Annotated in this window: 48 protein-coding genes (2 of these 48 only partly in view); 25 read left to right on the plus strand and 23 right to left on the minus strand. The window is 42.4% G+C overall.

Features of this window, described 5'->3' with window-relative positions; all coding sequences use genetic code 11:
- From EWE74_RS01255 to EWE74_RS01290, 8 genes are all read right to left on the minus strand, one after another.
- Positions 1-119: the 5' portion of a hypothetical protein gene (locus tag EWE74_RS01255; RefSeq protein ID WP_130139729.1), read on the minus strand. It extends 130 nt beyond the left edge of the window; only the first 119 of its 249 coding nucleotides appear in the window; the start codon lies at positions 117-119; its stop codon lies off the left edge, out of view.
- Positions 120-386: 267 nt separating this feature from the next.
- A complete protein-coding gene (locus EWE74_RS01260; RefSeq protein ID WP_130139730.1) occupies positions 387-1,553 on the minus strand; it encodes a sensor histidine kinase in 1,167 nt (388 codons plus the stop codon).
- A gap of 86 nt (positions 1,554-1,639) precedes the next feature.
- Complete coding sequence (locus EWE74_RS01265) at positions 1,640-2,794, minus strand: PepSY-associated TM helix domain-containing protein (protein WP_130139731.1); 1,155 nt, start codon at positions 2,792-2,794, stop codon at positions 1,640-1,642.
- Between the two features lie 10 nt (positions 2,795-2,804).
- The gene (locus EWE74_RS01270; RefSeq protein WP_130139732.1) at positions 2,805-5,447 is read right to left on the minus strand and encodes a TonB-dependent receptor; all 2,643 of its coding nucleotides are present in this window, start codon (positions 5,445-5,447) and stop codon (positions 2,805-2,807) included.
- A 115-nt stretch (positions 5,448-5,562) separates the two neighbouring features.
- On the minus strand, positions 5,563-6,537 hold the full coding sequence (locus EWE74_RS01275) for a FecR family protein (protein ID WP_130139733.1): 975 nt from the start codon (positions 6,535-6,537) through the stop codon (positions 5,563-5,565).
- A gap of 57 nt (positions 6,538-6,594) precedes the next feature.
- Positions 6,595-7,152, minus strand: a complete 558-nt coding sequence (locus EWE74_RS01280) for an RNA polymerase sigma-70 factor (protein WP_165384618.1) — start codon at positions 7,150-7,152, stop codon at positions 6,595-6,597.
- 84 nt (positions 7,153-7,236) lie between these two features.
- Positions 7,237-7,956: an FAD-binding oxidoreductase gene (locus EWE74_RS01285; protein WP_130139735.1), complete on the minus strand. Its 720-nt coding sequence runs from the start codon at positions 7,954-7,956 to the stop codon at positions 7,237-7,239.
- A gap of 76 nt (positions 7,957-8,032) precedes the next feature.
- On the minus strand, positions 8,033-8,896 hold the full coding sequence (locus tag EWE74_RS01290) for an AraC family transcriptional regulator (RefSeq protein WP_130139736.1): 864 nt from the start codon (positions 8,894-8,896) through the stop codon (positions 8,033-8,035).
- Positions 8,897-9,121: 225 nt separating this feature from the next.
- Between EWE74_RS01290 and EWE74_RS01295 the strand changes: the two genes are divergently transcribed.
- Positions 9,122-9,688: an RNA polymerase sigma factor gene (locus EWE74_RS01295; protein WP_130139737.1), complete on the plus strand. Its 567-nt coding sequence runs from the start codon at positions 9,122-9,124 to the stop codon at positions 9,686-9,688.
- Positions 9,689-9,698: 10 nt separating this feature from the next.
- Here the strand turns inward: EWE74_RS01295 and EWE74_RS01300 are convergent, their stop codons facing one another.
- From EWE74_RS01300 to EWE74_RS01320, 5 genes are all read right to left on the minus strand, one after another.
- Entirely contained in the window at positions 9,699-12,122 is a 2,424-nt protein-coding gene (locus EWE74_RS01300; RefSeq protein ID WP_206365108.1) for an alpha-L-rhamnosidase-related protein, read from the minus strand.
- Positions 12,123-12,124: 2 nt separating this feature from the next.
- Positions 12,125-13,774, minus strand: coding sequence for a glycoside hydrolase family 28 protein (locus EWE74_RS01305; RefSeq protein WP_130139738.1), 1,650 nt, complete (start codon positions 13,772-13,774; stop codon positions 12,125-12,127).
- 18 nt (positions 13,775-13,792) lie between these two features.
- A complete protein-coding gene (locus EWE74_RS01310) occupies positions 13,793-15,394 on the minus strand; it encodes a RagB/SusD family nutrient uptake outer membrane protein (RefSeq protein ID WP_130139739.1) in 1,602 nt (533 codons plus the stop codon).
- Between the two features lie 10 nt (positions 15,395-15,404).
- On the minus strand, positions 15,405-18,740 hold the full coding sequence (locus tag EWE74_RS01315; RefSeq protein ID WP_130139740.1) for a SusC/RagA family TonB-linked outer membrane protein: 3,336 nt from the start codon (positions 18,738-18,740) through the stop codon (positions 15,405-15,407).
- 167 nt (positions 18,741-18,907) lie between these two features.
- The gene (locus EWE74_RS01320) at positions 18,908-19,885 is read right to left on the minus strand and encodes a FecR family protein (RefSeq protein ID WP_130139741.1); all 978 of its coding nucleotides are present in this window, start codon (positions 19,883-19,885) and stop codon (positions 18,908-18,910) included.
- 404 nt (positions 19,886-20,289) lie between these two features.
- On the opposite strand from EWE74_RS01320, the gene EWE74_RS01325 reads away from it, so the two are divergent.
- Complete coding sequence (locus EWE74_RS01325; RefSeq protein WP_130139742.1) at positions 20,290-21,057, plus strand: DUF3050 domain-containing protein; 768 nt, start codon at positions 20,290-20,292, stop codon at positions 21,055-21,057.
- Positions 21,058-21,135: 78 nt separating this feature from the next.
- Here the strand turns inward: EWE74_RS01325 and EWE74_RS01330 are convergent, their stop codons facing one another.
- The 4 genes from EWE74_RS01330 to EWE74_RS01345 form a co-directional block, all read right to left on the minus strand.
- Positions 21,136-23,763, minus strand: a complete 2,628-nt coding sequence (locus EWE74_RS01330) for a TonB-dependent siderophore receptor (protein ID WP_130139743.1) — start codon at positions 23,761-23,763, stop codon at positions 21,136-21,138.
- Positions 23,764-23,910: 147 nt separating this feature from the next.
- Positions 23,911-24,849 (minus strand): FecR family protein, encoded by a 939-nt coding sequence (locus EWE74_RS01335; RefSeq protein ID WP_130139744.1) that lies wholly within the window; start codon positions 24,847-24,849, stop codon positions 23,911-23,913.
- Between the two features lie 65 nt (positions 24,850-24,914).
- Positions 24,915-25,463 (minus strand): RNA polymerase sigma factor, encoded by a 549-nt coding sequence (locus EWE74_RS01340; RefSeq protein ID WP_165384619.1) that lies wholly within the window; start codon positions 25,461-25,463, stop codon positions 24,915-24,917.
- A gap of 258 nt (positions 25,464-25,721) precedes the next feature.
- A complete protein-coding gene (locus tag EWE74_RS01345) occupies positions 25,722-26,789 on the minus strand; it encodes an endonuclease/exonuclease/phosphatase family protein (RefSeq protein WP_130139746.1) in 1,068 nt (355 codons plus the stop codon).
- A 206-nt stretch (positions 26,790-26,995) separates the two neighbouring features.
- On the opposite strand from EWE74_RS01345, the gene EWE74_RS01350 reads away from it, so the two are divergent.
- The 13 genes from EWE74_RS01350 (at position 26,996) to EWE74_RS01410 (ending at position 43,267) form a co-directional block, all read left to right on the plus strand.
- Entirely contained in the window at positions 26,996-29,401 is a 2,406-nt protein-coding gene (locus EWE74_RS01350; protein WP_130139747.1) for a TonB-dependent receptor, read from the plus strand.
- Positions 29,402-29,597: 196 nt separating this feature from the next.
- A complete protein-coding gene (gene zwf, locus EWE74_RS01355; protein ID WP_130139748.1) occupies positions 29,598-31,082 on the plus strand; it encodes a glucose-6-phosphate dehydrogenase in 1,485 nt (494 codons plus the stop codon).
- Between the two features lie 28 nt (positions 31,083-31,110).
- Positions 31,111-31,830, plus strand: coding sequence for a 6-phosphogluconolactonase (gene pgl, locus EWE74_RS01360; RefSeq protein ID WP_130139749.1), 720 nt, complete (start codon positions 31,111-31,113; stop codon positions 31,828-31,830).
- Between the two features lie 146 nt (positions 31,831-31,976).
- Complete coding sequence (locus EWE74_RS01365) at positions 31,977-33,032, plus strand: helix-turn-helix domain-containing protein (RefSeq protein WP_130139750.1); 1,056 nt, start codon at positions 31,977-31,979, stop codon at positions 33,030-33,032.
- An 87-nt stretch (positions 33,033-33,119) separates the two neighbouring features.
- Positions 33,120-33,755: a hypothetical protein gene (locus EWE74_RS01370; protein ID WP_130139751.1), complete on the plus strand. Its 636-nt coding sequence runs from the start codon at positions 33,120-33,122 to the stop codon at positions 33,753-33,755.
- 5 nt (positions 33,756-33,760) lie between these two features.
- A complete protein-coding gene (locus EWE74_RS01375) occupies positions 33,761-34,669 on the plus strand; it encodes a hypothetical protein (RefSeq protein WP_130139752.1) in 909 nt (302 codons plus the stop codon).
- Positions 34,670-34,807: 138 nt separating this feature from the next.
- Positions 34,808-35,872, plus strand: coding sequence for an NADH:flavin oxidoreductase/NADH oxidase (locus tag EWE74_RS01380; RefSeq protein WP_130139753.1), 1,065 nt, complete (start codon positions 34,808-34,810; stop codon positions 35,870-35,872).
- 70 nt (positions 35,873-35,942) lie between these two features.
- Complete coding sequence (locus tag EWE74_RS01385; protein ID WP_130139754.1) at positions 35,943-36,491, plus strand: RNA polymerase sigma-70 factor; 549 nt, start codon at positions 35,943-35,945, stop codon at positions 36,489-36,491.
- Between the two features lie 49 nt (positions 36,492-36,540).
- Positions 36,541-37,206: a hypothetical protein gene (locus tag EWE74_RS01390; RefSeq protein WP_130139755.1), complete on the plus strand. Its 666-nt coding sequence runs from the start codon at positions 36,541-36,543 to the stop codon at positions 37,204-37,206.
- 4 nt (positions 37,207-37,210) lie between these two features.
- The gene (locus EWE74_RS01395) at positions 37,211-38,449 is read left to right on the plus strand and encodes a DUF4374 domain-containing protein (RefSeq protein WP_130139756.1); all 1,239 of its coding nucleotides are present in this window, start codon (positions 37,211-37,213) and stop codon (positions 38,447-38,449) included.
- A gap of 192 nt (positions 38,450-38,641) precedes the next feature.
- Positions 38,642-40,915, plus strand: coding sequence for a TonB-dependent receptor plug domain-containing protein (locus tag EWE74_RS01400; protein ID WP_165384620.1), 2,274 nt, complete (start codon positions 38,642-38,644; stop codon positions 40,913-40,915).
- A 5-nt stretch (positions 40,916-40,920) separates the two neighbouring features.
- Positions 40,921-42,135, plus strand: coding sequence for a DUF4374 domain-containing protein (locus EWE74_RS01405; RefSeq protein WP_130139758.1), 1,215 nt, complete (start codon positions 40,921-40,923; stop codon positions 42,133-42,135).
- A 7-nt stretch (positions 42,136-42,142) separates the two neighbouring features.
- Positions 42,143-43,267: a PepSY-associated TM helix domain-containing protein gene (locus EWE74_RS01410; protein WP_165384621.1), complete on the plus strand. Its 1,125-nt coding sequence runs from the start codon at positions 42,143-42,145 to the stop codon at positions 43,265-43,267.
- A 39-nt stretch (positions 43,268-43,306) separates the two neighbouring features.
- Here the strand turns inward: EWE74_RS01410 and EWE74_RS01415 are convergent, their stop codons facing one another.
- The 3 genes from EWE74_RS01415 to EWE74_RS01425 all read right to left on the minus strand — a co-directional run bounded on the left by EWE74_RS01415 (position 43,307) and on the right by EWE74_RS01425 (position 44,584).
- Positions 43,307-43,546, minus strand: a complete 240-nt coding sequence (locus EWE74_RS01415; protein WP_130139760.1) for a DUF1456 family protein — start codon at positions 43,544-43,546, stop codon at positions 43,307-43,309.
- A 45-nt stretch (positions 43,547-43,591) separates the two neighbouring features.
- Complete coding sequence (locus EWE74_RS01420; protein ID WP_130139761.1) at positions 43,592-43,813, minus strand: hypothetical protein; 222 nt, start codon at positions 43,811-43,813, stop codon at positions 43,592-43,594.
- Positions 43,814-43,954: 141 nt separating this feature from the next.
- The gene (locus tag EWE74_RS01425) at positions 43,955-44,584 is read right to left on the minus strand and encodes an NAD(P)H-dependent oxidoreductase (RefSeq protein ID WP_130139762.1); all 630 of its coding nucleotides are present in this window, start codon (positions 44,582-44,584) and stop codon (positions 43,955-43,957) included.
- Between the two features lie 110 nt (positions 44,585-44,694).
- Between EWE74_RS01425 and EWE74_RS01430 the strand changes: the two genes are divergently transcribed.
- The 4 genes from EWE74_RS01430 to fucP all read left to right on the plus strand — a co-directional run bounded on the left by EWE74_RS01430 (position 44,695) and on the right by fucP (position 48,477).
- Positions 44,695-45,096, plus strand: coding sequence for a winged helix-turn-helix transcriptional regulator (locus EWE74_RS01430; protein ID WP_130139763.1), 402 nt, complete (start codon positions 44,695-44,697; stop codon positions 45,094-45,096).
- A gap of 128 nt (positions 45,097-45,224) precedes the next feature.
- Positions 45,225-46,247 carry a LacI family DNA-binding transcriptional regulator gene (locus EWE74_RS01435; protein WP_239018514.1) on the plus strand — a complete coding sequence of 341 codons (1,023 nt, stop codon included), beginning with the start codon at positions 45,225-45,227 and terminating at the stop codon, positions 46,245-46,247.
- Between the two features lie 74 nt (positions 46,248-46,321).
- Complete coding sequence (locus tag EWE74_RS01440; protein WP_130139765.1) at positions 46,322-47,200, plus strand: ROK family protein; 879 nt, start codon at positions 46,322-46,324, stop codon at positions 47,198-47,200.
- Between the two features lie 23 nt (positions 47,201-47,223).
- Positions 47,224-48,477 (plus strand): L-fucose:H+ symporter permease, encoded by a 1,254-nt coding sequence (gene fucP / locus EWE74_RS01445; protein ID WP_130139766.1) that lies wholly within the window; start codon positions 47,224-47,226, stop codon positions 48,475-48,477.
- 65 nt (positions 48,478-48,542) lie between these two features.
- Here fucP and EWE74_RS01450 read toward each other — a convergent pair whose 3' ends face one another.
- Complete coding sequence (locus tag EWE74_RS01450) at positions 48,543-49,109, minus strand: YqgE/AlgH family protein (RefSeq protein WP_130139767.1); 567 nt, start codon at positions 49,107-49,109, stop codon at positions 48,543-48,545.
- A 138-nt stretch (positions 49,110-49,247) separates the two neighbouring features.
- Between EWE74_RS01450 and pdxH the strand changes: the two genes are divergently transcribed.
- Genes pdxH through EWE74_RS01475 form a run of 5 tightly spaced genes read left to right on the plus strand, consistent with a single transcriptional unit; the run spans position 49,248 to position 54,521 of the window.
- Positions 49,248-49,901 (plus strand): pyridoxamine 5'-phosphate oxidase, encoded by a 654-nt coding sequence (gene pdxH, locus EWE74_RS01455; protein WP_130139768.1) that lies wholly within the window; start codon positions 49,248-49,250, stop codon positions 49,899-49,901.
- 3 nt (positions 49,902-49,904) lie between these two features.
- Entirely contained in the window at positions 49,905-50,396 is a 492-nt protein-coding gene (locus EWE74_RS01460) for an NADH-quinone oxidoreductase subunit C (RefSeq protein ID WP_130139769.1), read from the plus strand.
- A gap of 6 nt (positions 50,397-50,402) precedes the next feature.
- Positions 50,403-51,593, plus strand: a complete 1,191-nt coding sequence (locus EWE74_RS01465; protein WP_130139770.1) for an NADH-quinone oxidoreductase subunit D — start codon at positions 50,403-50,405, stop codon at positions 51,591-51,593.
- A 36-nt stretch (positions 51,594-51,629) separates the two neighbouring features.
- Positions 51,630-52,967: a dihydroorotase gene (locus tag EWE74_RS01470; RefSeq protein ID WP_130139771.1), complete on the plus strand. Its 1,338-nt coding sequence runs from the start codon at positions 51,630-51,632 to the stop codon at positions 52,965-52,967.
- A 51-nt stretch (positions 52,968-53,018) separates the two neighbouring features.
- Positions 53,019-54,521, plus strand: coding sequence for a M14 family zinc carboxypeptidase (locus EWE74_RS01475; RefSeq protein ID WP_165384622.1), 1,503 nt, complete (start codon positions 53,019-53,021; stop codon positions 54,519-54,521).
- Here EWE74_RS01475 and EWE74_RS01480 read toward each other — a convergent pair.
- Together EWE74_RS01480 and EWE74_RS01485 are read right to left on the minus strand one after the other, a co-directional pair.
- On the minus strand, positions 54,514-55,410 hold the full coding sequence (locus tag EWE74_RS01480; RefSeq protein ID WP_130139772.1) for a sugar phosphate isomerase/epimerase family protein: 897 nt from the start codon (positions 55,408-55,410) through the stop codon (positions 54,514-54,516). The genes EWE74_RS01475 and EWE74_RS01480 overlap by 8 nt on opposite strands.
- Before the next feature lie 86 nt (positions 55,411-55,496).
- Positions 55,497-57,134, minus strand: a complete 1,638-nt coding sequence (locus tag EWE74_RS01485; RefSeq protein ID WP_130139773.1) for an ABC-F family ATP-binding cassette domain-containing protein — start codon at positions 57,132-57,134, stop codon at positions 55,497-55,499.
- A gap of 137 nt (positions 57,135-57,271) precedes the next feature.
- Here EWE74_RS01485 and EWE74_RS01490 point away from each other — a divergent pair, with 137 nt between their 5' ends.
- Positions 57,272-57,671 carry the 5' portion of a DUF4091 domain-containing protein gene (locus EWE74_RS01490; RefSeq protein WP_206365109.1) on the plus strand. 1,388 nt of this gene lie beyond the right edge of the window, so 400 of the gene's 1,788 nt are visible here — the first part of the coding sequence; the start codon lies at positions 57,272-57,274; its stop codon lies beyond the right edge, outside the window.

The following is a 57,671-nucleotide window of genomic DNA, read 5'->3' on the forward strand; positions in this document are numbered from 1 at the left end:
TGGAAAAAGAGTTTCCCAGAAAGTGTTTCACCGCCTTCGGGTTGACCTGTATCAGCATCTTTTGAACAGCCTACGGCTAAGAACAACGATAAGAGTAGATATGTAGTTTTTGTTTTCATGGTTTTTTCTCCTGCTGTAAGTAAAGGACTAATTTCGGGTATATTAACGCATGGGACAATCCACGAATACAGGGATTTAGTAAACTATTTGGTTCGGATTATATAAAATTCGATATTTTTGGGATAGACGAGAACTAAGTCAACGGGATAATGGATGCAATTTATTCTTTGCTATTGCTTTTTAATCTTACAGGTATCAATGCAGCATCGGGCTTGCAATACCATCACATTTGCGGTTGATTACGAGTGTGTGTTATTTCATCCAAATTACAATTTCGGTAAATTAAATTTGAGGTAAAATGTTGTTCCTTGTTGGGGTTTGCTTTCTGCATATATTTGGCCATTCATTTGGTTCACCATATCGTGGCAAATCGCTAACGCCATACCAGCACCTCTATTTCTACCATTGGTATCTACTTTCTGAATAGTAAATAGTTGTGCTAACTTCTCGGAAGACATGCCCTCGCCACTGTCACTGATGGATATCGTAATTTCATGGTCGTTCTTAACAGATTGAACCGAAATGATACTGTTGGCAGGAGCATATTTTGTAGCATTGTGGATTAAATTTCGACAAACGAAAAGCAACATCTGTGGATGTGCATAGACAATATGGTCGGAAGGTATGTCATTATTTAATTCTACCTGTTTTCTTTGTTGATCGTGAAGGAATAGCCCGTTAGCTTCATGAATTAAATCAGATAAGGTCACAGGGCTAGGGGTGTGCGTGAAATCTTCTTTTTGGGATTTTATCCAGTGAAGCAGCCCTTCTAGTAACTCTATGCTTTTTGAACTGCTGTCGCGCAGTTTTTCCATGAGTGTTTTAATGTCTTTTTCAGCAAGTGTTTTTTTGGCGCGAAGCACAACATCAGCGGTCAATATAATGGCAGAAAGTGGCTGTCGGAGGTCATGGGCAAGTACGGAAAGTAGCATGTCATAAAATTTGTTCCAACTTTCTAATTCTTTTGCTCTACTTAATGCTTTTTCAGCAGCATCTCTTTGCAGATTGGTCAGGATGGATATGTCGTGCGCGCAGAGTACAGCTCCATTTACGGCACCAGTGTCATCAAATATAGGGCTTGCTTGTACACTATAAGTGATTTTAATGCCGCTCTTACCCAAAATATCGACGATGGTGTTGTGACGTTCACCAGATAAGACTTTTTGCAATAACATGTTCAATGTGGAGTTTTCCAGTCCTGTACTTTCATCTATAATATCTAACCAGTGGTCACCAATTTGAATATCAACGCCCTTGCGTAAACGTACGGCATGATTGGCTTGCTTGTTAAATGCCGTGATTCTGCCGGACAGGTCGACGGAATATAGGATAGCGTCTGTGCTATCGACAAGGTCTTGCATCAGTTTCTGTTGATGAGCAACATTTTTCTTGATCGTATCCGGAAAAGGTGAGTTAGTACGCGGTCTATCCATTGGCTTACTAGATTTGGTCACTAAACAATATTTAAATCTACGTAAAAAGTTTTATTACGCCAAATAGTCTATTACCTGAAAATAACTCAGAAGCGTATTGATACGCCTTTAGCTTTTTTCTTTCCCCATTTTTTGTTGTACCAAATCAGAAAACCTGTTATCGGGAGCGAGGTGCATATCGCTGAAATGATAAAAGCTAGGAACTTCCCGGGCAAACCGCCTATTCGTCCCACATGCACATCATAATTGTAACGGCCTATCCAGTCGCCTGTATTTGCCAGTTCGGTGTCTTTCTGCCAGTAGTGGGGCATAGGGATAAATTGGAAAGAATAGCGGTCGACGTGTCGGATAACGGCTAAATGTGCCGTTGCGGGATTGGGATTATCCGTAACGGTAACCACGTCGGTACTTTTTTTTGGCAAGATAAAATTTAAGGCATATGTGCTGCGTTGCTTCTCTTTTCCCAAGAGATGCCATACGCTATCTACTGCAAGTAGTGGATCGATTAGCGTCTTACCGGTTGCTTTGCTGAGAGGAGCTTCCCTGACAGGAAGCGGTTGGCCACCGGAGGAGATCCAATAGACGGACTTGGTAAACCAGGATAGACTAATGAAGATGCCGGTACAGGCAATAATGAGCGAGGGTAACAAGGAATAGAAGCCGAACACGTTATGAAGATCGTAGTTGACTCGTTTAGCACCGGCTTTCCATTTCAGACTTAGGGCATTCTTCAGTTGTCTTTTATTCCATTTCTTAGGCCACCAAAGGATTAATCCACCCAGTAGTAAGATGATATAGATAACCGTTGCATAGGATATAATACCATGTCCCACCTTGCCGGGCAACAACAAGCGGATATGTAGGTGCAATACGACCGGAAAAAATCCGGTCGTTTGCGCCTTAATTTTGAGTATACTTCGCTCATAGGGGTCGATAAACGCTGTTTTTCTTTTTCCTTGATGTTCAAAATCAATAGCCACACTGCGGTCCCGCCCGAGGTATTTGACGGTGGCAATATCACTGTCGGGGAGGCTGTCGAGCAGTACCCTAGCCATTTCTTTCGGAGAATCATGGTACGTTACGTCTTGCACTACACGCCTCCAAGGTTCCATGACATCCTCTATTTCCTGTTGGAAAGCCAGGATACAACCCGTGAGTCCCAGTATGAATACGACGAGACCGGATAGCAGTCCAAGCCACAGATGCAGGAAGGCATTAATCTTTAAAAATTTTTTCTTCAAGGTTCTTGGCTTATAGTTTTATTCCTATACTGAAAACAGCACGTCTCGACCATAAGGGATAATATCCGCCGTACATACCATAGGTATAGCCTTTTTCGTTGGCAAGGTTATTTACATTCAGCCTAGTGAACACATTCTTAAATGTATAGGCAAGTGCTACGTCTATGGTTGTATAATGTGGAGCGAGTTCCACGTCGCGGTTATAGCTTGTCGCATAATTTTTTCCTCGGTAAGAAACGCCTCCACCAAATTCAAAGCCTTTAAGCGCTTGTTGTGAAAACTTGTAGTTGGCCCAAAAATTGGTGATGACACGCGGAGCGCCGCCTAACTGATTTCCCGCAGGATAAGCTGGATCTTCTACGATCGTAGCATCAATATACGAAAACGCAGCATTTACGAACAAGCTGGGAAGGACATAGCCGTTTACATCTAGCTCGATACCTTTACTTTGGTGATTGGCGCCTACATAGGAGGCCGTGCCGGACTCAGCGCTAAAGTAGGTGTGTGGAAAAGACGGTGCCTCCGTTAACCCCGTAACATAGCCGCTTATATTTTTCTTATCGATATGGAAAGCCGCCACGGTTATGCCTAAACGGTCATCCCAGACACTGCTTTTAATGCCCGCCTCATACTGGTCGGCATTGGATGGCGAAAGTAATTCTCCTGTAAAGCGGTTCTGCCCGTTCATTTCAAAGGAATTCGTGTACGAGGCAAAGGCCGACATCCACCGGAATGGTTTGTAGAGCACGCCCATGCGTGGATTGAAGATCGTTTGTTTATCCGGCATATATTGTGCTGGCTCGGGGCCGGTAGACCAGGTCGAAGAGCGGTTTACATGGTTGAGACGAAGGCCGAGGAGTACCTGCAAACGTTCGTCGAACAGGGAGATTTGGTCCTGCGCATAGGCGCCGAAACGCTTCCGCTGTGTGGAAGGGTCGCCAGGTGTTCCCTGATTGTCGATTATTAATGTGGATTGTCCATAGATGGGATTGTATAGATTGATGGGCTTGTCCAATTTTCCCCATCCCGATAGGGATCGGTCCCTATCATCATAAAGATACTCTACACCGACAAGCAAATTATGTTGTGTGGACGCGAGGTTAAACTTACCTAAAAGATCCATTGTCGAACCCCAACCACCATATGCTCCGGTTTCAGATGAGTAGGTTCGGTCTATATCGCCCGATTCTGTTAAACTGGCAAGCGTGAAGGACATCCAACCGTATTCTCTCGTAGCTTTGGTGTAATAACTGACGTTGCGTAGGGTCCAATCGGAGGAAAATTGATAAGACAAGGTGGAGAAAATATTTTCGTCGGTACTGCGGTACATATTGGCTGGTTCTCCTAAGAATGTTCCGAAAGAGAGCTTAGACAAACCTGTATAGGTGTTATCCGGGGATATGATCCCTGGGTCCATGGTACGATCGTCATGCGCGTACACGCCTTCGAGGTTCCATGTCAAAGTGGGCAAAATTTTCCAGGTGAACGACGGTGCAAACAAAAAGCTCTTGTTGTTAATTTTCTCCCGGAAGCTGTCCGACTTTTCTAAGGAAGAATTTAACCGGAACAGTACTGTTTTTTTCTCGTTTAATGGGCCTGATATATCGATGCTGGGGCGCAGCAGACCATATTGTCCCAATTTCATCTCGAGCCGTTTGTAATTGTAATCCAGTGGTTTCTTGGTCACAAGGTTCATAACCGATCCTGGAGCAATATCACCATACTGTATGGAGGCAGGCCCTTTAAGTACGTCAATCTGCTCGATATTATCTCCGTAAACTTGTCCAGCGGCATTGGCGATGGCAACGCCGTTTCGCATAATATTCAAAGCGAAACCACGCCCGGTGAAGGTGTCATATCCGCCGGCGTAGGAACTGGCATAAGTTACACCACTGACATTGGTAATCGCTTCCCGTATAGACATGACCTGTCTTTGCTGCAACTGCTCCTGACCGACAATCTGGACCATCATGGGCAGGTTTTCAAGTGGAATGTCGCTTTTTATGACGGATGAGGTTTTACGTTTTTGACCGGTGACAATAACTTCCTGTAACAGCCGCCCATCGTCCTGAAGTACGAAATCCACGGTAACACCAGATCCCGATGGCACATTGACCTCCCGATGCGCCAGTACCTGCCCGAGAAAACTCACCTTTATCTGCTGTTCACCTGCACGTATCTTTTGGAAACTGAATTTGCCATCGGCGTCGGTCATCGTCTGTTTGCCACCTTCTATAGCAACTGTCACGGACTCTACAGCAATACCGTCTTCAGTTAAGATCCGACCATAAACGTGCCCCGAACCGTTATTTGGCTGTAGGCTGATCCGTGTACCATTGACTTCTACGCGCGGCATCTCACCAGCAAACAATTCCTGTAAAATAGTGGAAAGTGTTTTATGCTGAGCATCTATAGTAACGGTACGGTCTATAGCCAACAGATTGGTACTATAGACAAAGGTACATCCGGCGGCAGCCTCTATTTGATGGAGTGCAGTGCTTATTTTAGCATCTTGCACCGTAACGCTTATCCGCTTTTGCAGAATCGATGACTGCGCTATGGCTGCTGTGAGGACGAAATTAAAAACCAATAATAAAATTCCTGTTTTCAGCGCATCTGAAAACAATGTAGCTCGAAATGGCAAAAAGTTCATATTTTTGATTAAAGTAATGTAATAAGTGAGTTAACGAAATTCATTGCTTGTCCCGGTATGCAATTTTGGCGATGCGTGTACCGGGTTTATGCTTCTATCTATTATCTATTTTTTACTATTTATACAATACAACCTCCTTATCTTTCAATTTATACTGAATATTTAATGCAAAAGCAACCTCATGCAAGACCTCTTTGAGTGTTGCATCTTTAAAGCTGGCGTTGATGCGATAGGAAGCTAACTGGGGCTGTTCCAGAACGACAGCAACGTCAAACCAATGCGTTATCTTTGATGCAGCTTCTGACAGCGGTGTGTCGTCAAAAAGGAGTACGCCTCTAGTCCAGGCGGAGATTTTGTGGGCATGAACCGTAGACTGGTGCATCTGCTTTCCGTCGTATTCCCCTTGTCTATTGGCGGTCAATAGGAGGGTGTCCGGGCAACCATTCGCTGAAAACTGTACCTTGCCTTCTTCGACAGTAAGGGTATGGTTACCGCTTTCGTCTGCCAGCAGATTAAACTGGGTTCCTACTACACGTGCGATCGTTTGCGCTGTCTCCACATAAAAGGGTTTCTTTTCATCTTTTGCCACATCAAAGAAACCTTCGCCTTGTAGAAATACACGACGCTCTGCGTTGTTAAATTGTTTAGGATACCGTAAGACTGAACCGGCATTTAAACGTACTTTAGTTCCATCAGACAGTATGATTTCAGCTTGTTTACCCAGCGGAACGATAGTTTCTTGGTTGGCTACTGATTGGTTTTCATCTTGGATGTCTCCAATAGGGTGGTCATATATATACCACCCCGCTATCGTGATAGTACATAGCAGCAATATAGCGGCGGCGTATCGCCCCCAATAGAACGGTCGTGGGGAATAATCTAGTTTGGAAACTATCGGATCTGTCTCTTTATTTTCCAATTGAATCCTACTCCACAGTTCATTTTTTAAATCATCCTCTTTTTTATGCGGTCTTAATGTATACTGATCGAAAGGGATACCTTCCGACATCCATTGCTCTACAGCCCTTTTTTCTGCTATAGTACACTTACCTGTATAATACTTTTCAAGCAAGTGATCATTTACCTCCATGCTGTCTTTTTAAGACACTAGTCGGAAATAAAAGGAATTACCCTTAGTCAAAAAAAATTATTTTTCGGTAAGTTGATGCCTCACGTTCTTCTTCAATGTACGGAGGGCCTTCGTTAAATGGGCTTCAACGGTTTTTTCGGAAAGCGAAAGTTGTTCCGCAATTTCGCCGATGGTAAGACCGCTGTTTCGGCTTAAGGTATAAACTTGCCGGCAACGGCAGGGAAGTCTATTGACCAATTGTTCGACGAAATGTTCAAGATCGTCGAGTACAACGGTTTCTTCTGTATTGTTCACGGCTTCACAAAAGGAATGGGATAAGCAAAGCTGCTGTTCTTCTCTTTTAAATCGTTCACGGTAGTAATCGGTAATCTTTATACGCGTAGCACGAAATAGATAATATTCCATATCAACTTCTACTTGGAGCTGATGACGGCGTTTCCATATCGAACAAAAAATTTCTTGTACAATATCCATTGCCACTTCATGATCCCGCACGTGATGCTGGCAAAAAGCAACCAATCTTTTCCAGTATAGATCAAACAATGTCCTAAAGGTACCCTCATCCAAGGAACCACCTGCGTTAAGACTTTTAGTGTTATCATTAAATCGTGCCACGGAAAAGCGATATATTGAAATTGAAACAAATATAAGCTTTATGTGGAATAAATCTAAATAAATCCAAGAATACAGGGGTAATTATTACAAGCCCTTTTTTCCTTCCAACCAATAACCATGATGTTTGATCTTGCCGTTTGTTTTACTTTTGATGACTTTCCGGAAGGCCTGCACCGATTTTACATTTCCGGTCAAAACGTAATAGGCATCCTGCCAGTTCTCGTGATCAAGAATATGAAGATGCTCCTGTATCCACGCCGTGTCTTGAAATAAGTTGTTCTTGGAATAGACGATGCTGTTTTCTAAGCCTAATACAGCAGGTATGTGTTTATTTTCCTCGTCGAGTTCGAATATAAACCGGATAGGCAAATTTTTTTCTTTTACCACCGGAAGAAAGGAACTTGCCAACGCTAAGGAAGTCTCGTCACCAAAGAAGACGATCTTTTCTGCCGTTTCATCGTTATATTTTTGTTCGGTCCGTGGATGGTTGAGCTCTATGGTTTCACCGACTTTTAACCGTTGCATATAATCGCTCCCAACGCCTTTCCCATGCAGGTGGGCGATAAGCGTTAACTTGTCTTTTTCCTCGTTTATCTGTGCAACGGTATATCGTCGTGCGTCGGTATCGCTTACTCTAATGTCGAAGAAAGCACCAACCGGGAAATGCAGGTTTTTAAAATCACCTTCCAATCGAAGTTGCTTTACTGATGGCGATAGATACGCTGTTTCACTTATCGTTACGGAAGGGATTTTAGAAATAAATAAATTTAGGGTATCAAAAACCCATTTTGGAGCACTTGGCATAATCTTTCATTTTATTGGTAACAAAGGACGAAAGTTTATACAAAATGGAAAAGGACGGAAAAGTGTAATTATTGGACTATTCGCGGTTTTTGTTGCGGAAGGTTACGGCGGTCATTCCAGTTGTTTTAGTGAATAGTCGGGAAAAGTAAGGATAATCATCGTAACCTAAAATAGCAGCAATTTCCTTAACTGCTTTATCGGAATGATAAAGCAAACGCTTTGCTTCCAAAATTACCCGTTGCTGAATGTGGTGGGATACCGACTGACCGGTTACATCTTTCACACATTCATTGAGGTAGGAAACAGAAATATGTAAGGCTTCCGCATAATTTGAAGGGCGTTTCTCTGTCAGGAAATCGCGTTCCAATAAGCGAAAAAATTCATTGGTAATCCGCTCAAACCGCGAAAGCGATTCGGAAGGTCTTACTTGCTTTAGGTACAACGAAATGATCAGTCCTGCCAAGGCATTGCAGCTATCTTGCAAGGAAGAAAGATAAAGCTTATCGGATTTTCTTTCGTACAGATGCGTACACAGACGAAATGCTTGGCGAACAATGGCAAGTTCTTTATGCCGAATGGACAACGGTTTTAACGGAGCGATACTTTGTAAAAGTTTGAGATAATCTGGATGGATATTTTCATTGCTGATAATGAGTATATACATGTCGATATTTTCGACTTTCAAAGCACGGTGCACCTGATTGGGCGATTGATAAAGGATTGTTGGGGTGCTGATTATATACTGTTCAAAATCAATTTCGGTGTGCGTGGTGCCTTTTTCCTGCAACACAAAAAAGTGGTAATCGTGCCGATGCGCATGCATTGTTTCGTCATCTGCTAAAAAAGATGCAGCAGATACTTTTGACACTGCAATACCGTTCCCGTATTCTTTAGGCAATGTTCTTATGGGGATGTCTTTTTTATTCGATATCGTGCGCATGTTGTTTCGTTTCCCTTATTTAATCGTCTCGCTAAATTAGGGCATTAAGCAATAGCTAAACCTACTTAAAAAGTTTTGTTACGCCAAATTTCTGGTTTACGGGCTTATCGATACTGCTTCTGGGAATTGGTTTGTTGGATCATGATTGCACCGTCTGGTATCTATATCGGTTTACACCATTATCTGATAATTTATCTTAACTTAGGGTCAGTATTTTGATACCATATGGAACATATTGATTGTATAAAAGGGCTGCAACGTGGTTCTTATAACGATTTCAAAAAATTATATGCGTTATACCACGATAACCTTTATGGTTTCGTATTTTCATTAGTCAAATCGCATAGTATAAGTAAGGAAATTGTGCAAGAGACGTTTATCAAACTCTGGGTCAATAGGGAGAAGATTCGGGCTGATGGTGCTTTCAAATCTTATTTGTTTAAGATTTCTAAGAATATCATTATTGATCGATTGCGGAAGCAGATCAAGAGCCCGGTATTTGACGATTATATGGATTACTGTGATATTTTGGAAAGTGGCGAGTCAAACTCGGATTCGAAGATGGATTTGGATTTGTTTGTTAAACGGCTTGAAAATGCAAAGACAAAGCTGACAGTTCGTCAAAAGGAAATATTCGAACTGAGCAAAGAGCAAGGTAAATCTGCAAAGGAAATTGCTGAAAATCTAGCTATCAGCGAACAAACCGTATACAATACGCTCTCTGTAGCGCTACAGATATTGAAGAAGGAAGTCGGTTATACCGGTCTTGCCTTCTTCGTACTGTTTTTTTGAATGCCTGTCGTTAATGTGCTATGCTGATCTGCTGTAAACCGGGTTTCAAAATAAACTCCTCCCCACGCCATTGCAATATACCTGTTGTTTTCACCGGTAAGTCTATTATGGCTACAGATTCGATATCGTTTACCCGATAGTCCACCACCACATCTCCAAGCGGATGCGGGATGCTGCCTTTAACTTCGCGAAGATTTCCTAAATGGGGCTGAATACGGATTTTTTTGAAACCGGGAGCATCGCTTTTTATACCTAACACGGTGCGGAATACCTCGATATTTGGACTCGAGCCCCAAGCGTGGCAATCGCTTCGGGACGGCTCGGGTTGCTCTGCCCAAGTGGTCAATCCCAGCGAGAGCTGCGTATGCCATAGATCCATCATGTCTAAATAGTTGTCGCCCAACCCACCTTTGACCAGCGCCATGTGCAGGTAGTATCTGAAATAAATGCTCGCCTGTGTAATACTTTTATCGGCTAACAATGTTTTCAGGACAACGCCTGCTTTTTCACCATCGGCCACACCTGTTAAAATGGCCAGGATATTGGTGTGTTGGGAAAAGCGCTCTGCTGAAGGTGTATCCGCAAATAGATTTCGTTTTTCGTTCCAATATTTATCTTTAAGATTTGCGGAAATGCGTGCAGCCAATGCTTCATAACGGGAGCCGAGTGCAGGCTCCCCGAGTTCCCTTTCGATCTCGGCAGCTAATTGTAGCCCATACAAAAAATGCAGATCCTGAATCGCAGATTGTCCATCTTCTGCGCGGGGAGGAATACCCAGTTCGAACCCTGATGTCCAGTCGGTAAAAAACCAATAGGGAATTTTTGACAGACTGCCGTCTTCTGCCAGATGTTGTTCATAAAAATTTAAGATGGACCGGATAGCGGAAAGTTGACTCGTTATAAACTGGTCGTCACCGCGGTACATCCAGTAGTCATGAACTGTTGCGATCCACCATATGGAAAACGAAGGAATGAACTGATGTAGATTGGTGGGGTAACGACTCATCGTAATACCGTCTGAAACAATCGACTGTCGTCCGTTGTCTATGGCATTCTTAATCAACCGGTCATCGCGCGTGTTGTAGAGCGAAATCATCGCTTGTATCCGCGTATCTCCGAAATATTGCAGCTGTTCGTAATAAGGACAATCTTCATAGGTCTCATGTGCGCATAAACGGGCTGTACGCCATCCGGTAGATAAGATGTCCTGAAGTTCCGGTTGTTGCGAACTATGAAAATGAGCAACCTGTTCAAATGGATAAGCGGTGAACTGGCCATATGCATCATGTAGTATCAAGGGTTCTTGGTCTGTTTCTATTTCGAAAAGAACATAGCGATAGGTCCGCCACCATAACGAAGTAAATAGACGATTTGCACCTCCGTCGGCTAGAATTTCGTCGTAATATCCTAAGAATACTTTTCCTTCGATTTCATTTCGGTTGCCTTTATGCTGGAATCGTCCTTGATCATCTTTGCGATCTTCGAACAGTGATTCTGCATATTTAATCTTCATTCTGGCTCCTTTTCCTTTGCTAAATAAAACATTGAAATAAGCGGTGGTGAGGTGTGTCTGATCAATGAGCAGGGTAATCTTCGAACTAGCAGGAACAGTATAGTTACCTTTCTTTTGTGGAAAGCCTGCCCATTTGCTGATTCCTTCGGCTTTTCGCAACACGGGTATTCTCAGATTGGTTAATTCCATTTGCGGAATCTGTCTGGGAACCAGTTGCCATCCCGGGTAATCATGTGCACCTTTTCCGGCACCTACCATGATCTCGACAGCGTTTTTCCACGATGAATCGTCATAATTTCCAGACTCCCACTTCCAGGGATATAACTCACCGTTGACCTGATCGCCGGGCCCTGCCACGTAATACGTTTGAAGATCGGTTGTGGTCGGCTGATAGCTGGAATTAACATAGCTTTTCCAGGTCGTGTTGGTATTAACTTTCTGTTCTAGTTCGCCATCTCCTTGAAGGATAAACCCTGTTTTGTAAAAGCTCATTTGTGCTACCGGCAAATGCTCTCCATAGTTCCATACAACGGCAGCGAGCACATTTTTGCCTTTTTTGATGTAAGGTGCAATATCCACGGTCTCAAATGGCCAATTGTAGACGTCTGCACGTGCAGGTCCCAGCGAAACCAATTCGCCATTGATGTACAGCTTATAGCGATTATCAGCGGAAACATGCACCACAAATTTTGAAGGCTTGCTATCCTGGTCGAACACTTTGCGAAAGTGGTAAACACCATATCCGTTTGTAGAACCATCGCTTGCCTTAATCCAATGGGCCGGCCAGCGCTGGCCAGACAGGCGGGCATTTATCGCAATTTCTTGAGAACTTGACGACAGGTAAACGCCTAGAATGAGGTATAGGAAAACGGCCAGCTTAGCTAAACCGAGTTTGGATAGTTTATTTATGTGTAGCGACATGCTCATTTTTCGTTAATTTCAGATACGGGGAATGAATCATCGGTAGACAGGTTGGTCCCTGAATTTTTCAATATATTGGAAGATAATACAATATGTTGTGTTTTGTTTCCAGAAGCATGTAAAAATGAGGGTACGGGGGTCAGGCTTATGCTGTTTACGATAGCGGCCGTTTGCATATTCCTTCCTTGAATTACAGCGGGTGCATGTGGCGATATCTGTGCTTTTAAGCCATCCAAAAAGAAATTTGAAACATCGTCTGCAACAATAGCGGAACGTGTATCTTCTTCTTCAAATCTCAATTTTATATTGCGAAAATCGATTCCTTCAACATGTCGTATATAAAATCCATAGGCAGGTAATTTCCCGAATATATCACATCGAGGGTAGGATTTTTCCTCTTCGGGAACTTGATCTATTGTTCGCTCTTCTACAGGTTTTGTCGGATATCCCTCGAAATATAAGGGCGTATTTCCTCCCGTAAAGCTCAGGTCGATATTTTCCAATGTAATATTTTTTAACGGTGCACTCGGGATACCGGTTATGGAATTACCATAACGGCCTATTTTTGTTCCATAGATATTTTGGATGAGAATATCTTTCACGCTACCTACCGAAGGCATCTTGTTGTGGATATATTCTCTTCCTCGATTTCCTAATCGTACATAGATAGCGGCACCAAGGATATTGTTAAGCGAGATATTCGTGACTACGATGCGTTCCATGCTGCCTCCATCCACTACCATCAATTCAACCCCACCTAATCGGGTATCATATACGATACAGTTATTGACCAACACGTCGTGGAATTTTCCCGCAGATTCTGTCCCGATTTTAATGCCGGAAGCATTGGTACTGATGATGCAATTGCTGATCGTCACGTTATGGCAACCTAGATCTTTCGAGAAGCTTTTTAAAACGATCCCGTCGTCGCCACTGAAAATATGGCAATTTGATAGTTGGACGTTCCGCGAGTCGACGATATTGCATCCATCTGTATTTCTACCAGGTGTGTCGGCATAACGGGGTTTATTCATGTCACTGTTTTCCTTGCTATTGACGGTTATTCCATCGATTTGGAGGTTATTGCAAGTGTCGTATTTTTGTATCCACCACGAGCCGTTTACGAGGGAAACATCGCTGATCTTGATCCGTTCGCAGGCTTTAAGATGAATGATGTGTGTCCTCACTTGGTTGAGACCGGCTAACGCAGCGCCGTTTCCATCGATGACACCTTGCCCCGATACCGATATATGGTGTTGATTTTCGCTATAAATTAATGCCTTACCGGCATTGTAGCGTTCTTCTTTGGTAGGATCTTGGACGCCAATGTCGGGGTAGTCCTGTGCGTTTGTGCTACCTAATAGTGTTGCCCCCTTCTCAATATGTAGCCGAACACCACTTTTTAAAAAAATTGTACCAGACATAAACGTCCCGCCACTTAATTGAACGACGCCTCCTCCGGCATGGTGGCAGGCATCAATCGCGTTTTGAATCGGTTTGGTGTCAAGGGATTTTCCATCGCCTTTGGCTCCATAGTCTTGGACAGAATAGATCGTTGGATTTGTATGGGCAAGTACTTGGGGTAATGGGAAAAGAAGCGCGCCCATAATAATATATATAACGCGGTAATAACGAATGGTGTTCTGCTGCATATTTTGTTGGTGTATATGTTAATAACCTGTACTTGGATTCATGTTTGGGTTACTTTCCAATTCCGCCATGGGGATAGGATAGTATAGATCTTGTGTATTATAGGTCGGTGTTCCGACACGGGTCTTCGTATACCAGGTGTTGATTTCCTGATCGAGGGTTTTCCAACGACATACGTCTACCCAATGCTGTACACCTTCTCCACAGAACTCTTTGAAGCGTTCTTCTCGTAAATCATCCCGTAGCTGTGTTCCACCGGAGGCGATATCCACTTGCGGTGCAGCTGCGTGTACAGGTAAACTGTGTGCGCGCCGACGGACTTTATTGATGTATTCCCGTGCAATGCTTTCATTGTCGGCTAGGTTGGCCTCTGCATATAACAGATAAACATCTGCTAATCGCATGAGATACATGTTGATTCCAACACTATTGCCAACGTAAGGGTTGTCGCCGACCCGCGCGTTTCGTGGGATATATTTTCCCAGGCTCCAGCCTTGATAACTGCTTTCAATATCTTTATATTTCATAACGACAGTATGGGCACCGCGCATGGTCACGGGTGTACCAGGCTGGAGGGCGGCTACGTGTAAGCGAGGATCTGAACCAAAGCGTTCGATGTTGGAATCGTGGAAGAAGATATTGCCCCATCCTGCGGACTCCACATTTCCGGCGGCATTTTCGAAACACAACGCAGCAAGCAGCGCGTGCTGTGAACCTTCGCTATTCCAGAAATTAGCGCCCGAATTCCCATTTCTAAAGTTGATCTCTAAAATAGATTCACTGTTGAATTTGATCTGTTTTTCGTTAAACATATCTTTATAGTCCGCAAATGAAACGAGTTCCTTGCCGGCGTTATCGATTACATCTTTTAATGCTATTTTGGCCGCAGCTAAATCGCCTTTGAACAGGTTCAATTGCCCCACAAAGCTTTTTACAGCAAAGGATGTCGGGCGGGGGAAATTTTCACTATCATTCCAGCTAACGGGTAACAAGTCTATAGCCTCCGTGTAGTCTAATAGAATCTGATCATAAACTTCATCAACGGTATTACGTGGAATATTGAGCTTTTCAGGGCTGGAAGCCACTTCCAGTCGAAGCGGAATACCTTGTTTGCCTCCGTCGCCATTCGCTGCAAATCCTTCCCCCCAAAGGGCTACTAAATGCTGGTGTGCCCAACCTCGCCAAAACAACGCTTCGCCCCTCATCTGGCTTAATCGCTTTATATCTTCTGGCGAGAAGCCAGCTGTATTAATTCTACCAGCTTCTAAGAGCACGGTATTGGCACAGTTGATGACTTTATAAAAAGCGAACCATAGCGTCGATACATACGTGTTGTCTGGTGTTATCTGGTTCGTTGCCAGTTGATTCCAGTAAGCGTCTGCCGTCCACGACATATCCACGGTATGGTCGGTTACGAACGTGCCTTTGGCAAAGATCCGCTTCCCGTAGAGCCCCTGTTGGGTCAATTGGCCGTAAATAGCGGTAACGACCTGCTCCATGTCCGCTACGGACTTCGGAAAGACTGCGGGAGAGAGGCGGGAGGGATTCGAGACGTCCAGGAAATCGTTTGAACAGCCCCAAATTAAAATAGCGGTTAGTATGATGGATATTGTTTTTTTCATGATAAGCAGATTAAAAAGTAAGGTTTAAACCAGCGATGATAGAACGTGTATTCGGATAACGTTTTTCAGTATAGTGATTACGCGCGAGGTATCCGCCACCAATCTCGGGATCTCCTTGAAAGCGGGTTAGTGTCATGATATTATCGCAGTTTACGTAAACTTTAAGGCCTTGGACACCAAGTGGGGAGAGGACTTTCTTTGGGATATTGTATCCGAAATGTAGATTGTTCAATTTAAGAAAAGAACCATCTTCTACGAAATACGATGATACGTTTCTAAAATTATTATTTGGGTCAGTCTGGGTAACGCGAGGATGTTCGGTCTGTGTATTTTCGGGTGTCCAGGCATCATAGACTTTATAAGTTGTGTTAAAATCTCCAAAGAAATTTCTTTCATAGGCCTTGGTGCTGTTGAATATATCCATCCCGGTGTGTGCGAGCCACGCCATAGAAAAATCGAACCCTTTCCATTTTAGATTGATGTTCATGCCGTAGATTGCTTTTGGCCACGGGTTTCCGATATAGGTGCGATCGTCGACGGTAATTTTATTGTCGCCGTCGAGATCCCGGTATTTGAAATCACCAGGTGCTGTGCCGGTTGTTTGGTATACACCGTCTGGCGATCCGATATTTAACTGATCAACATCCGCTTGATGCTGGAAAATTCCATCGACTATATACCCGTACATTTGCCCCATAGGGAAGCCATTCTCTGTCCGATAAATTGAACTGTTTATAGCGGTAGAATTCCCTGTCCAAATGAGTGGGTTTACTTGATCACTCAGTTTAATCACCTTATTATCATTCGTCGATAGGGTAAAGGCAATGTCGTATTTGAAATCTTGGATGGCATCTTTCCATTGTACCATGAGTTCGAAACCTTTGTTGCTGATTTCACCGATATTGGCGACATAACTGGGCGAAAGCGCAAAAATATCACTGTTATAGGCGCCTGATGAAGGAGGAGCAGCGATCGTGTAAAGCATATCGGTGGTGTTCTTATGGTAGTATTCTACGGTAGTCTGCAAACGATTCTGTAAAAAACCGGCATCGAGACCAACGTTCCACTGCATAACATCTTCCCACTTAATCGCGGCGTTTGGAATATTTGAAAACCAGAATCCGCGACTTGTTACTAAGTTGTTGTATGCGTAATATAGGTAATTACTGGTGTAAGCTGGTTCATAGAGGAATTGAGGAATGGTATTGTTCCCTATTCGTCCCAAGCTTCCTCTTAGCTTCAATTGATTTAGCCACTGCATCTGTGCGCTGTTTTTTATAAACGACTCCTCGGCTATATTCCAACCTGCTGAAGCGGAGGGAAATAATCCGAAACGATTCTCGGCACCAAAATTGTCATAACCGTCCCGACGAATGCTCGTTTCAAAAAGGTATTTGTCTTCGTAGGCGTAATTTAAACGGGCGAATTGGGATAGACTGCGGCGCAACCCTTTACCTCCCAAAGCTTCTGTAGCACCAGAGCCCAGACTCATATCTTCCACCGGTTCTACACTGAAACCGGTTTTCCAACCTCCGGCACTGGAAGATTCTGTTTTTGAGGCTTCATAGCCGGCCAATATTTTGAAATTGTGCTTCTCGGCAAATGTCTTGCTGTAGGTTAGCGTGTGGAGCATCCGCAAGTGAAACTCTTCCCCATAATCCTTGGTGTAGCGTTGTTCTTGACTGATATTTCCGGTATTCCAGTATTCTTGAAACCAGTTGCTCGCAGACGAGTTGTAGCGTCCGGTTAGGGTGGTTTGCAAAGCGAGACCGTCGATAATCTCCCAATCAAAGATGACATTGGCACCGCCGTTGTATCCGCGTTGGTTGTAGTGATTAGAGCCGATGATTGCTGCTGGATTAGGCCCCTCATAATAACCTCCTGGAGGCTGCATTCCCCAGCCTCCGCCCGCGACGTTCGTTGGGTCGTAAGGTGTCATCGTAGGGACTTGCCTGTAATAGATTTTGCTGGATGTTGCATCGCCAAATACACTGGGCGCTCTATCGGTGAAACCTAGCGTTAGGATCTCGGTCATTTTAAATCGATTGCTAAATTTTGTTTGTGAAGAAAATCGAAGGTTTCCGGCCATGTCGTGCGATCCTTGCTCGATGCGCTGATTGCGAACAAATTCACCAGAAGTATTATAGTTCGTGTGTTCGCTCCCACCGGTAGCTTGCACGAACACATTCTGTGTAACGGCAGCATTTCTCCAGACGTATTCCTCCCAGTCGGTATTGGGTAGGGAAGAGGGATCGTCCCATCCGGCATCCGGATTGTTGGTAAATCCCGCTGCTAATTTTCTATCGATATAATCGGGTGTTTCCAATAGCTTAGGGATATCTATCGGTAACGCTACGCCTGCGTTATAACGTGCGTTTACCACGGGCTTACCTGCTCTTCCACGTTTGGTCGTAACAAGGATCACGCCACCAGCTCCCTGTGCACCATAAATGGCGGTTGAAGCAGCATCTTTCAGTATTTCCAACGATTCTACATCATTCATGTTTGGAGCTGTTCCTGGAACGCCATCGACAATCCATAGTGGATCTGATCCATTTACAGATGCAGCTCCTCTAATAATAATATTTCCGTTGGATACATTTACGCCAGCTACCCGACCTTGTATAGCATTGGTGGCATTCATATTTAAGTCATTGAAATCAGCCGGTCGTAGAGAGGCGACTGACCCGGTTACATTCGATCGCTTCTGCGTGCCGTAACCGACGATCACGACCTCATCCAATATTTGGTCGTTTGGTACAAGAATAATATTTACCTCTTCTATGCCACTTAGTGACACTTCTTGTGATACGTGCCCTATATGAGAAACGACTAAGGTAGATTGGGGTGGGCAGGAGAGCGAGAAATGACCTCGCTCATCACTAACTGTAGATTGCGATGTACCTTTGACTGTTATCGACGCACCGCTGAGAGGTTGTCTGTTTTCGCCCAGTACTACGCCTTTTACGGTAATATCAGACAGTTGACTTTTCGTTGCTGCTGTAGTACCCCTGGATATAATCGAAAACATGTTTCCGTTTCTACGATATGTCAACGCCGCATTCGTTAGAATCTTTTTTAGAAAATCCTCAATTTTCATGTCCTCTGCCTGGATGGTTACATTGTTTGTTCGGGGGAGGATCTGATCTCGGTAGTTAAAGCGGTAAACCGTTTTTTCCTCAACAGCATCCAATACGGATTGAAGGTTTTGATTTGTTACTGTTAGTGTAACGGTTTCTTGCTGTTGCGCGAAAACATCGTCGTAAGTTAATGACACAAATGTGTGTACGAATAATACAAATAATACACGAAACGTATTATTTTTTTTAAAATAATCTAAAATCATATGGTTATCTATGTAATTTAAGTTTAAGATTCACGTATTTATAAATCTTGATTTTGAGCCGCACTTTCAAATGCAGTTCTTTAAAATGTGTACGGTGTTTCTTTGTTAGCGTTGTTAATGTTTCATTTTTTTTAACAGAGTTTGATAATTTTTATGGAACGGCTTGATTAGCGAAGCCGTATGTTTATTTTTTCCTGTGATTGTTGGATGGTGAAGTTGTAATGAAGGCTTAGGATATCGAGTACCTTATAGACATTATCCTCTTTGAAGCTTCCGGTAAACGAGCCTAGATGAGAAGAATCTCCGATAATTTCGATAGTTACCCCGTAACGCTTTTCTAATTTTTTCATTACTTCTTGTAAGTTAGACGAGCGAAGAACGAGTTCTCCTCGAGTCCATGCTGTTTCAAATTCCGTATTGGTTTGTTTAGCGGAGAGCTTGTGTTTTTCTTTGTCGTATATGACCTTATGATAAGGCGTCATTACGGTTGAAAGTGGTTCTTTTCCTTTTGTTCTGAGCCGAACACTGCCCTCCAATAACGTGGTCTCTATTGTGTTTAGATCGTCGTAGGCATTTACATTGAATTTTGTGCCTAGCACTTCGATCTCTATGGATTCTGTCTGCACCAGAAAAGGTTTATGCTCGTCTTTGGCGACTTCAAGATAAGCTTCTCCTTTTATGGTTACTTCTCGAGTTGTACGGCCGAAATCCGGCGCATAGGAGAGGGTGGAGGCAGCATTTAGGAAAACCTTTGATCCGTCAGGTAATACTATTTCTGCTTTTTCTCCACTTTTAACTTCAACAAGCATGGAACTGTTGTGCAAGAAGATATCTTGGTTATTAATTTTCAACAAGTAATAGCCAGCAAAAAGGAATAGGATGAAAATAGCTGCTATCTTCGCAAGCTGTATGAAAATTGGTCGGATTCGCTTTTCCTTTCTTATGCCTAATTTACCCGCCAATGCTTCAAAATTTCCCGGAGGCGTTGAACCGTTATTTTCATAGGTGTCCCAAAGTACAGATAATACGTCTTCTATTTGCTTATCAGATGCGTCTTTTAACATCTCTTTAAGCAATTTATACTCATCGTTGTTGATCGTTGAATGTGTATACTTTTGTAAAAGTGTCTCTAGATCTTGACCCATGCCTATGTTATTTATGTAGGAATTTCTATTCCTGTTTCTAGTTAATACGTAAATACATTTGAAGTCTACTATAAGAATTTTTATTTTTTTTGACTGTTGAAATTTTATTACACAATTTGCTTTTTAATCTGACAGGTAGCAATGCAGCATCGGGCTTGCAATACCATCAGGATTAACCTGACGGCGTAATGGTGGATGGTCGCTTGTTTTTTATAGCAACGGCAGAAGATAAGGCGAAAGCAATAATAACTGTCCGGTTTATCGGTATGATTTTGATCTAGGTTCTGCTGAAATCTAATTTTTTTAGGTCTTTATAGGATAAGCCTTTGTAATGTTTGCATCATAATTTTGTTCTGCCGTAGGGAGAGCTTTCGCGATAGGAAACCAGGATGTATTTTTGCAAAATGGATAAAACGCAGGAGATTACTCAGTATATACTAGAAGAGCAAGCGGTATTATTACAGCATCCGCTGTATAACAAAATAAATAATATGGTGCGGTTGCGCGAGTTTACGCAAGGGCACGTATATGCCGTGTGGGATTTTATGTCGTTGTTAAAAGCTCTACAGGCACAGCTTACTTGTGTGCAAACGCCTTGGTATCCGAGTGATCACACCAACACGCGCTATCTGATCAATGAAATTGTGTTAGCAGAGGAATCTGATGAGTGGTTGGATGGACGCCGCTTAAGCCATTACGAAATGTACCTTGACGCTATGCAGCACATCGGTGCAGACACAACGGACATCCAGTCTTTTGTACAGCGTGTACAGGCTGGAACCGAAATCGGTATGGCAATCGATACACTGACAGTAGATAACCGGGTGAAGGATTTCCTTCGATTTACCTTTGACACTATCGCGAATGGAAAAGTACATGAGATCGCTTCCGCGTTTACCTTCGGACGGGAAGATTTAATCCCAGATATGTTCACGTCTATATTACGTGAGTTGCAGCAGCAGTTTCCTGAAGTAGATATGAAGCCATTGGCATATTATTTCCAACGGCATATCGAATTAGATGGCGATGAGCACGGACCGCTAGCCATGGAAATGATACGCGAGCTCGGTGGAGATGACGAATCCAAATGGGAAGAAATGAGGGAGGTAGCAAAGAATGCATTGCGCAAGCGTATCGCATTATGGGATGCCATTTCAGATGGATTGGCATAGAATAAATTTAAAAATTACTAATCGCGCGTACATAAATGTGTACGCGCGATTTTATTTTAAAGCTTAATGCGATACCGATTAAAACCGATAGGTTATACTAGCCAGAAAATTTCCAGGACGTTGCGGACGCGCATAATACCCGTCGCTTACCCAGTATTGTACATCCAGAAGATTGTTGCCTTTTATGCTTAATCGGAATTTTGGATGGTTGTAATATAAGGTAGCATCCAGCAGATGATAGCCATCTAAGATAAATTGGTTGGAGGCATCGAGAAAGGCGTCTGACACATACGTATATCCACCTCCGATGCCTAAACCTTTTAAACTGCCGGTTAGAAGAGCGTAAGTAGCCCACGCATTCACGACATGTTCGGGGGTGCCTAGGGCGCGTTTACCCTCGACGTTTGCGTTAGCTTTTCTAAATTTATTATGGTTATAGGCGTAGCTGGTCAGTATATTGAATCCCGGCAACGGATTACTCATCAGCTCGGCTTCAAAGCCTTGGCTTTTTTGCTCACCCTCTTGAAAGTAAAAGTTCATATTATCCACGACACGATTCATAACACTATTCGATACCTGTATATCGTAATAGGTCAGGGTGGCGTTTAATATTTTTCCGAAAGCGATCTTTGTACCGGCTTCTAATTGATTGGCACGCTGTGCTTTGAATACGGATATGCTTTGATCGGGCTGTATTTGGTTGCCTATATTCTTGAATCCATTCATGTAGTTTCCGAAAAAGGACAGCCTTTCCGGGAGCAATTCATAAGAGAAACCTAGTCTGGGTGATAAAGTGTTCTGTGTGTATGAGCCTGTGGTTGCTCTGCTCAACGTGTTATAGGTACCGTCGTTGATGAAACGGTCAAAACGGAGACCAAGGGATAGATGCAACCTATCGGCAATCGAAATGACGTCGGCTATATAGGCTCCGAGTGTTTTCTGTGTAGTTTGGTTATAGCCTGTATTGCGTTGCGACAAGATATGCTGAACGTCTTCGATCCGGATAACAGGGGCTTCTGAAAGCTGGTTAAGGTCTACGGATTCAAAAACCTTTTGCCCGTAACCTAAGCCGTCGTAGCGTGTATAGCGATGATTTTGGACCCAATCTAGGCCGATAACGGCTATGTTAAGTAGTGAACCTATACGAAAATTACCTTTGAAATTCTGTTGAAGATTATGTCGTGCGGTTTGCTCATCGCTGAATGCCCGCAGAATCCGATCGACAGAATCTCGCGTGCGCCAGATCAAATCGAAGATGTAGAGGTCGTCATAGGCGCCGTTCCCCCAAGCATATTTTGTCTCTGAAGCCCAATTGTCGGATATTTTGTAGTTGGCTTGAAAGAGAACGTTACCCGATTGTTGTTGGCTTGTCAAAGAGTTGTCGTTGAGGGATTCTTTATAGGATAGGTTTAGATCGTTAAAACTCCTTTCCGCTAGCGTACCGGATATAAACCATCCGGCGGGTGTAATACCTTTCTGGCTGGAATAGTCTGCATCGAGTGACAGTGCTAAGCGGTCGTTTACATGGTAATGGAGGCTCGGTGCGATAAGCATGGAATTGTTGCCACCTTGGTATTGAAATGAATTTTCCTGTTGACGTGCTATGTTTACACGGAACAGCACGTCTTTTTCCTTACCTAATGGGGTGTTGAGGTCAGCGGTAATCCGATTGAAATTCCAGCTACCCGTACTGTAGGCAACCTCGCCGCCGAAGGTTTCATATGGTTTTTTTGTAATATAGTTGATGATACCGCCGAAAGAGGTCATCTGCGCTCCAAAGAAGGTGGAATTCGGACCCTTGATCGCTTCTACTCGCTCCACATTTGCCAGGTCAATACCGGTACGCAGATAGGTGGCCATCCCGTTTCTAAAATTCTCTGAGGTCTGAAAACCACGGGAAAAGAAAGCAGGCATGCCGGCTCCGGTTTTGGAGGGAGCTGCACCCGGGACATTGCGGAAAGCTTCGTCTAAGGTTATGGCGGATTGTTCTTTAATCAATTCTTTATCGATAACGCTATATACTTGTGGGTTTTCCAAGTAAGGTAATGCGATACGTGCGACGTCTTCGCTCTGTTTTTTTGAGCTTATTTCGTATTTGTTTCCAACAACGAGTACCTCAGAAAGATGATGCGAGGTATAAGACAGTATGAAATGCTGTTTGTTTTCTCCTTCTTTCAGATTTACCCTATGGGTCTGCAAATCTGTCCCGAGCAATTTTACTTCTAAAAGATGTTGTCCTGGTGTAGCTCCTTCAATAGCGTAATAGCCCTGTGCATTCGCCATCGTTGACTGCCCATCGCGTATCCGCACCGTTGTATGGGGTGCTGGTAAGCCATCCTGTGTAGTGATATAACCTCGAAGGGAGGCGGATTGTTGTGCGCCTGACCGTATACTGATTTGACGACCGTCGACCCGGTAGTTCGCGGGCGTAAGTTGTAATACTTCGGCTAAAACTTCTTCTAAAGGCTTGTCCACGATCCGAACGTCGATTTTTCGTTGAGGATCGAACTGCGTGGATAGATAGGAAAAATGGATACCCAGACGTTGCTCCAATGCTTGGATAAGGTCTTCAATTGTACTATTGCTAAGATTTAACGTAACTCGTTCTTTTAGGACATCGGTTTGGCTGTATGCCAGCAATGGGCATTGCAATGAAAAAATGAGTATAAAAAGAATAATGCTGATATGTTTTGTTGTGGTTTGCATATTTTTGTATAAAGTTAATAGCTAATAAAGTTGTTAATCATGTTTCCGGCACAACGTTTGGCGATGGGGTGCCGGATTCTTATCTTTTAATAACCGCGCGATAGGCGGATCATGGTTTGAAATAGATGAACGGTTTGAGGTCATGTGTTATGGAAATATATATATGTTTTGTTCTTCGATACGATAACGTAATTGGAGACTGTAGCATAAACTTTCGATAACCTGTTTTAAACTGGGGTTGTCAAAGCGTGAACGAAAGTTGGCTTGTTGACGGTCCTTTGAAGATTCTATGTGTATTGCTACGCCGAACCATCGTTCTATTTTACGACATACTTCAGGAAGCGATTCTTGATCAAAAACAAGAATATTCGACGACCATGGGGCAATTTGTGTCGTCGCTATACGTGTTTTCTCACGGGCATTTATTTTATCGAAAGATATAGACTCACCTTTTGTGAGAACCTGGGCCGCTGTCTTGTTCTTAGGTGAACACGCGACCTTTCCAGAGCGTACGTCAACTCGTGTGTGGCTATGGTGAGGATACGATCTGACCGCGAAAGAAGTGCCTAAAACGCGAACTTTCCCGTAGGCCGTTTTTACATAGAAGGGATGAAGACTGTCTGGCGCAACGTCAAACAATGCTTCTCCTTCCAAGACGACAATGCGCTGTTTGTCGGATATACTATACCAAATGCGGCTTTCGCTATTCAGCTGAACTTGGCTGCCATCGGGAAGTTTAGCTGTCAATTTTTGGCCAGGACCGACCTCCAGTGTCTGTAGGTTTATCCGGCCTGTATCCTCTACGGATTGTTGAAGGAATAGGGATAGAAAAGGAACGATGAGCAAAATAGCAGCGGCCGGCCATATCCATACCTGACGGTTTTTAGATCGCCGCGGTACGGGAGCTACGGCCTCCCAAAGACGGGATGCGAGCGCAGCTTTATTGATATCCTCCGAAAAAGCTGGAATTGGTTCTTCCGGATTCTCCAATTCTAACCATTTCTCAACTTGTATCCGTTCTGCTTCGCTACATGTGCCTTTTGCATATTCCCGAAGCAGTTCGGGCGTGATATCATTTTCTTCCATATCGTGACTGTTACCTTTATTTGCTTAGTATAGACACGTGCCGGAAGAAAAACCCTAATGGAAATTTAAAAATATATGGTGCTTTTTTTGATCTCTTCTCTCATCATTTTATGCGCTCGCTGTAAATGGTATTCCACGGTCTTTATACTCAGTCCCATTTCGGTGGCTAAGTCCTCATTTGTGAGATGTTTTTCGTACTTTCTAATATAAATTTCCTGCGAACGTGGTGGAAGTAGGGCGACGAGTTGCTGATATTTACTTTCGACACTTCTCAATGGTGGTGTATCGACAAATGGAGTAGCCTGTTCGACTAATTGTGTGGCTATCTTTTCATGTTGCCTCTTAATGTCCTTTGCTCGAAAATGATTAATAATGTGGTTTTTGGTTGTACGGACAATGTAATTTTCGAATGTCTTATGAATAATAATGGATTTTCTTTTTTCCCAAATACGTTGAAAGACTTCCTGGCTAATGTCTTCTGCATCGGAGTGGCTTAACGTATATTTATAAGACATATTGTACACTGTTTGCCAGTGGGCGTGAAAGAGCGTAGCAAATGCATTCGTGTCTCCTTGCGTCAATTTTTTTAGAAGATTCTTTTCTTTCTCTGACATAAAAATCCGTGGTCTCGAGCAGCGTAGTAATATATACGCGCAAAAGTACATTTTATTTAGAATCTTTCCAAATAGCTGTATTGATATGGTGTAGTTTTCCCATCAGTGTTTTTTATGTCTTCGTCAGCAAGTTGTTTTTGGTGCGAAGGATAACGTCAGCAGTCCATATAATGGCAGAAAGTGGCTGTCTCGGAGATCATCTACTTACAAAACTTTTATTACGCCACATAAGTGTATGACTTTTTATTCCCATGGCGTCTAACGGTTTTCGCTTTCTTCTGCTTTTCCGTCAGCAATAAGTTCGTCAACCTCCTGCATTTCTCCGTTTTCGAGATGCTTTACTTCTTCTTCCTGATCGTCTGATTCGAGGTCAATGTGGAAAGTGCAGCCTATTGGAAAGTGATCGGAACCGACGGATGGATAAATAAATAGCTTATCTATTATTATCGTTGTACTGTGAAATAATAAGTCTAACGGAACCCGAAAAAACCAGTATTTGGCATGAAAGGTTGATAGTATGCCCCTTCCAATACGTGCGTCGATAAGTTCACTGGTTTTCTTAAACAAAATCGAGGATCTTGCCCATGCGACATTATTGAAATCGCCCGTGACCACAACGGGTAATGCATAGTCTCTCACTTTTTTCGCTACTGCTAGCAAATCGCCGTCCCTTTCTTTGGAATTATCTTCCTCCGTTGGGCTTGGTGGGGGTGGGTGTACTGCAAAGAAAATAAATCGATGGCCATCGTTTGTTTCGAGTTCAGCTTCTATACTGGGTACGTCGTCCGCAACGAAATAATGGGTCTGTATATTGTGAACCTTTAATTTCGTGTAAAGATGCATCCCATAGGTATTCTCCAAAGGCACCTTCTTTTGATAGGGATAGTCCTTTTCTAGGGGCTGCAATGCTTTTTCCCAATCAGCGTTACTCTCCATCGTAACAAAAATGTCTGGCTGCTCCTTCTCGATCAGTTCGATAAAGCGATGGTATTCGCTGTTGAATTGATAGATGTTGCAGGAAATGATGTTTATTTTATCGGAACTAGATGATGTTTTGGAAGGCTTTTGTTTTTTCCAGAATTTGGTGTACCGCATTAAGATGTAGATATGGTAGACAATCAGTATGAACTGGACGGTTTGAACTATCCAAAGCCAGATACTATCCTCTACATATATCATCGTTATGCCGAAGGCAATAATTTGTAGGATAACGAGCTGTATTTTGATAAATTCGGCTACGCGGAATAACCAATGCTGATGTTGGATAAACGGCAATACACTTAAAAGAATGAAGATTGTAGAGATAACAGCGAGTGTCGTAACCATAGTGAATGTCTTGAATTGCCTCGAAAGATAATTAAAAGTAATAACTTCCCAAGTGTAAATTCATTCATTGTCGTATTTTTTTAGCTTTCATATAATGATCCAAATTGCTTTTTATATACGAAATTTGATATTGATTTGTTTGTTGTCTAGAATAAGTCTAAATTAGCAAAATTTTTAATTGTTCTAAATAATTATTCTGATTTATTATGCGAAAAATCTTAATTGCTGTATGTGTTCTTGCCCATACGCTATTGTATGCTCAACAAAAAGTAAAAATATACGGGAAAATTCTATCTGCGGATAGCCAACCTGCTGCTGGTATCACGGTCAATATAAATGGTCTGGGAAAATCCTCCTATACCGATGCAAAGGGAAATTATACGTTCAACGATATCGATACGGGAAGATATATGCTTGCGATATCTGCGGTAGGCATAAAGCCATTATCCCGTGAAATCTATATTCGCCCAGGTGGTCGATTGCAAATTCCGACAATTTACTTAACGGAAAATCGTGCCTCTTTGGAGGAAATCAATATTTATGGGATACGGAATACGTATACGCGGAAAACTAGTCCCTATGTGGCCAAGATGCCTTTACGCAATCTAGAGAATCCACAGTCGTACGCTGTTATTACGAAGGAGCTGTTGCAGAGCCAGGTAAATACAAGTTTTGACGATGCCTTGGCGAATGTTTCTGGTGTGGACCAGCTGTGGGGTGCGACCGGTCGCCCGGGAGATGGATCGTCTTATTATACATTACGTGGATTTACAACGCAAGCAGCAATGGTCAATGGTGTAGTGAACATAGCGAGCGCAAGTCCTGATCCAATAAATCTGGAAACAATTGAGGTGATTAAGGGACCCTCCGGTTCATTGTATGGCGGGACGGCTATCGGCTTTGGTGGTTTGATCAATAATGTGACGAAAAAGCCTTTGGATACACTTGGTGGACGTGTAAATTATATTTTTGGATCTTTTGACCAACATCGGGTAACGGCAGATGTATACGGTCCGCTTTCGAAGGATCATAAATGGTTAGGACGTGTAAATACAGCCTTTACCAGCACGGGTACTTTTCAGGATGCCGGATTTAAACGCTCTTTCTTTATTGCTCCGTCTTTGCTTTATCGGGCTAATGAGCGTTTGGATATTCAGCTTGATGCTGAAATTTACCAAAGTAAAGCGACCAACCCCTTGATGGTATTTCTAAATAGAAGTCGCGACCTTTTTGCACGTACACCATCCGAGCTGCAATTTGATTTCGATAAATCGTATACGCATAACGATGTGACATTTAAGAATCCGGTCGCCAATATTCGTGGAAACGTAAACTATCGTCTGGATGACCGCTGGACATCCAATACGACGGTCAGTTTCAATCAACGGAAATCTGATGGTTATTTCCAATATGTGATGTACCTGGAACCAGGCAACGATACGTTGATCAGCCGTTATGCCGGAGATCAGGATTATGTGGCGAAAGTCTTCAATGCACAGCAGAATTTTGTGGGGGATTACCGGATCGGAACAATGCGTAACCGTACGTTGATCGGTATTGATTATCTCTTCCAGCAGGCGGTAACACACAACTCGCCCTACGTTTTGGTAGATAAAATAAATACGTCCTATGATGATCCGGACTACTACAAATTCAATGCGGCATTCATCGATCAAGCTATCGCTGCCTCCAATGGTGCTGAAACAAATAACCGTAGCCGGAACGGCGTGTTGGGAGGTTATGTGTCCAATGTGTTGGATGTGACACCTGCTCTTCATGTCCATCTCGCACTACGTGTGGATTACTTTGATAACAAAGGAACGTATAATTTTGATGCGGACACAACGACAGGTGGATATAGTCAGACTGCTTTCTCGCCACGGGCAGGGATCGTGTACGAGCTTATGAAAGATCGGATATCGTTCTTCGGTAATTATCAGAATGGATTCAAAAATGTGGCACCGATAGTACAACCTTTACCGGATGTCTCGGGTGATTTCAAACCACAGCAAGCCGAACAATGGGAAGCGGGGGTGAAGTTTAATTTATTTAATGACCGGGTTGGATTGACAGCAAGTTATTATGATATTTCGGTCAGCAATATTACCAGACCGGAGTCCATTGAACGTGATGGCGAGTTCTATAATATTACGGTACAGGATGGAACACGTTTGAGCCGTGGGTTTGAATTTGATCTGACAGCTGCTCCGATGGAAGGTTTGGACGTTATTTTGAGCTATAGCAACAACAGCAGCAAGCTGACGAAAGCAGATGCAAACGTTAATGATCTGCGTCCAACGGAGGCCGGTCCAAAGAACTTATTTAATTTCTGGGCGAATTATACAATTAGGCGAGGGCTATTGCATGGTGTAGGTATTGGAGCGGGGGTTAACCACGCTGGGAAAAACCTGATTACGAACAGTCTACCTACAGGCGCATTTACTGTTCCGGCTTATACCTTGGTTAATGCGAGTGTATCTTATCGTTATAAAAATTACGAGCTGGCTGTGAAAGCGAATAATCTGACGGACGAAACGTATTTCAAGGGATGGTCTACAGTCAATCCCATGATGTCCCGAAACGTGCTTGGAAGTATAGCATATAGCTTTTAATATTGGTCAAATATGGGTAAAAAAAAGAATTTTTGCATAATAGCATACAAGTTTCAATATATTTGGACTTCCATATTTAACTAATTTAAAAAAATGATTAAATACAATTTTGGAATCGCAGACAACGATTTCGCTGTAGCTAGATTGGATTTAGGTTTTTTCATGCCCACTGGGACTAAATTTTAGCGACCGTAAGATGACACACGACAGAACAACAGCACCAACATCCATTGTGGTATTTGGTGGAACAGGTGATCTCGCGAAAAGGAAATTGTTCCCGGCTTTTTTTAATTTATTCATTGATGAATGGATGCCTGTGCATTTCCAAATCATTGCTTTGGGTAGAAAACCGTTCGATCAAGAGGGATTTCGGGCATATGTCCTGGAAAATTTAAAGGAGTTTTCACGCAATAAGCAGTTCACGGAAGAACAGTGGACGAGTTTTAGCGAAAAAATTACCTTTTTAAATTTTGATATCACGGATGAAAATTCATTCCTTCATCTGAACGAAAAACTGACTGCATTCGATGTAACTTGCGACAACCGCGCAAACCGTCTTTTTTATCTATCGGTAGCGCCTAATTTTATCGATTCCGTATCGTCTAGCTTAAAGAAGGCTGGTATGGCCGACGAAGTCAAAAAAGACCGCATTATCATCGAAAAGCCTTTCGGTTATGACAAGGCTTCTGCAGTTGCCCTGAATCAACTATTAAATCAAAATTTTCAAGAAGAACAGATTTATCGCATTGACCATTACCTGGGCAAGGAAACCGTACAGAATATTCTGGCTTTTCGCTTTGCAAATACGGTTTTTGAACCGCTGTGGAGCAATCGGCATATTGAATCAGTTCAGATAACCGTGGCTGAACAGGTGGGGGTGGAAGATCGGGGCGGATATTACGACCATTCCGGTGCACTGCGTGATATGATTCAAAACCATCTCTTACAGATTCTCTGTATGGTTGCTATGGACGCTCCAGTTGAATTTGAGTCTTCTTTAGTTCGGGATAAAAAGGCGGAAATACTAAAAACCGTACGCCGGATCAAACCGGAAGATATCAATCATTACACTGTTCGTGCACAATATACAGATGGTGAAATAAATGGAAAGGCAAAAAAGGCTTACAGACAGGAACCAGGAGTAGATTCTAATTCGAATACGGAGACATTTGTAGCCATGAAGTTTTATATTGATAATCCGAGGTGGCAAGGGGTACCTTTCTATATGCGTACCGGCAAAAGTATGGCACAGAAGAAATCCTGTGTGATTGTAAACTTTAAGGAAGTGCCAAACAAAACATTTGTAAATGGTACGGATAGGTTACAACGGAATCAATTGACGATCAATATCCAACCTGAAATGGATATTCGCTTATCGTTTATGGCGAAAAAGCCCGGCCTGGATATGACGTTAAACCCTGTTGAAATGGTGTTTGATTATTTTGAGAGTGCGCCAGATAGCCCGGAAGCATACGAAACCTTGCTGATAGATGCGCTCGATGGAGACTCGACGTTGTTTATGCGATCGGATCAGGTAGAGGAAGCTTGGGATATTATCGCTACGATTCAGGAAGAATGGGAAAACGGAACGTATTCGCCGATGCACACTTACCCTGCGGGAAGCTGGGGGCCAGAAGCAGCTGATGAATTGTTGAGCAGACAAGGACATCGTTGGTTATAAACAATAATGGAAGTTTAAAGGAGGAATAATGGTAAAACAGTTTAAAAGTAAAGCACAAATTTTTGAAACAGCGGCACAGCTGTTTGTCGACGCGGCAAAAAAAAATATAGATGAAAAGGGATTTTTTTCTGTGGCATTGACTGGAGGTTCTTCTCCCGTTGATTTGCATAAATTATTAGCTACCGAAGCCTATAAATCACAGGTGGATTGGAATAAGGTGTTCGTGTTTTGGGGCGACGAAAGATGGGTGCCGCTCGACGACAATTTGAGTAATGCAAAGATGTCTTACGAAACGCTGCTTAATCACGTTCCTATTCCAGGATCCAACATTTTTCCGATGTATAAAGTAGGTGTAGATGCAGCAGATTATGCGCAGACTTACGAGCAAATCTTACGGGAGAAATTAGGAGATAGTGCACGGCTCGATTTTATTTTTTTGGGAATGGGAGATGATGGACATACGGCATCGTTGTTTCCAGGTACGGAAGTACTCCATGAAAAAGATAAATGGGTGGATGCCTATTTTTTGGTGCCACAGGATATGTATCGGATTACGCTGACGGCTCCGTTTATCAATAAGGCGGACCAAATCGTAGTGATTGCCTTTGGAGAGAAAAAGGCCAAGGCCTTACGGGAGGTTTTGCAGGGAGAGAGCAATCCGGAATTGTATCCATCTCAACTTTTAAAACCGGCTACGGGAAGCCTCGTTTTTCTAGTGGATGACGAAGCGGCTCAGCTCTTGACATGAATAGACTAGCTTTAGCGCTTGTCATTTTATTTATAATTCAACGCTCGAGGTGTGTAACCTCGGGCGTTTTTATTGTGGTCCGTCTGGATACAGATGGCTAAATATCTCACGCGAACCGCTTATCTTTAACAGATTATAAAACACGTATGGTATACAAAGTTTTAATGTATGGATTGTGTGGTGGTAGTTTATGGCTGCTATCTTTTCTATTGTTTTTCAACCTGCCGAAAGTCAACAAAAAGGCTAATCTGTTTCTCGGAATCTGTAGTTTTTTTCTGGCAAGTGTGTTTATTCAATTTTTGCTAGAGGTGCTTAATCTGCATGGGAATGGGATGCTGTTATCGTTTTTGGAATGCGGCAGATGGGCAATATTACCTGGTTTTTTTGTCGCTATAAATCTGTATATCTCTCCGGATCAGTCGCCTTACAAATATTTTCTTCACTTTATTCCGACTTTATTACTTATCCCGTTGCTTCCAGGTGGCTATGTATTACCTGATTTCTTGGTCTACGCGATACGTTATTTTTTGTATATTCAGCTCTTCGTCTATGGTATTTGGACGTATGTACTGTTACGCAAACATCGTGCATTACTGAAAAAAATTTCCGCTGACTTCCATGGTGTGGATCTGCAATGGGTACTTAATATCTGGTGGGGGATACTCCTGTTGGGTGTTTTATCGCTGGTTGTCCGTTTTGTACCTGTGCTATCGCCAATGGTAGATGGGTTGTATCTGCTAGGTATCCTGTTTTTTAGTTATTATGCATTATCGCAGACGGCAATTTATCAGCTCATAGATAAGCAGGTACCCGTTATAAAGGAAGCGGTAATGTGTAAGGACAAGGAGCGGCTGACAGCAGAACAGGTGGGATTTTTTAGGGAAAGACTGCTTAACGTAATGGATAATGATAAACCTTATTTGGACCCCACATTAACGTTGCCACTATTGGCCGATAAAATTGGATTGTCTGTTCATGAGCTTTCGTATGTACTGAACACTGGTGTCGACCTAAATTTCTACCAGTTCATAAATGCCTACCGTATTCGTCATGCACAACAGTTGCTGGCAGAAAATACACGAAACAATTATACTATTCAGGAAATCTTTATTCGGTCAGGATTTAATTCTAAAACTACCTTTTATATGGCCTTTAAACAGGTAGTTGGCATGACGCCAAAGCAGTATCTGCAACAACAATAATAATTTTATAGTACAGATTTATCCAGACGGAGGCTTGTAAATAGCGAGTTGCTTATCCTTGTCTCATACACTAAAACAAGGATAAATATGACAAAGAATCAAAAACAACTTTGGGTAATCGTGGCTCTTATAGGGCTATGTGGATGGCAGGTCGCGATAGGTAATCGAAATCCGTCGGTTGCTCCTTCTGCAAAGCAAACCTCGTTACAGCAATTTGAAGGCTTTTACCGCTTTCCGAATAGAGTAGCCTACATCCAATTTGAAGTGAAAGGTAATGAACTGCAAGCTCGACAGGTATGGGATGACCGACGCTACCAATTAAAAAGGACGGGCGAGTTGACCTTTGAGTCACTGGAAGAGCAGTATAAATTGGCATTTGATGCTGCAGAACCTACTGTTGTGAAAATTCTGGATCGTGTGGATTTGACGAAGGTCGATTTCGATCCTACACAAAGAAAATCGCTAACATCTGCATTGGCAAATCAATATATAGGGAAATATTATTTCGAACGGGACAATACCCACGTTATCAATGTCGTTTGGGATGGCGAGCGTCTCGTATTGGTTCAAGATTGGGATGGTAAGCGTATACCGTTGGAATGTGTTACAGACCAAGAGTTTGTAAATCGAGAGGCCGCTATGCCGGTAACCTTCTACGAAGGGAAAGGTAAAGGGGTAACGATGCAGTGTTTTGAGGATGATCGTTGGTTTAAAGAAAAATAGAGATCATGAAAACTATACAATTTTTAGTAATGTCGTTTTTTCTGCCCGTCCTCTTGATGGCGCAATCGGTTTCTGATCCGCGCTTTGAGGTTCGGCTGGAACATACGCTATTTCCGGGAAAGGATGGTCCGCTGATCTTCTTCGATCAGCACCATTACAATGCTTTTTCGCTTTCCGGACAATATAAAGGCTTTGCTGATGTGGCGAAGGCAGAAGGATATCGACTTGAAGATCATAAAACGGTTATTAGTGCAGAAAATTTAGCGAAGGCTAACGTATTCGTAACGGTGAATGCGTTAAGCCATCCTTCTGACTGGGATCTTCCCAATGCATCTATTTATAGTGAAGAGGAAATTGAAACTCTTTATCGCTGGGTACACGACGATGGCGGCGGTCTGTTCATTATTACAGATGAGATGCCGAGTGCCGGTGCGGTAGGAAGTTTGGCAGAACGATTTGGTTTTAATGTTATCAATGGTGTCACTCACCGTATGGATGGACAAGCGGAGTTGTTCAATAGGGAGATAGGAAATTTACTTCCTTCGGCCGTTACCGATAGGGAAGGACGTAAGATCAACCAGGTGCGATGTTGGGTTGGGAGTGGTTTTATTCCTCCACAAGAAGCGGAAGTTTTTTCGATATTGGGTGATGCGTATCGCCTATATTTGCCTTCAAAGACGAAGGATATGGAGCACACTATCCAGCCCGATATCCCTTATATATCGGGTGTAAATCTTGCGAATGGAGCCCTATTGAAATGTGGCAATGGCCGCGTATGTATCTTTGCTGATGCTTCTCCTTTTACGGCGTTATTAAAAGGTATAAATAGTGAAAAACGAGGAATGAATCATATGGATGCGCAAGATCATGTAGGGTTGTTACGCAATATATTGGAATGGTTAAGCCAGCCATAGGTAGGAATAGATTGCCTCCTGATATACGGAAGTTGTTTTATGACTTGTTGTCCACATTCCTGCTTGATAAAGAATGCCTTTGTCAGTAACTTCGGACATTAATAAAACAACAGAATTTATTGTTTAGATAATAACAGCATGTCCAAATTATTCAGTCCGATAGTTATAAAAGGAGTTACGTTAAAAAACAGAATCATCGTTTCACCGATGTGTCAATATTCCGCCGTGGATGGCTTTGCTAGCGATTGGCATTTGGTGCACCTCGGTAGTTTTGCTGTAGGTGGCGCCGCGTTGATTTTGGTGGAAGCAACCGGTGTCTCGCCCGAAGCTAGGATATCATCTTCCGATTTGGGACTGTGGAAAGACGAGCAGATAGAAAAGCTGGCACAAATTAATGCTTTTGTCAAGCAGCAAGGTGCTGTTCCCGGTATTCAGTTGGCGCATGCAGGGCGAAAAGCCAGCACGATGGTTCCGTGGAAGGGACGTGATGAAGTGAAACCGGAAGACGGCGGTTGGCAGACTGTCGCTCCCACAGCAATTCCCTACGCGGATAATTACCCCAAACCTCTTGCTTTGGATATGGAGGGGATTCAAAAAGTGGTCTACGATTTCAAAACTGCTACCGAAAGGGCGGTAAAAGCAGGATTCGATGTTATCGAAATTCATGCTTCACACGGGTATCTACTTCATCAATTTCTATCACCCTTGAGTAACCAACGTAGGGATTCGTATGGTGGTAGTTTCGAAAACAGAATTCGTTTATTACTGGAGGTGCTGGATGGAGTGCAGTCGGTGTTGCCCCGAGAGAAGCCTTTGTTTGTACGTATTCCGGGTTCGGATTGGGCGGAAGGTGGATGGACGCCTGATGATGCCGCTGCACTCGCACAAATCTTAAAAAATAAAGGGGTAGACGTGATGGACGTGACCAGTGGCGGTGTGGTAAGCCATCAAAAAATAGTAGTTGGACCGGCTTATCAAACACCTTTTGCCGCAAAAATAAAACGGGAAACCGGTGCATTGACCTCCACGGCGGGATTGATCACCAATGCTGTACAGGCGGAATCAATTTTGGTTAATGAGGAAGCGGATTTAATTATGATAGCCCGTGAGTTTTTAAGGGATCCACATTTTCCACTGAGAGCTGCTCACGAATTAAAAGTAAAAATAGACTGGCCGGTGCAATATGAACGGGCACAGTGGTAAATAAGCTATTACTATTGTTTAGATTAATTATAAATAGTTATATTTGCCGCAACACGCTGAAACTATCGAAATGCTTGAAATAGCCGAATCACCGTCGTTGACCATCAACGAAACAACTTTTACCGAGATATACAACAATTACTGGGAAAAGGTTTTTACCATATGTTACAAACACACCGACGATTTAGAGGTTGCGAAAGAACTTGTGCAAGATATTTTCAAATCCTTATGGGAACGACGCCATAGTTTAGAGATCAATACTTCCTATGAACGTTATCTTTTACGTTCTGCTAAGTTGAAAGTCTTCGAACATATTCGGAATAAACAGCTACGGGCTCAGCATTTAAAATGTGTGGCAGAGTATACCCAAACACATTCGAATATTACGGAGGATACGGTTATGCAGCGCTCTTTATCAGAAACGTTAGAAAAGCTTGTCGAACGCTTACCACTACATTGCAGAAGAATCTTTCAAATGAAGCATCAGAAAGGAATGACAAACCGGGAAATTGCTGGTCAATTAACGATTTCGGAGCGAACGGTAGAATACCATATGGCAAATGCACTGAAACTGCTCAAGACAAAATTGGACAGAAACTACAACGCTGACCTATCTTAATTTCAATATTTATTTTTGTATTTTTGTAGAAACTATCATTCTTGAGTATATGAATGTTTCCAAAGAACTTATTGCAAAATATCACCAAGGGCTTTGTTCTGATGAAGAAAGAGCATTGGTTGAAGCTTGGCTCAACTCGGATAGTGAAGAAGAGTTATCTACAACTTTGGAAATAGAACAAAAAAAAGTAATAAAAGCGGAGATTTGGTCTTCCGTAAAAACAAATACCATTGCTCAATCGGAAAAAAAATCACTTCCGCGGATAAATAAAGTTCGATTCCGTTCAATATACCGGGGAGCTGCGGCAATCTTGGCTGTTAGTTTTTTATGTGTTTGGTTACTACGAGACGGTCGTATATTGCAAGAAGAAAAAATAAGCAGGAAAGCGGTTTTATCAGGCAAAATAAAGGATGATGTAAATTTGGTCTTAGGTGAAGATAGCAAAGCCAGTTTCATTAATAACCTGGAACGTATTAACTTTTGTGGTACCGTAAAAGTAACGGTTAATAAAACGATGAAACTTGTATTCTCCGCTACACACGCGGATGATAAAATAGAGCATCGGAAAGAGTTGGTGGTCAACGCGGGAGAAACCTATTTTGCTTTAGAGCTTAGCGAAAATGAAGACAGGGAGATCATTGTAAAGAGTGAACGAGAGCTGAGTGAATTACCCCCGATACTGCAGAATTCCTTACGAGCACAGTTTGGAATTTAAGGATATGAAAGAAAAGGGTATGTCCAAATATAATGTGAGCATTATCGTTTTTTTTTCTATGCTGTATGGCTTGATGTCGCTGACTTCGTGCCAATCTCCTCAAAATACAGGAAAGCCGGCGTATAGCATGTTTTTTATGACAACCGATGAACGGCAATTTATTTGGCAGACCGATCAGGTGGACTCCGGTATAATCGACCCAACTAAACAGGGCGTAATCCTTGACCGCCCGGCCAGAATCTGGTACTATATGTTGGTGCAGAATGGTTTCTATTACTTTGTGGATTCCAAAACGGAATACCTTATTAAGGGTAAAATAACGGATAACCAGTTCTTGCGGCTGGACTCTGTGTATCTCGAGGGCTTTAGTTATCCCGATAATGCGTGCTTTCTAGATGATAACCAGCTGTTGATTGTGAACCATAGCGTTGGCCGTAAAAAGAAAAGCTATGCCAAGATCGATGTGCGTGATATGCAGGTACATATAGGTGAGTTGGCGATAGAAGCACCTCAAGGGGTGTTTGATAACATGTCGGTTGGGTTTGTATACAGGAGGGAGTCCCAACTCTGGATGGGATATACCTATCATTACACGAATTCGAAAATGGGATATGGTTCCGCCGATACGGTATACGTAGCTAGATTCTCTTACCCAGATATGAAACTTCTTAGTGTCGATAAAGATGCACGTTCCACTTATCCGGGAAATGTAAATACAGCACAGCAGAATACCTTCGAAGATGAAGACGGAAATTTTTATTTTATGAGTGCTCCGGGAATTGTCCGGGGAGCAAATCCGAAACAACCAACGGCGATATACCGGATCAAGAAAGGAGAGAACCACTTGGATAGTGCCTATTTTTATAATATATCAGACTCTCCAATACAGAACCATGCATACGGGATGTGGTACTTGGGAGATAATAAAGCGCTTGTCCGTAGTGAACGTAAAGACTTATTCAACGATTATAAAGAACATTATTTGCTTCCGCATATTGAATTTTATGAAATCGATCTTTTGGATCGTGCTCATGTAAGCAAGCTAGACCTGCCTTTAGATCGAGGATCTTCGAGAACCTGTGTCCTCCTCGAGGATGAAATCGCTTATATTACGATCAATGATGGTGAAGGTAATAACGATGTTTGGTTATATCGAAGCAAAGAACAAACACTGGAGAAAGGGCTACATATAGCGGGGGAAATAGATTATATCTTCCGAATAGACCGCCTGTACGGTGAGTGACGCTTCTTATTTAAAATAAATCTAAAAAAAGCAATAACGCATTGCGGAAAGCGAATAGTTGTGCTACTATGGTACTGTATCAAGTAAATAACCATGGTCGTATTTGTATTGAATAATTGTTTACGAATTAAGTTAACTTTCCTTTTTTTTCTTATTGCTATCAGTGGTCAGGCGCAGCAAAACTATAGCATAATGGCACGTGTTGTGGACAACAATAACACCCCTCTAGAGGCTGTAACCGTTAAAATTGTTGGGACGCCGAAGTCTGCTACTACTGATTCCAACGGTTTATTTCGTCTTTCCGTTACGCATGCCGGAAGCTTCACGATAGAATTGACAAATGTAGGATTTATAGCACAGAAGCAATCTATTTTGGCGCAGTCTGCCGATAAGGTTGATATCGAGAATATTATCCTGCAACGTGATGCCAGACAAATGGAAGTAGTGGAAGTTGATGGTCGTTCGGAAACCCGGCAACTAAAGGAGCAGGGTTTCGCCGTGAATGCCATTGACACGCGTAAACTGGCGAATACAACGGCTGATCTCAATGAGGTGTTGAATCGCTCGACGGGTGTCAAAGTAAGGCAACAGGGCGGTATGGGATCTGATTTCGAGTTTTCCGTCAACGGACTTTCGGGTAGTGCTGTTAAATTTTTTATCGATGGTGTACCGTTAGATATCATGGGAAGTGCGATGGCACTCAACAATATACCGGTAAATCTGGCTGATCGTATAGAAGTGTACAAGGGGGTGGCACCCATCGAGCTGGGATCCGATGCATTGGGAGGTGCCGTTAATATTGTAACCAATAAATCTGTTTCCAATTATTTGGATTTTAGCCATAGCTATGGTTCTTTTCAAAGCAACCAATCGGCATTGAACACCCAGTATGTACATCAACCGACGGGCATCGTATTTAAGGCTAGTGGTTTTTTCAACTATTCCAAAAATAATTACATGATGCACGATGTAGAGACCGTGGAGGATAATGCATTTGTGTTACGGGATGTGCCACGTTTTAACGACAGGTATCGGTCGGCAATGGGACGTTTTGAGGTAGGTTTGGTTAATAAATCGTGGGCAGATGCATTTTTCATCGGCATTGGTTATACCGATTTTGATAAACAGGTGCAAACGGGCGTAAGACAATCTATTGTTTATGGACATGTTACGCGTGACGGTAACGCGAAAGCGCTGAACCTGCGCTATAGTAAAACAGGACTATTGCAGGATAAGCTTGACCTGAGCTTATTTGCAAACTATGCGAAAGACTATAGTGTGGTAGCTGATACAGTTCTACGAAGTTATCGCTGGGACGGCTCGTATATGGAAGGGAATTCAGAAACGGGAAGTTTTGGACTCTCGACCGTCGACCGGCCTCGCATCTTTACACGGGCTAATGTCAACTATCGTCTGTTTGAAAACCACAAGTTGAGTTTGAACTATACCTTGGATCAAATTGAAAACAATGCTTACAACGCTTATTACATGGACGAAGACGAAATGCCCGGTAAGCTGGGGAAACATATCGTTGGCTTGGGCTATCAGCACGAATTGTTTGGGCGGTGGACAAATACCTTTATGGCAAAATACTATGGATTAGCCACAGAGAAAAAGCAATACGATTATGCTGTACAAGGTATGGTGAATGTATCGGATTATAATGGCTACTATGGCTATGGTATAGCTTCCGTCTATAAATTGATGTCTGGTGCTGGCATTAAAGCTTCGTACGAAAACACTTATCGGCTACAAGATGTCAATGAAATGTTCGGCGACGGATTTCAGATTTTCAACAATCTGGAGCTGAAGCCTGAAGCAAGCCAGAACGTGAATCTAGGATTGTTTTACGGCCTGCAATCGGGTAAACACGATTGGTTTGTAGAGGCGCTGGGAACTTATCGTAACGTAAAGGATTTTATCTCACCGAATCAATATGCCAACAACATGATACAATATCAAAACTTGACCAACAGCTTGGTGCGGGGTGTCGAGGGCGAAGTACGATATGTCTATGGGAACTGGTTATCAGCCGTGGTTAATCTTACATACCAGCAAGCGATAGACAATACGAAATATCAGAAAAATAACCCTGATAATGGTATTTCTAGCACATACAAAAGTGAAATCCCCAATCGTCCCTGGCTATTTGGAAATTTTGATCTGGGCCTTTCCAAGAATTCATTTCTACATCAAGACGATCGCCTGCAATTTAACCTAATGACGCATTTTACACAGTGGTATTACCGTTCTTGGGCAAATATTTCTACACAAAATTCAACTGAGATTATACCGCGACAATTAATCCACAGTGCTATTGTATCGTACGCGACACAAGGTGGTAGGTATAATGTTTCTTTCGAATGTCGAAACCTGACAAACGAATTGGCATTTGACAACTTTCGTTTACAACGGCCGGGTCGTGCCTTTTATGTTAAACTTCGTTACGCATTACTTCAAAAATAATTTATATGAATATGAAAATGTATACTAAATTTTTAGCGCTTGCTTTGGTATTGAGTATAGGTGTAACTTCTTGTAAAAAAGAGAATAATGATGCTATACCGATAGATGAAGACGCCGCATTTGCGCTGTGGATTCAGGTAGGAAGCTGGCCAAACACCAATTATTACGTCTTGAACGTGGAAGACTTGACACAGGGAGCTGCCAAACTCCAGGGGAACGGTATCGATGTGACGACGAAATTGAATAACTCGGTAATTACAAAAGATGGCTTTTATTATTTCTACAATTCCGCCGAAGGAAGATTTGGAAAATACACGCTGGAAAATGGAGCCGTTAAGGTTGTCAAGGAAGTGCCGTTATCGCATTTGGCGTCCCTAGCGGGCCACACTTGGGTAAATAACAATACCTTAGTAATGATTGGGAATAATGCCTCCGGAAACGGAGTGAATGCCGTAGTTGTCAACACGGATGATCTATCGCTCACGACCGGTGCTATTAGTGGCCTTCCGGAATTAGTCACTAACTATACTAAATATCTTGTTGGTGGAGATATCCAGTATAAGGACGGGAAATTGTTTTTCTCGGTGAATATGCAGAATACATCCAACTATCAAGTGTACCCGCGCTTGTATACTATGGCTGTCAGCTATCCTGCCTTATCGGTTACCAAGATATCTACAGACGATCGCTCGGTAGGTGTAGGCAATACTTCAGGATATTTCGCCACGTCCTTTGTGGATGGCAATGGCGATATGTATTTCATGACGAGCTGGAATTTGGTGTGGAACGATAATGGAACGCGTGCGCCTAAAGGAATTTACCGAATCAAGAAAGGCGAAGATGAACTGGATAAAAGTTATTATATAAATGTGTTGCAGGAAACGGGCAAAGAGGCCGCAGCAGGAACGTTTATGGATTTGGGCAATGGAAAGGCTATTTTGAAGTTGCAGGAAACTGAAGGATATGAAAATGAGAAGTACGGTTATACGATTATTGATCTCGAAACCGGAAAAGAAGTTCGTAAATTAACGGAAATCACTTCTGGGGAATCCGGAGAACGAAATATCTATGTGGAAAATGGTAAAGCCTATATCGCCGTGTTAACCGGAGAAGGGACGGACTACATTTGGGTATACGACTCTGCGACAGATAAAGTAAGTAAAGGCCTGAGCATACAGGGCGGCTACAATTCATTTTCCCGCATTGATAAATTGAAATAAAATAGCCTTGAATAAAAAAAAGAATAAGGCTTGGTGGCGGGTTGCAAACGACTGGTTCCACTTGTGGATCGGTATCGTATCGGGGATTCCAGTGGTGCTCATCAGTCTGACGGGCTGTCTTTTGGTGTTTCAAAAGGAAATCACGGAACTATCCCGCCCCTGGTGGAATGTAGAAAATCTGGGGGAGGAGAATCTTCTTCCCCCTTCTGAAATACGCCGACGAGTTGGACAACAACTACCGGATATGGATATCCGCAGAATTTGGTACTATGGTGACGATGCACCGGTAAAAATTACACCCGATAATTCGGACTCCTTGATTTACGCTAACCCGTATTCGGGAAAGGTACTTGCGCTTATCGATCATGAAGATTTTTTTCATGAAATAGATGAGGGACATCGTAATCTGTGGCTATCTCCGGAGATAGGCAGACCGGTAGTATCGTGGGCAACGCTGATTTTTGGCTGTCTATTATTGACCGGTGTTGTGCTTTGGTGGCCGAAGAAATGGAATAAGCGCCAGATGAAGCAGGCATTCACTATTCATTGGAAAGGAAAATGGAAGCGGATCAATTATGACCTCCATAATGTACTGGGATTCTATTCACTTTTATTGGGTCTACTGATGGCGTTCACCGGTTTAGTGATGGGGTTTATGGTGGTTCGGGAAACGGTATTTTCGATTTTAGGAGGAGAGAAGGGGGGAAATTCGCCTACATATGTTATAGAAGAATGGGCAAACGATATCCCGACTGATATTGAAGAAAAGGTAGATGCTGCTTGGTATAAAACGACGCGGGAGATAGGGAAATACAACCCATTGGAGATCAGTATCCACTTTCCTAAAGATACCGATAAGGCTATATATGCATGTACCGATATGCATAACGGAACTTGGCGTGTACTCTTTTTTGATCGAGAGAATTTATCGTTATTATCTACTTCGGATGTGCCTATGGACGAGGAGGATGCTGCAAACTGGTTTATGCGCGCAAACTATGGTTTACATACCGGATACATCGGAGGACTACTTACCAAGTGGCTCTATTTTTTTGCTAGTCTCATTTGCGCTTCTTTGCCCATAACAGGCTTCTATGTCTGGTTAGGTAAAAAGAAAAAGAAGAAAAAATGAATTCGAAAGGTATTCGACAAGACGTATTTCGAGATAAATCTAAGTTTTCGAGCGCGGGTCAGGTCTGGGGCCGCGCTTATAAATAATCAGACCGTTAAGGAAATTTCGCAATATCTGATCACCACAAGGCTTAAAATTCGGGTGGTCTTCTTTGCGAAATATTGCACCCAGCTCCGTTTTGGTCACCTTGAAATCTACCAGAGATAATACTTCGATAATATCGTCGTCTGTAAATTTTAAAGCCACACGGAGCTTTTTCATGATATCATTGTTGCTCATGGCGTAAATGTAATGAAAACTACGCAAAAAATGTTATTCCCATTATTATTCTTCTTCGTCGGGAGGTGTATTCCCCGCTGCGTTACCCGCAAGATCACCACCCACTTTGTCGCGTTTATCAGATCGCTCAGTTTCTTTGATATCGTTCTTATCAACCTGCTCCGTAGAATCCTCTTGAGGAAAGCCGCTATAATTCGCTTCTTCATTTTCCGCAACGCCTCGTTCGCGGTCTGTTTGCGATCTTTCTTTGTTATCGTTCGTATTCATATCGTCTTTTTTAATACTATCCATAGAACAACTGATATACGGTATAGTTTCGGGTTTTAGAATTTGTAAGCCGCTTTTGTACTATAAGCATTCCCGAACCGCATAGTGGTTGGGTAAATGCTTTTGCAATAATGGCCTATTTTAACCTATTTGTGGAGCAAATTCTTCAACCGGTAACCGAACTTTTTTAAGGGGTGCTAGCCAATCTTGTTCTTCGTCGCGATAACCTAACGACAATAGCACCACACTCCGCAGACCTTTTTCGGTCAAACCGAGAATACGATCTACCTGTGCTGAATCAAAACCTTCCATCGGTGTGGAATCCACTTGTTCGGCAGCTGCGGCAATTAAAGCTGTGCCGAGTCCGATATAGGCTTGACGGGAAGTCCACTGAAAGTTTTCCTCGGCTGTACGCGGCAGCAAGAAGCTTTCCAGTTTATTCTTGAAATCGACAAGTTGCTCTACAGGTACCGAACGTATAGCGGCGGTGCGTGTCATAAAGTCATCAATAATGCCTTGATCAATATTGGTGTATGCTGCGAATACGAGTAAATGTGATGCATCTGTAATCTGGGTATTAAAAGAACCCGCTCCCAATTCGGCACGCAGGTCTTTATCTTTGATAACGATGACTCGATAGGGTTGTATGCCTACAGAAGATGCACTGAGGTTAGTCGCTTCTAATATGCGACGGATTTTGTCGTCCGCTACGGTAGCTTCTTTGTATTTCTTCACGGCATAACGCCATGATAACGCGTCTTGTAATTCCATCTGTAATTTTAATTTTTATAAAACCTATGCAAATATCCGATGATTTGGTGTAAATTTGTAACCAAGGGACAAAAAGTAATAGTGACATTCGAGTAACTAAGTGACATTTTATGGAAAACAAAATAAAGAGTGTACCCTGTGAAGGACAGGAATATTCAAATTGCGACAAACACATTGCCGCGGTACACGATACGATGGATGTGTTGAACGGTAAATGGAAGATTACTATTATCTCGTTACTGGGTTTTGGCAAACGACGCTATTCAGAGATACTAAAAGAGGTAAAGGGGATTTCTGGAAAAATGCTCAGTAGGGAATTGAAAGATATGGAAATGAACTTATTGGTAAAACGAACGGTAATCTCCGAGCAGCCAATATCGGTTGTCTATGAACTCACCGACTATTGTGTAGAGTTGCTTCCGGTTATTCACAGTCTGGCGGCGTGGGGAACGCGACACCGACAGTGTATTGTGGAACAATTTAAACAGGAGCGGGAAGGTGTGCCTGCATAGTGTATCTTATCTTCAATAACTGGAACTATTGCATATAAAAGAAATTTATCTAAGTTTGTAAATATGCGGCAAAATCATTTTAGCACGCATATATTGACTAATGGAATACATGGATAAAGCGTTTAATCGTGGGCAAGAAAATTTCAATCACTAGTATTGCAAAACACTTAGGGATATCGACAACAACGGTATCCTTTGTTTTGAATGGAAAAGCACAGGAGAAAAGAATCAGCGATAAATTGGTGAAAAAAGTCATGGATTACGTGGAAGAAATTGACTATAAACCTAATTCATTGGCCAGAAGTTTACGAACCGGCAAGTCCAATATCATAGCGCTCATTGTGGAGGATATTTCTTTTCCATTTTTTTCGGCGATAGCAAAAGAAATAGAAGAAAAAGCCTATAAAAATGGCTATAGGATTATATATTCCAGTACGGAGAACGATGCTGCCAAAACAAGAGAATTGATAGAAATCTATCAAGATAAGCATGTGGATGGTTATATTATTGTTCCGCCGGAGGGGGTCGAGGAAAAAATCAATGCATTGCGCCTATCGGGAAAGCCTGTGGTCGTGCTAGATCGATATTTGGATAATGTGGAAACAGACCATGTATTGGTCAATAACTATGATAGTGTTTATTCTGCTACACAATATCTTATCGACCAAGGGTATAAAAATATAGCATTTATTACATTAAGCTCGTTACAGAGTCAAATGCTGGACAGATTATCGGGGTACGAACAAGCGATCCAAGATAATAATTTGAGACCTATTATCAAAGAGATTACGCCAGTAGATAGTTTAGAACGAGAGAAACATCTGCTGTCCTTTCTGGAAAGGAAGCGGAATAACATAGAAGCTATCATTTTTTCTACGAATTATATTTGTGTGAGTGGTCTCAAAGCCATGAAACAACTGGGATTGAATATTCCAGAAGATATAGCTGTCGTCAGTTTTGACGATTATGAACTCTTCGAAATGTACACTCCTGCCATTACAAGCATCGCACAACCTATCGAGTCTATTTCAGAAAATGCTATCAATTTATTGTTGTCTAGATTGAATAAAAGAACTGCTGATGTGGATAAAAGTGCACAAAAAATAGTATTGCCAACCACTTTTATACCACGTGATTCTTCGGGGCACTAAAATATTTTCAAGTTCTTTTTTGATTTTGCTAAAACGTTTTATATAATTGTAAAACGATTTGAGCTAATACAGTTATGGATACAAAAGAAAGAAAAATTATTGGAGTAGATATTGGTGGATCGCATATAGCGGCGGGAGAGGTAGTTTGGAACGAGCGACGGATACGGGCTGGATCCCAAAGACGTATGAGGGTAGATTCGCATGCTTCGTCTGAAACTGTTATCAACGCTTGGGCAAATTTTCTCTACCACTTTGTTGACGAGATCAACAAGGATTATGTCCGTATAGGTATCGCTATGCCGGGCCCGTTTGACTATACAGAAGGGATCTCCTATATTAAAGAATTGAATAAATACGATGCATTGTATGGTGTAAACGTTAAAAAGGAACTTGCAACGATATTAGGTATATCCGAAGAACACATATTGTTTAGAAACGATGCAGAAGCTTTCTTACAAGGAGAGGTCGTGTATAGACCGGGTTTAACCGAAACAAAAGTAGTAGGGATTACATTAGGTACCGGATTAGGGTCTGCGGTGTCTGACCACGGAGCATGTAAGGATGTTTTTTGGGCGATAAGACCAATGAAGGAAGGGATCGCGGAAGATTATATATCTTCTAGATGGTTTATGCATAGATACCGGGAATTGTCTGGTGGACAGTTGGAAAGTGTTGAAGCACTTGCAAAAGGCCAAGATCCGTGGAAAGAGCAGATTTTTAGTGAATTTGCTACACATCTGGCTATCTTTCTCAATGATTTTATACATGCAGAATCTGCATCAACAGTCATTATAGGTGGAAATATTGCTCGGTGTCTTGATCTATTTGTCGATGAGTTGAAAACAAAATTAGACAATAAGCAGGTGGAGTTGTACCAAAGTGCATTATGGGAGGACGCAGCTTTATTGGGATCGGGCTATCTTTGGGAAAAGGAGCTTGCTAAATCAATTTAAACAGAATTTTATAAACCAAACAAATGAAAGAAAAAATATCTTTTACAGAGAATAAGTATATGATTACACTTATTTTCGTGACGTCCTTATTTATGTTTTGGGGTATTGCCATCACGATGGGTGACGTGCTCAATAAGCATTTTCAAACAGTTTTAAATGTCTCAAAGGCTGATTCGGGATTGGTTCAGTTTTCCATATTTGGTGCTTACTTTATTATGAGTATCCCTGCAGGGATGTTTATGAAAAAATTTGGCTATAAATACGGTGTACTTTTAGGGCTTATATTATTTGCGACCGGCGCTTTTCTTTTTGTGCCAGCAGCTGATGCGGAATCGTTTGGTTTTTTTAGAATAGCCCTGTTTGTCCTTGGTTGTGGTCTGGCGACATTGGAGACCGTTGCACATCCTTTTATGGCATCTCTAGGGGATCAGCGGAGCAGCGATAGAAGGGTTAATTTTGCACAAGCTTTTAATGCGGTAGGTACCATGATTGGTCCGGCATTGGGAACGTATTTTTTATTACGTGGGAGCTACGATATTCCGACCGATGGACTGGATTCGGTTAAGAACCTCTATATAGGGATAGGGACGGTTATTCTCTTGATAGCTATATGCTTTTCTTTTGTAAGAATCCCGACGTTGGTCGATCCCCATAAATCGTCCGAAGAGGTAGATCTTGACGCTGTCAATATTGATGTGGCACCAGATAAAAAGCTCTTTCAGCATCGGCATTTTGTGTGGGCGGTGATGGCACAATTTTTTAATGCGGCAGCACAGGGGGGCACGTGGGCATTTTTTATCAATTATGGCCATGAGGTTATGGGGTTCTCTGATGAAAAAGCGGGAAGCTACCTTGTAGTTTTTATGGGAACAATGTTATTAGGACGTTTTATAGGCACATTTTTGATGCGGTATATTGCTGCAAATAAACTGTTAGCTATATTCGCATTAGCCAATGTCGTCATGTGCGTCATCGTAGCGCAGGGCTGGGGCTGGATATCGTTTGCGGCGCTGCTGGCTATCAATTTCTTCTTTAGTATCATGTTCCCGACTATTTTTAGTCTAGGGCTCAAAAATCTGGGTGGGCATACCCAACAGGCATCGTCATTTATCTCGATGGGTGTCGTAGGTGCCGCCGTTTTTCCGTTCTTAATGGGGTTAGTTGCGGATACAAATATTGCGACATCTTACTATCTCCCTATTGTATGTTACATCATTATCTTTTTATTTGGTGCAAAATTCTATAAAGTACAGCATGAGGAGGGTGTACATCGTTAATAGGTAATTGGAAACAGCACAAGACTGTCAACCTAGGCGAAATAGGTTAGATTTCGAGATAATCCTCAATTCAAGTCGGGACTTTTGGGGAAATTAGCGACATGGGCATATTTCGGACCTAGGCTGATAAGTGCTTGTTTCCATAAATCTTCGCCATCCTGAAGCAGAAGTAGATCTGCTGGAAATTTATTGTGTACTGCCCAGCTGTTTTGTGCTATTTCATCGTCCAGTTGTCCGGCGGTCCATCCAGCATAACCTAAAATAAATTTAATTTCATCGGGTTGAAGGAGATGATCGTTTACGAGGATCCGTATCTGTTCGAATTCTCCTCCGAAGTAAATACCGTCGACAAGTTCAATGCCTCCCTGAATTTTTTCTGGAACTTTATGAAGAAAAAATAGTGCTTCTACGCCAACTGGCCCTCCGATATATAAAGGAAATTGTGTATTTTCTATATCAGGTATGACATCCGATAAGAACAATGAAGAGCGATTATTGACAATAACGCCCATTGTTCCTTCAATAACATCGTGTTCGCAAAGTAAAATGACCGATCTTTCGAAGTTGTTGTCAAGCATAAACGGTTCAGAAAGTAATAAACTTCCTTTTTGGGGTGTGTGCGTATTGAACATAATAAAGAAGCCTTTCGTTTAACTAAAACTTGCATCAATATAGGTTGTTTTTCCCGAAAAACCAATTTTTTGTACCGTACACCTTACGAATCCCGTCGCTTTTGATTAAGTTTGTGTTTGCATCAACATACTTAACCCATGTCCATTATCCATAAAGATATTGCAGCTATACGAGAAGATTATTGTAAATATAAATTGGACGAAAAGGATGTGTTATCCAGTCCGATCGAACAGTTTCAGCGTTGGTTTGACGACGCCCGTTATGCGGAAGTGGTCGAACCAAATGCAATGGTCTTGGCAACGGTCGGAGAAGACGGCTTTCCCTCTTCAAGAGTCGTTCTTTTGAAAGATATAAAACCTTCAGGATTTAGCTTTTTTACAAACTATCATAGTAGAAAGGGACAGGCTATGTCGAAACAAAAGAAAGTTAGTCTTTTGTTTTTTTGGCCTGAACTGCAGAGACAGATACGCATCGAGGGATGGGCAGAGAAGTTGCCTTCGGAAGATTCGGATGAATATTTTGCATCCCGTCCCAAAGGAAGCCGGATAGGAGCAATTGCCTCGCCACAGAGTCAGGTCATTACTAACAGAAAAGTATTGGAAACACGTGTCGATGAATTGACGACAGAATATGCGGAGAAAACTACGATAGAACGCCCTGCTTTTTGGGGAGGATATTTGGTTAGCCCGCTTCGCGTGGAATTTTGGCAAGGTAGAAGTAGTCGTTTGCACGACCGTATCGAATACGTCTTCCAACAGGGAGATTGGATTATACAACGATTAGCACCGTAGTACATGATAACAAGAGTAACAGATTTAATAATTAAGAATATTGGTGAACAAGCTATTGTTCGTATAGAGGAAGAACATTTGCAGCCTATCTTAGTCATTCATATTGATAACCTAGTAGAAACTGCTTTTTTGCTGCGCGATATGGAGGGATACTATTTTGATTTTCTTTCTAATATTTCGGCAGTAGATTATCACCCCGAACAACGGTTTGGTGTCGTATACCACCTGGCATCCATTCCTTACCAAACACAACTTACCTTAAAAGTCGAAATCGAGAACGACCGCCGGTTTGATAATTTGCCCGAGGTCCCCTCTGTTGCGACTGTTTGGCGTACAGCCGATTGGCACGAACGGGAGGCGTTCGATCTGATGGGTGTATTTTTTACAGGGCATCCAGATTTAAGACGTATTCTTCTGCCGGACGACTGGCAGGGATATCCGTTGCGGAAGGATTACGAAGATGCGGAAACATATCATGGCATAGCTATTAAATAGAAGGAGATGACGCGTTATAACGAAGGACTGGAAAATTATAAGAAGAAGATTGCGGCGATAACTTCGCAGGAAATGGTCATCAATATGGGGCCGCAACACCCATCTACACATGGTGTATTACGCCTGGAGTTGATTACAGATGGAGAAGTGGTGAAGGATATTGTTCCGCATTTAGGATATCTCCATCGTTGTTTCGATAAGCACGCCGAATCGATGAACTATGGAAAGGCCATACCGTTTACGGATCGGTTAGATTATCTGTCGTCCATGAACAACAGCCATGCTTTTGTGATGGGAGTAGAGCGTATGCTCAAGATTGAAAATAAGCTCCCTAAGCGAGTGGAATATATACGGGTGTTGGTCTGTGAGCTTAATCGTATTGCTTCCCATTTGATTGCTATCGGTACTTACGGAATTGATATTGGTGCTTTTACACCTTTCATGTGGTGTTTTCGGGATAGAGAGCATATTATGAATATGTTGGAATGGGCTTCCGGATCGCGCATGCTCTACAATTATATTTGGGTGGGCGGCTTGTTTTATGACCTGCCTGTAGGTTTTGAAAAGCGCTGCCAGGAATTTGTAGATTATTTCAAACCTAAGTTAGTAGAGCTGGATGATTTGCTTTCCAATAATCAGATATTTATTTCACGTACAGCGAATATCGGAGCTTTGCCTGCAGACGTTGCAATCAATTATGGATGCAGTGGGCCGATGCTAAGAGCCTCAGGTATTAAGTGGGACTTACGACGGGTAGATGGGTACAGTGTTTATCCAGAACTGGAGTTTGAAATTCCAGTCGGAAAAGGAGAGATGGGAATGCTCGGGGATTGTTGGGATCGATACAAAGTACGGGTAGAGGAAGTGAAAGAGTCTGTGAAAATTATAGAACAGTGCCTACAAAGGCTTCAGACAGATTTTAAAAGAACACCCGATTTCGATCCCCGAGGGTTAGTTCCAAAAAAGGTAAACTTAAAAGCGCAAGAATACTATGTTCGTGCCGAAAACCCCAAAGGAGAATTAGGTTTTCATTTTGTAACACAAGAGAAAACAGATGTGCCGAAACGGGTGAAAGCACGAGGTCCCAGCTTTAACAACCTTTCGGTGTTGCCCGAGCTGGGTAAAGGACAACTTATAGCGGATTTAATCGCTATTTTAGGTTCTATTGATATTGTATTGGGTGAAGTAGATAGATAGTGATAGTAAGAAACAACTTATAATTTATAAAGCGATATGTCATCAATTCTTATAAAATCTGCACAAATTGTCAACGAAGGAAAGACTTTTTTGAGCGATATATACATTAGTAATGGGCGAATAGAAATGATCGCTGAAGAAATCAACCATCCTGCCGATCAGACAATAGACGCACGAGGTTTACATTTGTTACCGGGGCTCATCGATGATCAAGTGCATTTTCGTGAACCGGGCTTGACCTATAAAGCGGATATTTGGCACGAAAGCCGTGCAGCGGTTGCAGGAGGTACAACTTCGTTTATGGAAATGCCGAATACGGTTCCGAATACATTGACTCAAAAATTATTGCAGGACAAATACGATATTGCTGCCGAAAAATCATTGGCAAATTATTCGTTTTTTATGGGAGCCGCCAATGACAATTTGAACGAGGTTTTAAAAACGAACCCACGTGATGTATGTGGTATCAAGATTTTTATGGGATCGTCTACTGGTAATATGTTGGTAGATAACGAGGCAACATTGGAGAAGATTTTTGCAGAAGCACCGACATTGATTGCGGTACATTGTGAAGACGAAGCAACTATACAACGCAATCTTCAAGCTTTTAAGGAAAAATATGGGGAAGAGGAGCTTCGGCCATTTATGCATCCGCTTATCCGGACAGCAGAGGCTTGTTATCTTTCTTCTTCTAAAGCGGTGGAACTTGCCAAAAAGCATGATGCTCGTCTTCATATATTGCATATTTCGACAGCAGCAGAGACAGCACTGTTTGTGAGTTCTATTCCCTTAAAGGAGAAAAAAATTACGGCGGAAGCTTGCATACACCATCTTTGGTTCTCTGACGCAGATTATGAAGAAAAAGGAAACTTTATTAAATGGAATCCGGCAGTGAAAACAGAAGCCGATAGGGACGGCGTTTTTCAAGCTGTACTAGATGGACATATCGATGTCATTGCCACTGATCACGCGCCTCATACATTCGAAGAAAAATCGAAACTTTATTCGCAGGCGCCGTCGGGCGGTCCGTTAGTGCAGCACGCACTCCAAGCGTTGTTGGATTTTGTAAAACAGGGTAAAATTACATTGGAGCAAGTGGTACAAAAAACGGCACATAATACGGCTGAACTGTTTCAGGTGGAAAACAGAGGTTTTATCAGAGAGGGCTATTGGGCGGATTTGGTGTTGGTAGACCTTGATAGGCCGTATACCGTTTCTAAAGATAACATTTTGTCCAAGTGCGGTTGGTCACCTTTTGAGGGGCATACCTTTTCGTCTACTATAGTCCACACGTTAGTCTCCGGAAACGTTGCTTATACAGATGGCAAGATTATTGAAGTAGGTACAGGGCATCGGTTATTGTTTAATCGGTAGGAACACGACTCATATACCATGCATGGATAGTTATAGCGTTATTGGAATGTTATGAAAGAGACCTTATTTCTTTTATGTATAATCACTGCCGGCCTTCAGGCTTGTCATCAAACAACGATTACTGGTGAATCAAATAGATATGCAGACGCGATGACGTTGGATACAACGGCTTACAACAGCTTATATAAAACATATAGGGAAGGAGCTTTAACACACAGACGTTTTAAGCATCAAGATGTAGTGGCCTTGGTTAAAATACATGAAGCAAAGGAAATATTGCAGGTTGCAGAGATAGGTAAGTCGGTGGAAAGCCGTGCGATTTATAAACTTCAATATGGTAGAGGTGATAAAAAGGTCATGTTGTGGTCGCAGATGCACGGTGATGAGCCTACGGCAACGCAGGCACTGTTTGATATCTTCAATTTCTTGGAAGGTGAGGATGACGGCTTTGATTCCATCCGCAACTGTCTTAAGGATAACTTGACTATTCATTTTATCCCGATGCTCAACCCAGATGGTGCAGAACGTTTTATACGGCGAAATGCACAATACATTGATTTGAATCGTGATGCACGTGCCAATCAGACAATAGAAGCGAAACTCTTGCGGCGGATGGCGGAAGAAATTAAGCCAAACTATGGTTTTAACCTACACGATCAAAGTATATATTATAATGTGCCCGGAACGAAAAATCCTGTAACGATAGCGGTGCTTGCGCCGGCGTATAATACAGAAAGGGAAGTGAACGATGTCCGGAAAGGAGCGATGCAGTTGATTGTGGGTATGAATAATCTCTTGCAGCAATATGTTCCTAATGCGGTGGCGAAGTATGACGACACGCATTCGCCACGCGGTTTTGGTGACAATTTCCAGGCCTGGGGAGCAAGTACGGTGTTAATTGAATCAGGCGGCTTAAAAGGCGATCCTGAAAAACAGGAAATAAGACGGCTTAATTTTGCCATTATCTTAAACGCTTTATTGGAAATAGCACAAGATTCGTATAAAAAATACAATTATAAAGCTTACGATGATATACCTTTTAACGCTTCTCAACTGCATGATGTGATCATCCGTAAGATCGATTTGGGAACGGATAGTGTACCGTTAAAGACAGACATTGCTATTCGTCGTGCCGAATTGACTGTGGAACGGGATTATTGTGTACGGGGGTGGGTAGAAGATATAGGAGATCTAGAAGGTACGTATGGTTACGATGAATTAGATGTAGATGGGTTGAAATTCGTGCAAGGAAAAGTCTATCCGCAAGTTTTCCAAACAGTTGATGATATCAGTAATAGTAGAGCTTTGGAGCTGCTGAAAGAAGGATATATTGCGGTACGGGTAGCCTCAAGAGGATCGGATCGATTACATAATCTTCCATTGGTTGTTTCTGCTCATGCTGAATTTGTGCCTACGGCTAAAATTGTGCTGACAGGAACTAGTAATTTCTTTTTAGGGGACGGCGCAACGTTAAAATATGCGGTGGTCAACGGTTATCTTATCGATTTAAGTCGACCACCACAGGAAAATTTTTATAAAAACTGGATTAATTAGTTGATGCTGCTAATAGCTCGCGGAAATTGCGCACGCTCTGGGCAACATCAATTTGATTATTTTCCCAGTTATATTCATATTCTGCTGAAAGCATCCCGTCAAAGTTTTGCCTTTTCAATTCTTCGATAACCTCGTTGATAGGCAGTTTACCGGTTCCCCAATGCACATCGTGTGCTTTTTTATCACCAAACTCATTCAAATCTTTAAAGTGTGAATGTATAATCTTACCTTCTAATTTTTTTAGGCATTCTACCGGGTCTAATCCCGAGCGCATCCAGTGTCCAACATCGACTGCCGCACCCATTTTCGGACTTCTTCCTTCCAGTGCTGCTAAAACTACTTCTGGCTTCCAATAGGTTGAAGGTTCCGGATGGTTATGAATTGCAGCGCGGATATCGTATTTCTCACATAGGGTAGAGACAATGTCCAAATGCTCTTCTTTGGGCTCGCAGTTGATGACCTTGACACCCATATCTTGGGCAAAAGCAAAAATTTGTTCCCATTCTTCAGCATCTTTACCATTTACTACCCCAAAAGCATGTAGTGTAATATTATGGTCGGCCAAGAGTTTCCGCACCAGATCCCGTCCTTCTTCTGAGAGGGTATAAGTGAATTTTTCCTCATTTCCGGCGCCGACAATCTGTCCTGGAAAAGCTTCGACAAAGCGTAAATCGGCACTATCGATTTTATCCAGCGCTTCCGCAAAAGTGAATAATCTGAAGGTGTACGCCTGTGCTCCTAATTTCCAGTTTACATGTTCTTCGGGATAACCGAGGGTATCCTGCAAGGTATCTTCTACTTGTGCGGTTGAAGAAGTTGTTCCAGAAGAACAAGATAACAAGGCAATTCCCGCTACCAATATAAGCGAGGACAATGTGTTTAGTTTCATGGTCTGTTTTATAAGTTTAGAAAGCCAAAGTAATAAAAAATAAGGGGAAACTTACATTTCCCCTTATTTTTTATAGGAGTTTGTATTTAAGAAATTACTTTGCCATACATCTCTTCGCGTTGTGCTTTCACAGCATCTGAATTGATATACTCATCGTAAGACATTAACTTGTCAATGACACCGTTGGGCGTTAGTTCAATGATTCGGTTTGCTACGGTTTGTGTCAACTCGTGGTCACGGGAGGTAAACAACATCGATCCTTTGAAATCTAACATGCCATTATTCAGTGCGGTGATGGATTCCAAATCAAGGTGGTTTGTAGGTTCATCGAATAGAAGGAAATTAGCACCTTGAAGCATCATTTTCGAGAACATGCAGCGCATCTTTTCCCCACCGGATAATACAGATACCTTTTTCAAAACCTCTTCGCCCGAAAACAACATTTTTCCGAGGAATCCACGAATAAATTGTTCGTCTGCATCGGGTTTTGAGGTGTAGTTACGAAGCCAATCCACAAGATTCTCATCGCGGCCTTCAAAATATTCAGCGTTTTCAATCGGCATATCGGTTGCCGTAATGGTAACTCCCCATTTGAACTGGCCCCCAAAATCTTTGTCACGACCTGCTAAGATATCATAGAAAGCGGAGGTGACTAAAGAGTTTTCCGATAGTAAAGCGATTTTGTCACCTTTATTGATCATGAACGTAACATCTTTAAAGTAAACCTCACCGTTGACAGTTTTACTTAGCCCCTCAACATGCAATATTTGGTCGCCCGGCTCACGGTCCATCTGGTTGAACATAATCGCCGGATATTTTCGGTTCGAAGGTTTGATTTCTTCCACATTGAGTTTATCCAGCGCTTTTTTCCTGGAAGTCGCCTGTTTAGATTTAGAGGCATTTGCCGAGAAGCGACGGATAAACTCCTGCAACTCCTTGACTTTATCTTCCATCTTCTTGTTTTGATCTGCACGTTGTTTCAACGCGAGCTGAGAAGATTCATACCAGAAGCTATAATTACCTGTATAGATGTTCATCTTACCGAAATCGATGTCGACAATATGTGTACAGACATGATCTAGAAAGTGGCGATCGTGAGATACTACTAAGACAATAGCCTCATATCCCGCCAGAAAATCTTCCAGCCAGCCAATCGTGTTGATGTCCAAGTCATTGGTAGGCTCATCGAGGATCAAGATGTCTGGATTGCCAAATAAGGCCTGTGCTAAAAGCACCCGTACTTTTTCGTTACCATCTAATTCTTTGACTAATTTATAATGAAGATCTTCTTTGATGCCTAAATTACTCAATAGGGTAGCAGCATTGCTTTCTGCATTCCAACCGTCCATTTCCGCAAAAAGGCTTTCCAGTTCGCCGGCGCGTTCCCCATCTGCATCGGTAAAGTCTTCTTTCATGTAAATGGCATCTTTCTCTTTCATTATTTTATAAAGTTCCTGATTGCCCATCATGACTGTTTCGAGGACGGTGAATTCGTCGAACTCGTAGTGATTCTGTTTCAGTACGGACATACGCTCACCCGGCGTAAAAGACACTGAACCCGTCGTCGGATCAACCTCGCCGGATATGATTTTAAGGAATGTCGATTTTCCGGCACCGTTGGCACCGATGATTCCATAACAGTTACCAGATGTAAATTTCAAATTTACATCTTCAAACAGCACGCGCTTCCCAAAACGAAGCGATAAATTGGATACATTAATCATGCGGCAAAGATACGCTTTATTTACGGGATTTTAAGAGGCTAACTTTTTAAGCAATCGATTGTGTTTCAATAAGGTTTGTAGGTGCTGGTCATTTTCCCTAAGTTTAGCTTGTAATATTATTTATGATGGACTTCAATATGAAGAAATTAAAAGGAGGGGTATACGGTACTATCTTACTGGGGATGACTTTTGCATGTGTCCAAAATCAACAAAAGCAGAGCACGCCATTCGAATTAGTCAATTTTGAAGAATTGTCCGACCCGACGGCAGATACATTGTCCGATTGGTCTAAGGTAGAAAATGGACTGCAGGCTTCTTTTGTGACGATTGACAAACGCTTTCCGAAGTCTATAGCTCCGGACTTTGCTGCAAAAAAGCAAGAGTCGGTGATAGGATGGAGAGGAGAACGTGTTTCCGCGCAAATATTGTTGTGGACAAATGCCGAAATTGCGGATGCAAAAATAGAAATATCGGGTTTTCGTATGCACGATGGTCGTGATCTACCGACTGATATTGCCTCCGCCCGTTTTGTTCGCT

It is taken from the genome of Sphingobacterium corticibacterium (genome assembly GCF_004208525.1).
GTDB classification, from domain to species: domain Bacteria; phylum Bacteroidota; class Bacteroidia; order Sphingobacteriales; family Sphingobacteriaceae; genus Sphingobacterium; species Sphingobacterium corticibacterium.

Coding starts and splice junctions, on each gene's coding strand:
- EWE74_RS01260 (WP_130139730.1), bottom strand. CDS start 1,553: ATGGATAGACCGCGTACTAACTCACCTTTTCCGGATACGATCAAGAAA.
- EWE74_RS01270 (WP_130139732.1), bottom strand. CDS start 5,447: ATGAACTTTTTGCCATTTCGAGCTACATTGTTTTCAGATGCGCTGAAA.
- EWE74_RS01275 (WP_130139733.1), bottom strand. CDS start 6,537: ATGGAGGTAAATGATCACTTGCTTGAAAAGTATTATACAGGTAAGTGT.
- EWE74_RS01285 (WP_130139735.1), bottom strand. CDS start 7,956: ATGCCAAGTGCTCCAAAATGGGTTTTTGATACCCTAAATTTATTTATT.
- EWE74_RS01290 (WP_130139736.1), bottom strand. CDS start 8,896: ATGCGCACGATATCGAATAAAAAAGACATCCCCATAAGAACATTGCCT.
- EWE74_RS01295 (WP_130139737.1), top strand. CDS start 9,122: ATGGAACATATTGATTGTATAAAAGGGCTGCAACGTGGTTCTTATAAC.
- EWE74_RS01300 (WP_206365108.1), bottom strand. CDS start 12,122: ATGTCGCTACACATAAATAAACTATCCAAACTCGGTTTAGCTAAGCTG.
- EWE74_RS01305 (WP_130139738.1), bottom strand. CDS start 13,774: ATGCAGCAGAACACCATTCGTTATTACCGCGTTATATATATTATTATG.
- EWE74_RS01310 (WP_130139739.1), bottom strand. CDS start 15,394: ATGAAAAAAACAATATCCATCATACTAACCGCTATTTTAATTTGGGGC.
- EWE74_RS01315 (WP_130139740.1), bottom strand. CDS start 18,740: ATGATTTTAGATTATTTTAAAAAAAATAATACGTTTCGTGTATTATTT.
- EWE74_RS01320 (WP_130139741.1), bottom strand. CDS start 19,885: ATGGGTCAAGATCTAGAGACACTTTTACAAAAGTATACACATTCAACG.
- EWE74_RS01325 (WP_130139742.1), top strand. CDS start 20,290: ATGGATAAAACGCAGGAGATTACTCAGTATATACTAGAAGAGCAAGCG.
- EWE74_RS01330 (WP_130139743.1), bottom strand. CDS start 23,763: ATGCAAACCACAACAAAACATATCAGCATTATTCTTTTTATACTCATT.
- EWE74_RS01335 (WP_130139744.1), bottom strand. CDS start 24,849: ATGGAAGAAAATGATATCACGCCCGAACTGCTTCGGGAATATGCAAAA.
- EWE74_RS01340 (WP_165384619.1), bottom strand. CDS start 25,463: ATGTCAGAGAAAGAAAAGAATCTTCTAAAAAAATTGACGCAAGGAGAC.
- EWE74_RS01345 (WP_130139746.1), bottom strand. CDS start 26,789: ATGGTTACGACACTCGCTGTTATCTCTACAATCTTCATTCTTTTAAGT.
- EWE74_RS01350 (WP_130139747.1), top strand. CDS start 26,996: ATGCGAAAAATCTTAATTGCTGTATGTGTTCTTGCCCATACGCTATTG.
- zwf (WP_130139748.1), top strand. CDS start 29,598: ATGACACACGACAGAACAACAGCACCAACATCCATTGTGGTATTTGGT.
- pgl (WP_130139749.1), top strand. CDS start 31,111: ATGGTAAAACAGTTTAAAAGTAAAGCACAAATTTTTGAAACAGCGGCA.
- EWE74_RS01365 (WP_130139750.1), top strand. CDS start 31,977: ATGGTATACAAAGTTTTAATGTATGGATTGTGTGGTGGTAGTTTATGG.
- EWE74_RS01370 (WP_130139751.1), top strand. CDS start 33,120: ATGACAAAGAATCAAAAACAACTTTGGGTAATCGTGGCTCTTATAGGG.
- EWE74_RS01375 (WP_130139752.1), top strand. CDS start 33,761: ATGAAAACTATACAATTTTTAGTAATGTCGTTTTTTCTGCCCGTCCTC.
- EWE74_RS01380 (WP_130139753.1), top strand. CDS start 34,808: ATGTCCAAATTATTCAGTCCGATAGTTATAAAAGGAGTTACGTTAAAA.
- EWE74_RS01385 (WP_130139754.1), top strand. CDS start 35,943: ATGCTTGAAATAGCCGAATCACCGTCGTTGACCATCAACGAAACAACT.
- EWE74_RS01390 (WP_130139755.1), top strand. CDS start 36,541: ATGAATGTTTCCAAAGAACTTATTGCAAAATATCACCAAGGGCTTTGT.
- EWE74_RS01395 (WP_130139756.1), top strand. CDS start 37,211: ATGAAAGAAAAGGGTATGTCCAAATATAATGTGAGCATTATCGTTTTT.
- EWE74_RS01400 (WP_165384620.1), top strand. CDS start 38,642: ATGGCACGTGTTGTGGACAACAATAACACCCCTCTAGAGGCTGTAACC.
- EWE74_RS01405 (WP_130139758.1), top strand. CDS start 40,921: ATGAATATGAAAATGTATACTAAATTTTTAGCGCTTGCTTTGGTATTG.
- EWE74_RS01415 (WP_130139760.1), bottom strand. CDS start 43,546: ATGAGCAACAATGATATCATGAAAAAGCTCCGTGTGGCTTTAAAATTT.
- EWE74_RS01420 (WP_130139761.1), bottom strand. CDS start 43,813: ATGAATACGAACGATAACAAAGAAAGATCGCAAACAGACCGCGAACGA.
- EWE74_RS01425 (WP_130139762.1), bottom strand. CDS start 44,584: ATGGAATTACAAGACGCGTTATCATGGCGTTATGCCGTGAAGAAATAC.
- EWE74_RS01430 (WP_130139763.1), top strand. CDS start 44,695: ATGGAAAACAAAATAAAGAGTGTACCCTGTGAAGGACAGGAATATTCA.
- EWE74_RS01440 (WP_130139765.1), top strand. CDS start 46,322: ATGGATACAAAAGAAAGAAAAATTATTGGAGTAGATATTGGTGGATCG.
- fucP (WP_130139766.1), top strand. CDS start 47,224: ATGAAAGAAAAAATATCTTTTACAGAGAATAAGTATATGATTACACTT.
- EWE74_RS01450 (WP_130139767.1), bottom strand. CDS start 49,109: ATGTTCAATACGCACACACCCCAAAAAGGAAGTTTATTACTTTCTGAA.
- pdxH (WP_130139768.1), top strand. CDS start 49,248: ATGTCCATTATCCATAAAGATATTGCAGCTATACGAGAAGATTATTGT.
- EWE74_RS01460 (WP_130139769.1), top strand. CDS start 49,905: ATGATAACAAGAGTAACAGATTTAATAATTAAGAATATTGGTGAACAA.
- EWE74_RS01465 (WP_130139770.1), top strand. CDS start 50,403: ATGACGCGTTATAACGAAGGACTGGAAAATTATAAGAAGAAGATTGCG.
- EWE74_RS01470 (WP_130139771.1), top strand. CDS start 51,630: ATGTCATCAATTCTTATAAAATCTGCACAAATTGTCAACGAAGGAAAG.
- EWE74_RS01475 (WP_165384622.1), top strand. CDS start 53,019: ATGAAAGAGACCTTATTTCTTTTATGTATAATCACTGCCGGCCTTCAG.
- EWE74_RS01480 (WP_130139772.1), bottom strand. CDS start 55,410: ATGAAACTAAACACATTGTCCTCGCTTATATTGGTAGCGGGAATTGCC.
- EWE74_RS01485 (WP_130139773.1), bottom strand. CDS start 57,134: ATGATTAATGTATCCAATTTATCGCTTCGTTTTGGGAAGCGCGTGCTG.